Raw genomic sequence first — 57,671 nt, forward strand, 5'->3', positions numbered from 1 at the left:
GTGTGTCGTCATCTCTGTTTGCGACAGCAGACCAATATCCGGCAAACCCAACCGCGAGGCCGTCGCTCCGAAACCGGTCATGTAAATGGCCGGAAATTGCGCCATTTCGACCAGTCGTGCCGTCAATGCATCGGCTGCGCCGGGCGTTTGAAGCAACCGACCGGACTCAATGCCAGCTCTCAGTTTTTCAGCTGTATTTTTCATCATGCTCTCCCTGTTCAGCGACCGCCAGAAACATCCACAACGACACCGGTAATATAGGACGCCTCTCCGGAGAGGAGCCAAACAGCTGCATCAGCAACTTCAACCGCAGTGCCAAGCCGCTTCAGCGGGATCATATTGGCCATTGCTTCGATATTGGCCGGATCAGCAAAAACATCCTGCTGAATTTCCGTGTTGATGACGCCGGGAGCCAGCGCATTAACACGCGCTTTCGGTGCAAGTTCCTTGGCAAGTGCGACCGTGAAAGATGCGATTGCGCCTTTGGTCGTTGCGTAGACGATGTTGCCGACCATGCCGCCGGTGCGGGCCGCAATCGAAGACAAATTGACAACGGAGCGGTCATCACGACTGGAAGGAGCGCGGATGAACGCGCTGGAAACATAAAAAGCGCTCTTCAGATTGACGCTCAGAACACGATCAAGTTCCGGCTCGTTCATATCTTCAACAGTCATGCGCTGTCCGATGATACCGGCATTGTTCAAAAGATGATCAATGCCGCCAAACGACTGCACAAGAGCTTCCATGGCCGCTTCAACCGACGACTGTTCGGCAACATTGACCGTTGCGGTCAACACGCGATCGCCATGAACGGCCTGACATTCAGCGAGTCGCTCGGCATTGATGTCCCACACCGCAACTTTCGCACCAAGCCCCACCAGCTTGTCGGTAACGGCACGTCCGATTCCCGAAGCGCCTCCAGTGACAAGAACGGTCCGGTCAACGAAATAACCCGAGCTGGCGATTGCCGATTGAGATTGCTGCACTTTAATCCTCCCGCCACAAATGGCGTCCTGTTTCAGTCGGCGGCAAGAATGACCAGAACAGCCAGATTGTCAACTAGGGTTCTAGTTAATGTATGCCACTTGTGCGTACTTCCTTTCCGGTCTATAGGTGCCCGACGAAAGGTGTCGCGGAGGGCGGCATCAAGCTTAGGGAGGAATGTCATGGCGGATGCTATCCGTGCTGACGGCGCTCATTTGAATACAAGTCTACGCGACCGAACGATCCGCAAACTCAACATGCGCATCGTCCTGTTCTGCTTCATCTGCTTCATCGTGAACTATCTGGATCGCGTGAATATCGGCTTCGCCGCGCTGCACATGAATGATGACATCGGCCTGACCCCTTACATGTTCGGTCTTGGTGCGGGAATTTTCTTCATCGGCTATCTGGCTTTTGAAATCCCGAGCAACATGATCCTGCACAAAGTCGGCCCGCGGATCTGGATCGCCCGTATCATGGTCACCTGGGGCATCGTCTCCTGTGCGATGGCCTTCGTGCAGGGACCTACGTCCTTTTACATCCTTCGCTTTCTGCTCGGCGTTGCCGAAGCGGGTTTTGCGCCGGGCGTCCTCCTCTATCTGACCTACTGGTTTCCTGCCAAAGAACGTGGCCGCGCGACGGCCCTCTTCATGGCCGCAACCGTGTTGTCGATTGTCATCGGAGCTCCGATTTCCGGCTGGTTGATCGATGCAGGCGAAGGTCTGTTTGGCTTGCATGGCTGGCAGGCAATGTTCATTCTTGAAGGACTTCCTGCCATCGTTCTCGGTGTTATCACCTTCTTCTATCTCGTCGATTCACCGCAAAAGGACAGCAAATGGCTGGCGGCGGACGAGCGTGCCTGGCTCCTTGAACAGCTTGCCGAAGACGGAAAGAACACCCAGCCCGACACGCGTCACAGCCTGCGCGAAATCTTCAGCGATTTCCGGGTATGGCTTCTCACGCTGGTTTACATGTTCAATGGCATCGCAGTTTATGGCGTGATCATGTGGCTGCCGCAGATCGTGAAGACCTTCGGTCTGACGACCCTGCAGTCCGGCTTTGTCTCGGCCATACCGTTCATTTTCGCAGCATTCGGGCTCGTCTTCATTTCGCGCAGTTCCGACCGCACGGGTGAACGCAAGATTCACACGGCTATCTCCGGCCTGTTCGGCGGCCTCTTCCTGGCAGCAAGCGCACTTGCGCCCAACCCTTATCTGGGCCTGCTGCTTCTCTGCATCTGCGCTTTTTTCCTCTGGTCATACCTTGGCGTATTCTGGACCTTGCCAACGCAGTTCCTTACCGGAGCGGCAGCCGCTGGCGGTCTGGCTGCAATCAACGGCTTTGCGCAGATCGGCGGCTTTACTGGCCCCTATATTGTGGGCTGGGTCAAAACGACGACCGATAGTTTTTCGATCTCGCTTCTGGTACTTGCAATATTTCCGATCATTAGCTTCTTCCTCTGCATGAGCTTGAAAGCGAAACGCGACTAGACCACATTACCGGCAGCGATCTTGAACGCGCTGCCGGAAATTCTTTGAGGAGACCGTGTACTGGCATGACAAAGCCGAAAACGCCCCCCCGCAAGAGTCTTGTCCCGACGATCGCTGATAAAATTCGTGCGGCCATTGTCGACGCCGAGCTTGATTTCGGGGAAAACCTCTCCGAAGACACGCTGGCCTCAGCATTTGAAGTCAGCCGAACGCCTGTTCGCGAAGCGCTCAATCTGTTGCAGATGGAAGGGCTGGTGATCATCGTCCCGAAATCCGGCACCTATGTCTTCACGCCAACGCTCGAAGACATTGCTGAACTTTGCGACTATCGCGTTGGACTGGAAAAGCAGGCGATTGCGCTGACCCCGCAAAAATCACTGCCTCTAGCAGTCAGTGAACTGCAGAAACAATTGAAAGCCATGACCGAGGCCGTTGAAAGCGGCGACATGCAGGCTTATGGGCGCGCTGATACGGCATTTCACCTCGCCTTCTTCCATCATTGCGGCAACCGCTATCTAAAAAATGCCTATGACCTTATTCTCGGTCGTGTCGCATCTCTAAGAACACATCTGGCCATTCGCGCAGAAGGTGAACCGGATCGGTCCTATAAAGATCATACGCATATGATCAGCCTTTTGGCCGAGAACAAGCGCGACCAGCTCTCAACGATACTGACAGCGCATATTCTTCGCACCAAGGATAATTATCTCGACGCATTTCAGAAGCTGTCGGCAAACGTCAATGGCGGAAGGGCCGCGCGGCTTCGCCGTCGTCTGGCTCTGACGGAATAATCAACAGCACATCGTCTTTTGACGGACTTTTAAAGAATGGCGCTGCGGCGCCATTTTTGTTTTCAGCTTCACAAGCCCTCATCGATTTCGATGCGCAGCGTGAGGCACTTGGGACCCCCCGAACACAATCGCTCACTGCCATTTAAAATCTGATACATCAGATATTGACATATCACAAAATAGACGGCTATTTCTTTCAACAGGGAGTTTTAGGGAGATTTGAACTTTGGATTCGCAGGCGTTAGCTCTCAAGCCGATTAAGCTGAGAAATCTCAGAGATCATGTGCATGACAGTTTGCGGGAAGCGATTATTTCCGGTCGCCTGAAATCCGGTGAAAAACTGAATGAGCGTCAGCTCGCAGCCGATCTTGGCATCAGCACCAGCCCGCTCAAGGAAGCGCTGAGGCAGCTTGAGGGTGAAGGTCTGGTCAGGACGGAATCACGTCGTGGCACATTTGTGTGCTTCAACGAACGTCAGGCAGAAGAAATGATGCTCGCACGCGCCGCCTTAGAAAGCATCATCGCGCGTCAGGCTGCAAAACACGGGAGCGAGGAAGCCTTTGAATTCCTTCGCGCCACCATTGAGGAAATGCGTGCGGCGGTGGAAACCGGCGACGTCAATGAATTGATTGAACTGAACGAAAAATTTCACGACGGGATACATGAAGCATCCGGCTGTGAATATCTGCGCCGGTTACAAAACGCCCAACGCATGTATGACCACGCTGCGCGCGTGACCGTGCTGTCGCAAGACGTTGTTCGCCGCCAGTCTTTCGGCGAGCACGAGGCCATCATGCTGGCGATAACCAAAAGAAATGGGGATTTGGCCGAACGGTTGATGCGTGAGCACATCGTAAAGGCAGGGGAGACGCATATCGAACTGGTCTTCTGATCAGCCTATTGGGAGGAAACAATGGATTTAGCAGGCTACCGCCGGGTGCTTCGTGGCATTTCGGGCGTGCATGCAACCGCTTATGACGCACAGGGCGAAATCGACCCTGTGCTGACGGCAAAAATCGTCTCGCGCATTGCAGATGCGGGCGTGCATAATATCGTCAGCGGCGGCAATACTGGAGAGTTCTACAGCCTGACCGAAGACGAAGTCATTCGTTTGCAGTCACTGGCAATTGAGGCTGCCGCTGGAAAAGCCGCAGTTACAGCCGCCGCAGGACGTTCGGTGCGTGAAGCCATAAAAGTGGCAAAAGCGGCAAGCGCGGCCGGTGCGGACGGTGTGATGATTCATCACCCGCTGGACCCCTTTGCGGCGCCTCATGCTCAGGTGGATTACTTTATCGCAATTGCTGAAGCGATCGATCTGCCCATCGTCGCCTATATCCGCTCTGATCTGATCCCGCTTGATGAAATGGTCAGGCTTGCCACCCATCCAAAAGTTGCCGGGGTAAAGTTCGCATCCCAGAACACGATGCTGTTCTTTGAATGCTGCCGGGCAACAAAAGGGATGGATGCGACCTGGATTTGTGGCCTCGCGGAAAGCTGGGCCCTCCCCTTCTATGCGCTCGGCGGACGCGGTTTCACATCCGGGCTGGTCAATGTTGCGCCCAAGCGTTCGCTCGCGGTGTGGAGTGCACTGGAAGCCGGCGATTACAACCGCGCGCGTTCGCTTGTTGAGAGCATCGCCGAATTCGAAACCATGCGCACAAAATACCGCAATGGCGCCAATGTGACGGTCGTAAAGGAAGCCTTGCAAATCCAGGGGCTAGCCATTGGCAAAGTCCGGCTTCCGGGGCTGCCGCAACTTGAAAAGCATGACCGCGAAGCGCTTCAGCAGATCGTCGCGGGTTGGGAGACAGATGGCTTAGTCTGACAAATGAAATCAGGGCGTCCTGACAGGGAGAAGACGGGCGCACCGCAGAACCAAAAATGGAGGAGAACATGAATAAGGGAATTTCGCGCCGTACATTCATGGCGGGGGCCGGGCTTGCAACGGGCATGGGTATCATGCTGCCAAAAGGTGCCTGGGCGCAGTCGGCAAAGCTGCCGTCATCACCCGTAGCATTGAACGTTATCGATGCTGCAGGCAATCTCGCCCTGACCCAACCGATATTTGATAATTTTGCATCCGAACAAAAGGCGCTCGTTTCACGCTTTACATTCAATAAAGCGCCAGCCCCTGAACTGCCCGGTAAGATCAAGGCTCAGCAGCGCGCCAACCGCATCGACATCGATCTGGTCATTGTCGGCCCTGATGCGCTATCTGCAGGTCTTGCAGACGATATCTGGACGGATATCATCGCCTTGCCGGAAAACGGTCTGCCCAAACTGCAGGACCTTTATCTTGAGCCAGCATGGCGCATGCAGGAAATGTCCAAGGGCAAAGGCGTTGTGGTGTCCTATTACCCGTCCGGTCCCCTTCTTGAATTCCACCCGGACAAGGTCAAGACCGCGCCGAAGAACGCGGAGGAACTTCTGGCCTGGACGAAGGAGAACCCCAATAAGTTCATCTATGCCCGTCCTGCCAATTCCGGTCCGGGCCGCACATTCCTGATGGGCCTGCCCTATCTTCTCGGCGACAGCAATCCAAAAGACCCTATCAATGGCTGGGAGAAGACCTGGGCCTATCTGAAGGAATTGCACAAGAACATCGAATATTATCCGGCAGGTACCGGCGCACTGATGAAGGAACTGGGCGAAGGCACCCGCGATATGACCGTGACCACCACGGGCTGGGACATTAATCCGCGTGCGCTCGGCGTCGTGCCGAAGGAAATGGGCGTCAGCAAGCTTGAAGGTTTCCATTGGGTTTGCGATGCGCATTATTTTGCAATTCCAAAGGGCGTTTCGGAAGAAAAGATCGCCGTGCTGATGGAGTTCATCAAATTCGCCTTGAAGCCGGATCAGCAGGCTTATTCTTACGATGCCGGTTATTTCTACCCCGGTCCGGCGGTCAAGGACGTTACGATCGAGATGGCGCCGAAGGAAAGTCAGAACATCATCGCTGAATTCGGACGTCCCGAATATGCCGAATGGATCGCCAATAATCCGATTGAGCTCCCGCTCGAACCGGAGGCGCTTGTCGCTGCTTTCCGGCGTTGGGATGAAGAGGTCGCGGCCAGTTAAGGCTTTTAAGCGGGTATTTCCGGGCGAGCCACACCGGCTCGTCCAGAAACGCCCATGATCGTCAAACCAATCATGGTGTTTGCGTCAATGTCCTTTCAAGAACTCCGGCTAGACCGGATGAGCCGATCATTCGGAACTTTCAATGCGCTGAGGGAGATTAACCTCACCATTCGGAAAGGCGAATTCATCGCACTTCTCGGCCCTTCCGGCTGCGGAAAGTCGACAGCTCTCAATTGCATTGCCGGTCTTCTCGGCACGACGGGCGGTGGCATCTATATCGATAACCGTCGTGTCGACCAGCTAAAGCCCGAGGATCGCGGCTTTGGTATGGTTTTCCAGAACTATGCGCTGTTTCCGCATATGAACGTTCTGCAGAATGTTGGCTTCGGCCTTAAAATGCGCGGGCTGGCCAAGAGTGAAATTGAAAAGCGCTCACGCGCTGCACTGGCTTTGGTGCGCTTGCAGGGACAGGAAGAAAAACTCCCCGGACAACTCTCAGGCGGTCAACAACAGCGCGTGGCTATCGCCCGCGCGATTGTGATCGAGCCACCACTGGTTCTGATGGATGAGCCGCTTTCCAACCTCGACGCCAAGCTACGTCTTGAGATGCGCGCTGAAATCCGCCGCATCCATAATCAGCTTGGTTCCACTACAATCTACGTTACGCACGATCAGGACGAAGCCTTGTCGTTGGCAGATCGCATTGTGGTGTTGCGCGACGGCGAGATCCGTCAGGTTGGCAAGCCTAACGAGCTTTATGAAGCGCCGCTTTACAGAGATGTTGCTGCATTCATGGGGTTTCGAAACGCGTTGCCCGGCAAGATCACCCGTATCGAAAACGGACAGGCGACGATTGCCGTTGCTGACAGTGAACTGACCGGGCGTGCGGCTGACACATTGAAGGTGGGCGATGAAGCCGTGTTGATGGCTCGCGGCGACGATGTCGTTTCAGGCTCCGATCATCGAAATGTCTTACAGGCCACGGTTGAGACCATCGAATATCGCGGTCGTGAATATGTGGGCACAGCGCGCACGCAGACGGGTCTGGAACTTATCTTTCACGGCCCCAGAGGCGTTGAACCCGGTAGTCAGATCGCACTCGGTATCGATGCCGCCAATGCGCTTGTCTTTCCGGCGGAGGGCTGAGACATGGCCGACATAGCTCAAGAGAGATATGCCGAGGCTCCAATAACGCCCAGTTTGCGGCAAAGGCTGGCCAATCGCGGCTTTGACGGCGTGACACTGCTCATCCTGCCCGCGCTGCTGTTTGTGATCGGCGTCTTCATTTACCCGTTTCTCTATGGTCTGGTACTGTCGTTCAATCCGCTGGACGGAGGCGGAGCACTTGCCAATTACGCCAAATTCTTCTCTGATCCGTTTCTTTATAAAACCATCGGCGCCACTCTGTGGCTTGCCGTGCCGGTTACGATCATCAGCGTGATGTTTGCTGTACCTATTGCTTTGCGCGTTCGATTGATGCGACGTCAGAGGCTGCTGACGACCATACTGGTCCTGCCCATTACGCTCGGCACAGTTCTGATTGCAGAAGGTCTTCTCAACTATCTCGGTCCACAAGGCTGGTTCAGCCGCACGCTGATATTCATCGGCCTGATCGACAGCCCGTTGAAGCTGACCAACAATTACTGGGGTGTCTTTGCCTCGCTTGTCATAACCGTCTTTCCGTTCACGTTTCTGCTGACACTTTCTTACATCACCGGCATTGACCCTGCATTGGAACGGGCGGCGGCCACACACGGAGCCAATAGCTGGCAGCGTTTTCGATATGTCATGTTGCCCTTGCTGGTACCCGGACTGGTCGTCGCGGCCTGCCTCACCTTCGTTCAGGCTTTCGCCGTCTTCCCTTCCGCCGTGCTTTTGGGTGCACCATCCGGCCCCACACGCGTCATATCCATTGCTGCTGCACAAGCGGCATTCGAGCAGTATGACGACTCCATGGCATCTTCGATCGCCATGATCATGGCAGCCGTACAATTGCTCGTCGTCGGTGCGCTTCTTGGCGTTCGCTCACTTTTCTATCGTGGCTCGACAGCCGGCGGGAAAGGATAAATCATGGTTCGGGATACATCCCTTCTCTCCAAACTCTGGATCACGGTTGTCTGGCTTCTGACCGGCTTTTTCGTCCTCAATGTTCTGGCGGTCATCACGGCTGTCGTCGTATCGAGCTTCGGCACGCGCTGGCTGGGTACCTGGCTTCCGGACGCTTTCACCACGCGATGGTACGCGGCGGCCTGGGCCGAATTCCAGCTGGATCAGGTTTTGCTCGTCACGTTCCAGGTGGTCTTTGCGGTTGTCATCCTGTCCGGCTTTCTCGGCGTAACCGCTGCCTACGCCATGGCTCGACGCGATTTTCCCGGTAAGAAATTGGTGTTGCTGGTCTTCCTTTTGCCCCTGCTCGTCCCACCGATAACCTTCGGCATACCGCTTGCAACCGTGCTCTACAAATTCGGCGTTGGCGGAACATTCTGGGGTGTGGTTCTTGCCAATCTCGTACCAACCGTCCCTTTTGTCATTCTCGTGATGATCCCGTTCATTGAGCAGATCGACCCCAAGGTCGAAGCAGCAGCGCGTGTCTTCGGCGCTGGCACATTCAAACTTTTCATTCATGTACTCCTGCCGATGCTACTGCCGGGTGTTTTGGCGGCCATGCTTCTGGTTCTGGTGCGAACTGTGGCAATGTTTGAACTGACCTTCCTGACAGCAGGCCCAACATCGCAGACACTTGTGGTGGCACTTTACTATTCAGTGTTCGCAGCCGGTGTTCGTTCCGTCCAATCCATCGACGCCATGGCCGTGATCTACATGGTGACCTCGTTGGTCTGGCTTCTTCTGGCTCTGCGCTTCGTCAACCCCACGCAAATTGTTGCGCGCAACCGTCAACCATCCGCGCATTAGCGTGCAAGACTGAACAGGAGCCTATGATGAAGATCACGGCTGTCGAAACGGTGCAGTTGCCGCACCTGAACAACATCTTGTGGGTTCAAATCCACACCGATGAAGGAATCGTGGGGCTGGGTGAGACATTTCGCGGTGCAAATGCAGTGGCCGCCTATATTCATAGTGATATCGCGCCACAACTGATCGGGCAGAACCCGCTTGAAATCGACCGGATATCCAAACTCCTGCTGGAACCTTATGTCGGTTTTCGGTCTTCCGGTGTGGAAATTCGCGCTGCATCCGCCATCGATATCGCGCTTTGGGATATCTTTGGCAAGGTCACCGGACAACCGATCCATCAGTTGCTGGGCGGGCTGTCGCGGCAATCCATCCGCACTTACAATACCTGTGCAGGCTACACCTATAACAAGAGCGGTGCACGACGCTACATAGGTGATACGGACGAAGGCAAAGAAGGGCCTTATGAAGACCAACTTGCCTTTCACCGCGACGCGGGAGCGCTTGCCGAAAGCCTTCTCTCCGAAGGTATAACGGCCATGAAAATCTGGCCGTTCGATCCATTTGCTGTAGCGTCGGGAGGTAACTTTATTCATGCGCAGGATCTCGACAAGGCCCTCGTACCATTTCGACAGATACGCGATGCTGTCGGCGACCAGATGGAGATCATGGTCGAGTTCCACTCCATGTGGGACCTGACATCAGCACTGACGATTGCACGAGAGTTAAAGGCGTTCCGTCCATTCTGGTCGGAAGACCCGATCAAGATGATGAACCCGCAAGCGCTTGCCGTCTATGCGCAAAAGTCCGGTATTGCGGTTTGCGCCAGCGAAACAATGGCAACCCGCGCGCAATTCCTCGATGTCCTGCGCGCCGATGCTTCCGATTACATCATGCTCGATATTTCTTGGTGCGGCGGACTTTCCGAAGCAAAAAAGATCGCCACCATGGCCGAGGCTTTCCAGCGACCTATTGCACCGCATGATTGCACGGGACCGGTCGTGTTCGCAGCCTCCATTCACCTGTCACTCAATGCGCCGAACGCCATTTATCAGGAGTCGGTCCGGGCCTATTACACCTCATGGTATCGCGATCTGGTTACAGTGATGCCGCGTATTGAAAACGGTCTGATTTATCCTTTTGAAGGTGCCGGGCTTGGCCTCTCACTCTCTGGCTTTGTCCTCGAACATCCTGACGTTATCCGCAGAAAGACGAACGCATTATGATTGGACCGTTTCACTGCATTGCCGATCTGCGCAGCGAATTGATGGAAAGCCCGGTCTGGGACGAGCGTCGGGCAACGCTTTTTGCGTGCGATATCAATGGGCGCAAGGTTTACGAAATAGACCTCGAGAACGGCCCGGTTCGCGACTGGATCTTTGAAGCCGAGGTGCCGTGCGTTGGGCTTGCCGAAAGCGGCAAGCTGATCGTCGCGCTAGCACGTGAAATCATTCTGTTCGATCCAGATAGCGGTGACAGGCAGCCTCTGTGGAGCGGCTATGATGAGCCAGAAACATCGCGGCTCAACGACGGCAAGATCGGTCCCGACGGCGCGCTGTGGATTGGCAGCATGGATTGTCGTCTCGAACGCGAGCCTATCGCAAAGCTCTACCGTATCACGGCGGACGGGCATGCAGAGATCATGGCGCAAGGTTTTGAGGTATCGAATGGCCTCGCCTGGACACCCGATGGAACCACAATGTTCCATACAGATTCCCGTGGTCCATGGATCGACCGCTATGAGTTCAATCCCGCTACGGGCCATATAGGCGACCGCAAACGCATCCGCGATCTCGACGAAGACACCGGCAGACCGGACGGCGGCGCGTGCGATGCCGAAGGCGCTTACTGGAGTGCAGGCGTATCGGCTGGTGTCCTGAATCGCTTCGACGCTGATGGAACCTTACTCGCCAGCTTTACGGTTCCAGTCCCGGCACCGACAATGCCATGTTTCTGTGGTCCTGATCTGAAACAGATCGCGCTGACCTCGCACCGCCTTGGATCGGCCGATAAATTGGCTTCCGCCCCGCAATCCGGCGGCGTGCATCTGGCAACCAGTACCGTTGCCGGGGCAAAAGTGGCGCGCATGAAGGGAATTTGATGGAATGAAACACCTCCTTTTGACCGGCGCTTCCGGCAATCTTGGCCGCATGTTGACGCAGAAACTCTCACAAGCCGGATACCGCCTCCGCTTGTCCGATATTGAGCCCTTTCCCGATCCGCTGCCTGAAGATGCAGAATTCATCCAGGCGGATTTGAGCAATGCCGAAGCGGTTGCCGATCTCGTTTGCGGCACCGATGCGATATTGCATTTCGGCGGCATTAGTATTGAAAAGCCCTATGATCTTATCGCCAGAGCCAATCTTCTCGGCGTCACCCATATTTTCGAGGCCGCGCGCGCCGAAAAACAGCGGGTGATTTTCGCCAGCTCCAACCACACGATTGGCTTTTATGAGCGCGACGTGGTTTTGAACAGCGACGATCCATTCAAGCCGGATGGTTATTACGGGCTGTCCAAAGCTTATGGTGAATTGCTCGGACGGATGATGTTCGAGAAGCATGGCGTCGAAAGCGTTCATGTGCGGATCGGCTCATGCCTCCCCGAGCCGACTGAAGCGCGCCACCTTGCCACCTGGCTTTCGCAAAATGATCTGGTGCGCTTGTCGATCGGTGCGGTCGAGGCGGAGGAAACCGGCTTTGCAGTGGTTTGGGGGATTTCCGCCAATGCCGGTCGATGGTGGGAAAAAGACGATGCCAGTCGCATAGGCTACGTACCGCAGGATGACGCCTCGCGTTTCGGCAGTCTCGCCGAAAACGGCGATCCGATCACGCGTCGCTATCAAGGGGGCGCTTTTACCGCACAAGACTATACGCGTGGCGATTAGCCTCCATGGGCCAGTCCATAGAGGCACAGACACAACTAAAGTAGGCTCGCTGATGATAGGCCGGGCCAGACAATTTTCGGGGAGAACTTGAAATGCCCAGGAAGCAATATGCCGATCTGCGTTCTGCGCGCTGGATGTTACCGGATGATCAGCGCTCTTCGGGCCATCGTTCCAGAACCATGCAGATGGGCTATGATCCGGTAGACTGGGAGGGCAAGCCAATCATCGCGATCATCAATACGTGGTCAGATGCTCAGCCTTGCCACGCCCATTTCAAAGACAGGGTCGAATGGGTCAAGCGTGGCATCTTGCAGGCCGGCGGCTTTCCCCTGGAACTGCCTGCATTGTCTTTGTCCGAAAGCTACGTGAAACCCACAACAATGCTCTATCGCAACATGCTCGCAATGGAGACCGAAGAACTGTTGCGCTCGCATCCGGTCGATGGTGCAATTTTGATGGGCGGATGCGACAAGACCACGCCTGCACTCATCATGGGTGCCACAAGCGCTGGCCTACCCTTCATTTTCTTGCCTGCAGGTCCGATGCTTCGCGGCAACTATGCCGGTAAAACGCTTGGGTCAGGCACCGACATGTTCAAATTCTGGGACGAGCGCCGCGCTGGCACCATTGGCAAGGAAGAATGGCAAGGCATAGAAGGTGGCATCGCTCGAAGCTACGGACACTGCATGACGATGGGCACGGCCTCAACGATGACCGTGATCGCAGAAGCAATGGGGCTCTCGCTTCCCGGCGCATCTTCCATTCCAGCCGCTGATGCCAACCATCAACGCATGTCGACCCAATGCGGACGTCGCATTGTCGACATGGTATGGGATGATCTGAAGCCCGATCAGATTATAACTGCTGCTGCTGTCAAAAATGCCGTCGTTGTTGCCATGGCGACTGGATGTTCGACCAATGCAATCATTCACCTGATTGCCATGGCGCGCCGCGCTGGCATTCCGTTGGAGCTTGACGATCTTGACCGTATCGGGCGCACCACGCCGGTGATCGCCAATATTCGGCCATCGGGATCTACATATCTGATGGAAGATTTTTATTACGCTGGCGGCATTCGCGCATTGATGAAACATCTTGCAGACAAGCTCGACCCCACGGCTATCACCGTGACAGGTGAAGCACTCGTGGAAGGGCTGGAGAAGGTACAGGTTTGGAACGATGATGTGATCCGCCCGCTATCCAATCCCGTTTATCACGAGGGTTCACTGGCTGTCTTGAAGGGCAACCTGTGCCCCGATGGTGCCGTCATCAAGCCCGCCGCCTGCGATCCGAAATTCCATCGCCATAAAGGCCCGGCATTGGTTGCAGACAGCTACCCCGAGCTGAAGAAGATCATTGATGACCCCGACTATCCGCTGACACCGGATACGGTACTTGTATTGCGGAACGCTGGACCGCAGGGTGGACCGGGCATGCCGGAATGGGGCATGATCCCGATGCCAAAGGCACTTTTGAAGCTCGGCCTGCGAGATATGGTGCGCATTTCCGATGCCCGCATGTCGGGAACGAGTTTTGGCGCCTGTGTTCTGCATGTGGCCCCGGAATCCTTTATCGGAGGACCACTTGCCCTGCTGAAAACGGGCGACATCGTGGAACTGGATATCCCCGCCCGCAGCCTCAACATGCTTGTTCCGGACGAAGAACTGGCTGAGCGCCGTGCAGCTTGGAAAACACCTGAGCCCAAATATGAACGCGGCTATGGCTTTGTCTTTTCCAAACATGTCGAACAGGCAGACAAGGGTTGCGACTTCGACTTTCTGAAAACTGACTTTGGCCGTCCGGTCGACGAACCGGTGATCTATTAAGAGGCAGACGATGAGCGATTATGTTCTCTCGGACGAAACCCGCGCGAAGCTGAAGAAGGTCTCCACGGCCTCGGTGGCGACAGCGCTTTACAAACGTGGCCTGCGCAATCAGTTCATTCAGGGCTCGTATCAGGTGGCACGCAAGCCCGAAAACATGGTCGGACAGGCCTTCACCTTGCGTTATATCCCTGCGCGTGAAGACCGAAACCCGATTACAGTTTTCCGCAACCCTGATCACAAACAGCGTGTTGCGATCGAAACCTGCCCGCCCGGCTGGGTGCTGGTGATGGATGCGCGCAAAGATGCACGCGCGGCAACCGCTGGGTCGATACTGGTAACGCGGCTTGCGCTGCGTGGCGCGGCAGGGATTGTCTCGGACGGCGGCTTTCGCGACGTAACGGGAATCGGTGAACTACCCATGCCCGCTTATTGCGCGAAAGCATCGGCACCAACAAACCTGACCTTGCACGAAGCCATCGACATCAATGTACCTATTTCCTGCGGTGACGCAGCAGTTTTCCCCGGTGACGTCCTAGTTGGCGATGCCGATGGCGTCATGGTTATTCCCGCGCATCTCTGTGAAGAAATAGCAGAGGAATGTATCGGCATGGAAACCTACGAAGATTTCGTGCTGGAACAGGTCAACAACGGTGAAGCTATAATCGGGCTCTACCCCTGCACCAAGGAGGAATTCGAAAAGAAATTCCAGACATGGCGGCGCGACCATAATCGATAGGCAGATCAGCGCTCTTGAACGACATGTCAGATCCGACTGACAACAATCTGCCGTTCAAACCGCATGTTTTACCCTTGCCAGCATTTTCGCTTCGTCCGGGCGCAGGGTCAGGACCCGCACGCCATTGCTGGTGACGGCAACCGTGTGCTCGAACTGTGCCGACAGCTTCCCGTCGCGGGTGACGACGGTCCAACCATCCTTTTCAGTTTTCACCTTGGCGGTCCCCTGATTGAGCATTGGCTCGATGGTGAAAACCATGCCTTCGCGCAAACGCGCACCGGTACCCGGTTTGCCGAAATGCAGAACCTGCGGCTCCTCGTGCATTTGCGTGCCGATACCGTGACCGCAATATTCACGTACAACGCTGTAGTCATGCCGCTTGGCATGGCGCTCTATGGCATAGCCAATGTCGCCCAGCGTCGCGCCGGGGCGTACCGCCGCAATGCCTTTCCATAAGGCCTCATAGGTCAAGCGTACCAGACGGGATGCAAACGGGGCGACTTCGCCAATCATGTAGGTCTTACTGGAATCCGCAATATAGCCACCCTTTTCAAGGGTAATGTCGAAGTTAATGATCTCTCCATTGGCAATGATGTCATCATTGGACGGCATGCCGTGGCATACAACATCGTCTTTTGAGGCGTTCAGCACGAAGGGATAGTCATACTGCCCTTTACTGGCAGGCCGCGCCTGCAATTCGCCGGTAATGAACGCCTCGACCAGATCATTGACCTGCATCGTTGTCATTCCCGCAAGCGGCGTGCGATCCAGAAGCGTAAACACAGAAGCCAGCAATGCTCCGGATATTGCCATCTGCTCAACTTCGGCAGGCGTCTTGGTCATGATGGCCGCACCACCATCACCGGGATTTCGACCTGTGCCGAGCGCAACTGCATCTGCACAATTTCGTTGAATGACATATCAGGATTGGCCTGCGCCAGCATCCCGATTTTCATCCAGTATTCTGCCTGTGCATTGATAGAACGGCACATGACGTCGCTCGCCTTACGCAATTCTTCATGCAGGTCGTCACCGATCTTCACGATACCCATTGATGCCTCCATGCTCCATTGGAATATATGAAACATATACGTTTCATATATTATAAGCAATCTGCGGAAAACTCTTGTGCATCATCTATGATCGCTTATCTGCACGGCTGTGCACATTTCTATTCAAAACAGAACAATTGAACCATTTAACAAAAATTCGGAATGAATTTTACAAATGCGTTGACAGCTCTGCGCAAAAAGCAAAGATTATGCACACGTTTGCAAAAACGTCGGCGTGGAGGCGCCGGACATTGGGAGGGAAACAATGCGTTCGACATTTTTGGTTGCGGCGCTCGCCGCTGGTATATCGTCAATAACTTTCGCGGCACATGCCGCTGGCAATCTCAATTTGATCTGTTCCGCTGACGTCGTGATCTGCGAGCAGATGAAAAACATGTTCGAAAAAGATAACGGTATCAAAGTGAACATGGTTCGGCTTTCTTCCGGCGAAACCTATGCCAAGATCAGAGCCGAGGCACGCAACCCAAAAACCGATATCTGGTGGGCTGGTACCGGCGACCCACATTTGCAGGCAGCCTCCGAAGGGCTGACGCTGGAATATAAATCTCCGATACTCGATCAGTTGCAGGACTGGGCCAAGAAGCAGGCGGAAAGTGCCAACTATCGCACAGTTGGCGTTTATGCAGGTGCGCTCGGCTGGGGCTACAACACCGATATTCTGGCGAAAAAGCAGCTGAAAGAACCCAAATGCTGGGCCGATTTGCTTGATGCGTCCTACAAGGGCGAAATTCAGATGGCCAACCCGAACTCCTCCGGCACGGCCTATACTGCGCTTGCAACGCTTGTGCAGATCATGGGTGAGGACAAGGCTTATGATTATCTGAAGAAACTAAACGAGAACGTCTCTCAGTATACCAAATCCGGTTCAGCACCGGTCAAATCTGCTGCGCGCGGGGAGACCGGCATTGGCATTGTTTTCATGCATGACGCAGTGTCAATGACGGCTGAAGGTTTTCCGGTCAAGTCGATCGCTCCTTGTGAGGGCACGGGTTATGAAATCGGTTCCATGTCGATCGTCAAAGGCGCCAAGAACCTCGACAATGCCAAGAAATGGTATGATTGGGCGCTCACGGCAGATGTTCAATCTCATATGAAGGACGCGAAATCCTTCCAGCTTCCGTCGAACAAGTCCGCTGAAGTTCCAAAAGAATCGCCGCGCTTTGAGGATATCAAACTCATCGACTATGACTTCAAGACCTATGGTGATCCCGCCAAGCGCAAAGAGCTTCTGGAACGGTGGGACAAGGAAATCGGCGCACACGCCAATTGATCCGGTTTTGAACTTTCTATCGTCGTTTGGACGCGTTGCCGCTGCTGGCAACGCGCCTGCCCTGAATTGTTTTACGGCGAACTCCTGAAACGTTCATCGCCGCCAATCCGAGACACGAAGGGAAGCGGGCACCCCCATGGTTCAGCAAAATCGCAGACTGGATATTGTTCTGGCGCTCGCGCTGGTCGCCTTCGCTCTATTACCATGGTATCGCATAGAGGATGGCTTTCTGAGCTTCGGCTGGCTAGCAGGTCTTTTCAGCGAAGGTGCAACCGCACCTGGCATTTTGCAGATCGTTGCCTTTTCTCGCCTTTGGCTCGCCGTGCCCGCCGCCTTGATGCTGGTTTGTGCATTTGCGCGCATAGCCTTGCCTGTTGGTGGCCGCAGCCCCCTTCTGATCTGGGCAAGCCTTCTTGGTCTTCTATTTCTCGTTCTTCAGGGGCTGGCAATCGGCTTTTCCGGCTGGAACTGGACCATCAGCGAAAACCTTTTTGGTCCGCTCGCTGATGGACAACCGGCCTTCGGTGCCGGTGCTCTTCTGATCTGCCTTTGCTTCCTACTGATTTTCTCGTTTGGCCTCGCCGAGCGCGGCGTGATGAAAGGCGATGCATTTGTCGTCTCTTCCATCACCTTGCTTGTCGCGCTTGTTGGTGTGTTTGTATTCTATCCGGTGCTCAGTATGTTTGCCGGTTCAGTTCAGGATTTTGACGGTTCGTTCAATCCGGCTGGATTCATCGGCAACATACAAGATTCCTCGATCTGGAGCTTCGCCTGCGTGATTGGCGAAGGACGCTGCGGTGTAGCATGGCGCACATTATGGCTTGCCCTCATGACGGCATCCGGTTCCACGATTCTGGGGCTCGCTTTCGCACTGGTCGCGACCCGGACCGGCTTTCCCTTCAAGAAAGGGCTTCGGCTTCTAACCATTCTACCGATCATCACGCCGCCATTCGTTGTCGGTCTCGCACTGACCTTGCTGTTTGGGCGCGCAGGTGTCGTCACAGAACAGATATCCAACATATTCGGCGTAGAGCCGGGCCGTTGGCTTTATGGTCTCACAGGCATCTGGATTGCGCAGGTTCTGTCCTTCACGCCAATTTCCTTTCTGGTTCTCATTGGCGTTGTTGAAGGCGTATCACCATCCATGGAGGAGGCATCGCAAACCTTGCGCGCCGACCGTTGGCGCACATTCCGCAGGGTTTCGCTGCCACTGATGGCGCCGGGCCTTGCCAACGCCTTCCTCATCGCCTTCATCGAAAGCATGGCCGACTTCGGTAATCCCATGGTTCTGGGCGGCAGCAATGGGGTGTTGTCGACCGAAATCTTCTTTGCGGTAGTCGGCGCGCAAAACGACCCCTCGCGCGCAGCCGTACTGGCCATGGTGCTTTTATGCTTCACGCTCAGCGCCTTTCTTATTCAGCGCCTTTGGCTCGCGGGCAAGAATTTTGCGACCGTTACCGGCAAAGGCGACTCCGGCATGCATGCCGGACTACCCCGCGGGTTGAAAATCGGTGTCTACGCACTCGTCATTCCATGGATGATGTTTACCATCGTCGTCTATCTGATGATCCTCGTTGGTGGCTTTGTGCGACAGTGGGGTCTCGATAATACACTGACACTAGAGCATTATACCCGCGCCTTTTCCGTTGCATGGACGGAGAATGGTATCGCATGGACCGGCGTCGCTTGGAACTCATTCTGGACCACGATGGAGATTTCTCTGCTATCGGCCCCGCTGACAGCCGCCGTTGGTCTGCTCACGGCCTATCTGATTGTTCGACAAAAGTTCGTCGGGCGCAATGTCTTCGAGTTCGCGTTGATGCTGAGCTTTGCCATTCCAGGCACTGTGATTGGCGTCAGTTACATTATGGCGTTTAATCTGCCACCACTCGAAATGACGGGCACTGCGGCAATCCTCATCGCCTGCTTTGTCTTCCGCAATATGCCGGTTGGTGTTCGCGGTGGCGTCGCAGCGATGAGCCAACTCGACAAGAGCCTCGACGAAGCTTCGCTGACTTTGCGCGCAAACAGTTTCAGAACCATTCGCAAAGTCATTCTGCCGCTATTGCGCCCTGCCATCACCGCCGCGCTGGTCTATTCATTCGTGCGCGCTATCACGTCAATCAGCGCGGTCATCTTTCTGGTCTCGGCTCAATACAATATGGCAACATCTTACATCGTTGGCCTCGTCGAAAACGGCGAATTCGGGGTCGCCATCGCTTACTCTTCAATGCTGATTGTGGTGATGATCGTCATCATCACTGGCTTCCAAATGCTTGTCGGCGAACGCAAACTCAGACGAGAAAACCGTGTTGCTGCAGTCACGCCCATCAAAACCGTCAATCAGGAGAAAGTAGCATGACTACGATCCGTCCCGGCTCCGTGACTTTCGAAAACGTCTCCAAAACATTTGGAAGCTTCACCGCCCTGCCCGACCTGTCTCTGACTGTCGAGCCCGGAACGCTCGTCACCCTTTTGGGTCCATCGGGTTGCGGCAAGACGACTACGCTGCGTCTGCTCGCTGGGCTGGAACACCCAACGTCGGGACGCATTCTGATTGGCGGAAAAGACGTTACAAATCTACCGGCCAATGAGCGTGATGTTTCCATGGTATTCCAGTCTTATGCTTTGTTTCCGCATATGACTTCGCTCGATAACGTTGCCTATGGGCTTGAATCTTCCGGCCTAAAGAAAGCAGAAGCACGAGAACGCGCGGAAGAAGGTCTAAAGCTCGTCGGTTTGGCGGGTATGGGGCACCGCCTGCCCGCTGAGCTCTCAGGCGGGCAACAGCAACGCGTGGCGGTGGCGCGTGCTTTGGTGCTGGAACCGCAGGTTCTGCTTTTGGATGAGCCGCTTTCCAATCTGGATGCGCGGCTTCGCCGGCGGGTCCGAACGGAAATTCGTGAACTACAACAACGCCTTGGTTTTACGGCGGTTTATGTCACCCATGATCAGGACGAAGCGCTGGCTGTCTCGGACACCATCATCGTGATGAAGGAAGGCAATATTGCCCAAAAGGGCAGCCCGCGTGACCTCTACGAGTCCCCTGCCTCGGCCTTCATCGCGGACTTTATGGGCGAGGCCAACGTCGTGCCCTGCGAAGTGATCGCGACCGAAAACAATGAGGCTGTGATACGGATTGGGGCGCTGACGCACCGTGTCGCTGCGCGCAATGCCAGAATGGGCTCGGCACAACTGGCGATCCGCCCGAATGCCGTCAGTCTGCAACCGATGGCTGGTGGTGATTTTCCCGGTCGCATCGCACACGCTGCCTATCTTGGAGATCACATTGAATATGAGATCGAAACCGAGCATGGCAAACTCTTCATAGTTGATCCTGAAGCAGATCAGGCACTGCCGCCACTCACCGACGTCTCGATACACTTCAAGACGCGTGGGCTCGCGCTTATCAATCAATAATAGGCCAGAGCAGCGCCTTGGTGCCTACCACTACTCCCAATGAAAGCAGAAAATGACGAACCTTATCAATCAGGACCTGGAAGTGCGACTGGCTCTTGCCAAAGAAATTGCATTAGCTGCCGGTGCTAAGGCGCTCGATTATTTCAACAATCGTGAAGCACTGACTATTGAAATCAAGCGCGACCCGCAGGACGTCGTCTCCATCGCTGACCGTGATGTTGAGCAGCTTATTCGCACCCTTGTTTCGCAAAAATTTTCAGACGACGGCTTTCTCGGCGAGGAATACGGACTGGATGAAGGATCGTCCGGCTATACTTGGGTCGTGGACCCTATCGATGGGACCAGTCCATTCGTTAATGGCATGCCGAACTGGTGCGTTTCGATTGCTGTTTTGAAGGATGGCGAACCTGTCATTGGTGTCATCAAGGCTCCATGTTTCGGTGAGCTTTATGCCGCTGCAAGAGGTCTCGGCGCGACACTCAATGGCAAGACATTGAAGCTCGATTCAACGAAGACCATTCAAAACGCTGTCACCGGCATCGGTGCCAACAACTATGTCACGCCACAGACTGTAGCCAAGATCGTCGAAAATCTTCTGGAGGCCGGCGGCACTTTCGTTCGCAACGGTTCTGGCGCTTTGATGATTGCCTATGTCGCAGCAGGCAGGCTTGTGGGTTACTATGAACCATACATGCATGCCTGGGACTGCATGGCGGGCTTTTGCCTCGTTCGCGAAGCGGGCGGATATACCCACCCTTTCCCTGTCGATGGAGAAAACATTGTCAAAGGCAGCCACGTATTTGCCGCAGCCCCCGGAGCCATCGATGATCTGAAAAGAGTTGCTAGCCTCTAAGCATATTTCTCTAGTGCGCGCGTATATCGACTTCGAAAGTGGAGCCCGATATGCACATTGTTCTGGCGTCACCGATACTATTTTACGGTTTGGGGGAAGAGGAAGGTGACGCCTGCCTTGATCCCCCATTTGGGGCCTTCCTCTGGTGCCTCCAGCCAGTATTTCGCGCCAAGCGAGAGGCTCATCGTTTGATCGCCGACCTTTACGATCTGCGAGAACGAGCCCGAAACTGGAACAGTCCATTGATCGGCTGTCCAGTCATAATCGGCATCAAGATTGGCCGATATGGTCCTGCCTTTGCCGATATGCCACGCGATGAACGGTTGAAGTTCTGTCTGGTTCACGTCCGGTCTGCTACCGGCTCCGAGCACCGACCAGATATGGTTTGCTGACATGCCGGTCGTAATCGAATTTGTCTGATAGAGCAGCAAACCCGACGGCCCGAGAGAAAGTTTTCCAGTGCCAAGCAGGTCGTCTGTTGCAGTCGGAATAGAAAACTGCGGACCAAACGCCCAGATCAGGGGGCCGTGAGCTGCCGGGGTGAAGGAGAAAGTCTGCGTGATATCCCCCAGCCCAAAAGTGCCGCCCGCCTCGCCAAACGGGTTGGTGTAAACCAACGGAATATCCGTATGGGAAATGACATTCCATCGGTCATTGAACTGCATCGGAATGACAGGCTCGACATCGAGAGAAAAGCCCCGCACCTTCCCGGTTCCGCGCCCGAAATCGAGGTCTGAATGAACGGGCACACTGATCATAAACGAGGCAGGATTGGAGACTTTACGCGCAAGCTCGTCAACATCATCATTTGCAGATTGAGCGAGCGATGATACCGCCGTCGTCAGAAGCGAGATCATCGCGCCTACGATAAGTGGCCCGGTTCGTGCACGGTGCCTCGATCGCAAAAAACATATCATTCAGGCGAATTCCCATATGTGCAGCCTCTACATTGAGGTCTGGCTGGAGCCTCATATGCGATACGCACAGAGCGCTATTTTGCCGTAGCTTGGGAGAACGCTACGCCGGTGATGCGGTCACCATCGAGACGGTAGACAAGCGATTGCTCTACCGTCGCGCCTGAAACTTTTCGCTCATTTGCATAGCGTGCAAATTGCTTGGCCTTCACCTTCCCCAAACGTTCCTCCAGAGCATGTTTGTCATCTTTCAGAGCCGGAATGGGTAGTTTGAGACTGGTCAGATCAATACGCGGCTGATCACATTTTACAGCCTTATCCGTCACGAGTTCCGCCGAGATCAGATTAAGAACGGCGCCCTGACCCTTTCTCTTGTTCAAACCGTCCGATATGAACCAGATCCGCCGGGGCAAATTATCCCCCTTTATCTCATAGCAAAGCCAAGCGGTCTTAACCGATGACACGGTATGGCTATGAACGGTACCGCCCGCCACCGACTGAATTTCCTCCAGGGAGGTTTTCCCGAGCGATACCTCCTTGTCAGCCAGCCTGATCAGATTATCGAAAGGAACGCTGAATTGAACAACCGTGGCAGTAGCCGTCTCACCACTCAGAACCATGGCTGGAAAGCCACTGAGCTTGTCATTATCTGCCTGCGCCGGGGAATGCACAGAGACTGTAAATATCGTTCCAACCACGACCGAAAATCCGGCCATTTTACCTGATCCGATATTCATGCCCTTCTCCCTCATCAAGCGATATTGGAAACTGTCATGTACATGCTGTCCTGGACGAGGGCTCACATCTGCCCATAGATCCTAGTCTGCCGAAGCCACCGGTTTGCTCATCGAAAGAGGCATCGACAGTGTCAGAATAACTGCATCGCCTTCTGCCCGGTTTTCCGCCGCGAACTCATGGAAATATTTAACGCGGGCGGACAGTGGCGTTTCGCCCAGCTCAAAGTTCCAGCCCACTGTCGCACCAATGGCAGCCACACGACCCTTGAACGGGGCCGCAGCCCCATCTCCACTATCGCCGGAAAGCTGCTGATAGTAATAGCCAACCAAACCCGCATCGAATTTGGCATTGATGTGTTTTACGGCTGCCCATTCAAAATGGAACTCGTTACCTGTTCTGTAGTCGGTAGCGGGGTTCTCCGCATTGAATGTCATACCGACCACACCAGAGAGATCCCAGCCGATTGCAGGGTCCAGCCAGGTTCCGGCGGCATATATGTCTGCGCCCCAATGGTGAAACGCGATATTGGAGATCTCGCCATCCTGATAATCACCAATTGGCACATTGACCATTGTGCCGACCTGGTAATGGAAATTGCCAGTCTGCCAACCAAGAAATCCACTGACGATGGGGTCACCAATGGTAAACACCGTATCCCGAACGCCCCTCGAAACCTCGCCGACGCGCGGACCATTCAAAACGACATCGGCTTCGGTCTTCTTCCACCCAAAGGGCAGCGATGCGCCTAAACCGAGTGAACCTCCGGCAATGGTCTCTGGCAAGACCCACATTACGGTCGGAACCTCTATAGCCGCTGTTCCCGTCACACCAACGGCCAGCTTGCCACCTGTCGGAAGGCTTTTATTTCCGCCAAGATCCCCGCGATAATAGTAAAAATCGTTCTGAAAATAGACGCCGGGAGGGGGAGTTATACCCGCTGCGGGTCCCTTCGATCCCAACAGGTAAAAACCCGCTCCTCCTTCCGCACTCATTGCAACAGATGGGACAAGCAACGATCCTGCAAGTGACCCCAGTGCCAGCATATGCAGCGAAAATCGACCCATGACATCCCCTCGACTGCGAGCAAACTGCTCAGTATTCTTTCGAATCCATGAATACTTATTCTCTTGATACTCGTTTCTTTTCATATTTTGCGCAATGTCTAATGAGTACGTTACGGTAAATCCTCACCGATAAAGGACTTCGCACTTCGACTTTATAAACGACAGCTCGATACGACGATCATCCAGTCGACTGAACGTAATATATAATCAATTCTGTACGGTCGGTTTGGGCAGCTCTGCCCGCGTCTGTCCAATCTGGATTTGATCCATGATGACATTCGCGACCATAGGTGGAACGCTCATTCCTTCCAGCTCGTTACCGACTGCTTGATGCAGGCCGGGATTGGATTGCGTCACATCTTTCAACTCCGCAGTGGCTTCGGTTGGTCTCAGTTGAACGAGCGCCGCCAAGCGAAATCCTAACGCCAAGTCATTCTGCGGAGGTAATTGATTGGCAAATGACAATACATCATGCCAGTCACCCCGCCGAGCAGCGTCGAGTGCGAGGACCGTGCGCGCTTTCAAAGCCATGTTGCGCTTCTGCTGTTCACTTTCGTTAATCAAGGCAATGGCTTGATCCCAGTTTTGGTTAGCAAACAGGACCAGAGCCAAGGTCGCCTTGATCTCCAGATTATTGGGATTGAGAGCCACAGCGCGCTTACCAGCCTCCAGCGCATCTTCAATCCTGCCTTTACGAAAATTGGCGTCCATCAAGGCAAACTCGGCTCGATCAGACCACGGCGCGATAGAGACAGCATCCTGTGCAAGTTCCAGACTGCGATCGAGCGCATCTTTCGTGATGATTGGCCCGCCGGAGTTAACAAGAACACGGGAAAGAGCAGCCATTGCATCTGTCTGCCGCGGATCATATTTCAACGTCCGCTCAAGACAATTCCGGCTGTCTGATTGTACCTGACCTTTCGCCAACTCTATTTCTGCTTTAAGAACACAGACATTCCCAAAGAATTGGCTCTTAACATCCGTCGCGACCCGGCTATTGATTACGCCGTTCGCGGCCGCCAGCTTTTGAGAAAGAGCGGATGACAGAGCCGCTCGCACCTGCTCTACGGCTTGCCCCGATCCAGACACCTCTTCGACGCCTGAACTCACAATAACGTTCTTGACCTCGTCCGTTACCTGCCACCAGACGCTCCTGGTCTGGTCTGCAACCCGATACCGCATGCGTACCGTATAGGCGGGGAGCCGCATCTGGGGATCAATGGATCCGCTATCGTTGGAACGAAGTGCCAGTGTGTGAAAATTGCCAAGTGCGATCAGCAATGAATCGCGAACATTTTCAGCCTCTAGATTAAAGGCGGGGTTCTCAGGGCTAAAGTCAATTGCAACTGTCGGTTTGACAGTGTCCGTAGAGCGATTAGTGCGAAAATAGACGAGTGCTAAAGAGATCAGCAATGCGAAACTGGCAACTGCCAGATCCATGTACTTGAGACGGCGCCTTAGGGTTAAGGGCGGCGATGATGGAGGCGGAATTGGCTCCTGCCCGACAAGAGTATCAGAAGTCGGCGTCTCAGCGGTTGTACGACGACTGAACGCCAGCGCGTACTTACCTTTTGGAAGTTCTATCTCAATCGGGTTTTCTCTACCAAATGCCTCATAATATTGCACCAGAGCAGCGCGGAGACGGCTGACTTCTATACGGACAATTGGATCGGTAGAAGGATCAAAACTGTCTGGCCGACCGAGAACATCTATCGCAATTGAATACCCTTTTACGCCGTCATCGCAACCTGCAAAGTGAAGGCCCGCGATGTAATTGAGTATGGCTTTGCCCCGATCAGTCGCACGAAAACGCTTATCCGCAGTCAGATCAGCCAGCGCAGATTTAATTTCCTCATCTGAGATTTCTCGGTCGTCAAACGCATTACTATTCCGTGCCATACCACCCCTCGCGGACCCGACATGAGAATAAATTAGCTGTTTGAGATTAAAATAAACCCCACGCGACTATTGTCAATATTTTCGGATAATTAAAGAACAATGTTTCATTTCGGGACGCCGCTTAGCGATGTGATAAGCAATATTGCAGGACATCCTCCTCGATTTCCTTACATATTGTCTCATACTCCAAGGAAAGCGGGGTGGTTTCAACTTCATCCCGCCTCAGCCTTTCCAACATATTGCTAGCTTCATCATAAGCCTCGAAAAGGCCGATCAGCGGTTCCACGGAGAATTGTTTCAACTCCGAGCGGACAGATGGAAGCTTTAACATAAGTTTACTAAGTCCGCTTCTCGACGCAGAGCTGGCGTTGCGGCGGACTGGTCCATCCTGGTTCACTGTCCACGGATCTCCCCTCAACGGATCTTCGTATTTGAAGAATGACATTAATTCGGGCGAGCGGCAGTACGTTACGGTAAATGCAACGGGGCCATATGGTGATCTGAACGTTCACGAGCCGCACGTATAAATCAGAGTCAATGGCGCAACGCGTATATCATCGCCCATTTACTGTAACGTACTTACCGTCGCTTCCGAATTGTTCGAGCCTCCCAAAGTTGCCATCGATATGAGCATCGACGACATCCCAATTTGCCTCGCGAACAGGAGCACGGAATGTTGAATACATCCATTTTGAGGAGGCCGCTATGAGGAACCCCGTCATCCGCAGGCTACTTTCAGCAACCGCCGCATTTGTCATAACAGTGACCTCTGCGACGGTTGCCACACCCACTTACGCGCAGCAAAATGCGCCCGCTGAACCCGCGGCGAAGCCGAACATCCTCGTCATTTTCGGTGACGACATCGGCCAGACGAATATCAGTGCCTATTCGTTCGGTGTCATGGGCTATCGCACTCCGAATATCGACCGGATTGCGCATGAAGGGCTGATGTTCACCGACTATTATGCCGAGAACAGTTGTACCGCAGGTCGTTCGTCCTTCATCACCGGTCAGACACCAAAACGCACTGGCTTGTCGAAAGTTGGCGTACCGGGTGCAACGGTCGGCCTGCAGCCTCGCGACGTCACCATCGCTCAGGCGCTAAAGCCTCTTGGCTATGCAACCGGCCAGTTCGGTAAGAACCACTTAGGCGACCGCGACGAGTACCTGCCGACCAATCATGGCTTTGACGAGTTTTATGGCAACCTCTACCATCTCAACGCCGAAGAGGAACCTGAAAACCCGAACTGGCCGAAGGATGATGAAGCCTTCACCAAAATGAGCACGCCGCGCGGCGTCCTCAAGGCAAGCGCTGACGGAAAAATCGAGGATACCGGTGCTCTGACAAAGAAGCGCATGGAAACCATCGATGATGAAACAACCGATGCTGCAATCGACTTCATCAAGCGCCAGGTTGACCAGAAGAAGCCCTTCTTCACCTGGATGAACACGACGCGCATGCATCTTTTCACCCATGTCCGTCCTTCAATGGTCGGCCAAAGCGGCATGACCGGCAATGAATATGCCGACGGCATGATCGAGCATGACGGCGACGTCGGAAAGCTCTTGAAGACGCTGGATGACCTCGGCGTCGCGGATAATACAATCGTCGTCTACACGACCGATAATGGACCGAACCGCTTCACCTGGCCGGACGCGGCGAACTCGCCGTTCCGTAATGAAAAGGACTCCAATTTCGAAGGCGCCTTCCGCGTGCCCGCTATAGTCCGCTGGCCGGGCCATATCAAGCCCGGACAAGTAGCCAATGACATGTTCTCCGGCATGGACTGGTTCCCGACTTTACTGGCAGCTGCTGGCGATGCGGATATCAAGGACCGCCTTTTGAAGGGCACGAGCATTGGCGGAAAGCAGTTCAAGGTGCACCTGGACGGCTATAATCAGCTGCCATACCTCACTGGTCAGGAAACCAAGAGCGCACGCAACGACTTCCCTTACTTCAACGATGATGGCGTTCTGGTCGCCTATCGTCTTGGCGATTGGAAAGCGGTCTTTGTAGAGATGCAGCACCCCGGTGGCTTCGCCGTGTGGCAGCAGCCCTTCACGCCGTTGCGTGTCCCCAAGCTCTACAACCTGCGTATGGACCCATATGAACGCGCCGATATCGTCTCCGATCAGTACTTTGATTGGTTGGTGAGGAACGACTTCAAGCTGGCTCAGATGACCATGCATGCAGCGGAGTTCCTGCAGACCTTCATCGAATATCCACCAAGTCAGGAACCGGCAAGCTTCTCGATTGATCAGATATCTCGCGATGTCGAGGCCAAGATCAAAGAGAACGCGGCAAAGGCCAAAGCGAACTGACATTCGAAATAACGGCACGCGTTTTGGCGCGTGCCGTTTCTTCGTCGACAGGAGCAAAGCATGACTGCACGCGATGATATTCTGAAACTCGGCGACCGTGTGGGCCAATCTGTCATCGGACAAGAGCAAATGGTTGAGCGCTTATTGCTGGGTGTCATTTCAAATGGCCATATACTTGTCGAGGGGCTTCCGGGACTAGCCAAAACCCGTGCAATCAAAAGCCTTGCAAAAAATCTCGAATCCGAACTTTCTCGTATCCAGTTCACGCCCGATCTGCTGCCGGCCGATGTCACCGGCTCTGAAATTTACATTTCGGACGGCTCAAAGAGCGCCTTCCAGTTTCAGCAGGGACCGATCTTCGCCAATCTCATTCTTGCCGACGAAATCAACCGCGCGCCCGCCAAGGTTCAATCGGCTTTGCTGGAAGCGATGGAAGAACGACAGGTAACCGTCGGTGGAAAGAGCTATCAGTTGCCGGACCTGTTCATGGTCATGGCAACGCAAAATCCGATCGAGCAGGAAGGGACCTACCCTCTGCCCGAAGCGCAACTGGATCGCTTTCTACTTCACATTCGGGTCGATTATCCCGATGAACAATCCGAAGCCGCAATCATGCGCCTTAACAGAAGCGAAGAGCAGGAAGCCCACGACAAGGCTCCCGCAAAAGAAAAAACTACTCGTCTATCGGCACAGAGCATCTTTGATGCGCGCACGGAAATCGGCACAATCACTGTTTCCGAGCCGGTCGAAAAATACATGGTCGCACTCGTCTTCGCGACACGTTATCCAGATCGCTATAATGCTGACCTCGCCAAGCTTTTACAGGTGGGCGTAAGCCCGCGCGGTGTGATCGCCCTTGACCGCATGTCGCGCTCCTATGCATGGTTGAAAGGCCGCGATTTTGTCACGCCGGATGACGTCAAGGCGATTGTGCACGATGTTTTCCGGCACAGGCTGCTGTTGTCCCATGAAGCACATGCATCAAACACAACGCCCGATCAAATCATAGACCGCATCACAGAACTGGTAGCCGTGTCATGAGTGCAGGTGCGAGCGTGGAAAACGGCGTCTACGTAGACACATCCGCACTCGTTGCACTTGAGGCGCAAGCGCGTGATCTGAGCTTCGTGCAGAAATCGCCCAGCCACCGCCAGCTCGCCGGACGGATGCGCTCGGCTGTGCGTGGCCGCGGTCTCTCTTTCGAAGAACTGCGGGAATATCTGCCCGGGGATGATATCCGTTCCATCGACTGGCGTGTCACCGCGCGCACGATGAAGCCGGTTGTGCGGGTTTATAGCGAAGAGAAGGAACGCCCTGCTCTCCTGATCGTCGATCAGCGCATCAACATGTTTTTCGGCAGCAGACGCGCTATGAAATCTGTCACTGCAGCCGAGTGTGCGATGCTGTGCGCCTGGCGCATTTTGGGGTCCGGTGATCGTGTCGGGGGTATCGTGTTCGGCGACACAAATACCGCACAGATCAAGCCGCAGCGCAGCCGCAATGCGGTGATCGGATTGGCAAGCCAGATCGCGGAGAAAAACGCCGCGCTGAATGCCAGTTTTGCGCATGATCCCGCGCCATCGATGCTGAATGACATTTTGCATCACGTCAGCGCCATCGCCTATCACGACTATCTTGTGATCGTTGTCAGCGATTTCGATGGCCATGACGATACGACCCGTGATTACTTGTTGCAGATATCAAGCCGCAACGACGTGATCTGCCTTCTGGTCTACGACCCCTTTCTGCTCGATCTCCCAAAGACCGGTGAAATTGTGGTCAGTGGTGGCACCACACAGGCTGAACTGACCTTCGGCAAGGGCACGATGCGCAACTCTATCGATAGTTTCGCGCGCAATCGCGGGCGCGAGTTTCGTTCCTGGCAACGAGAACTTGGGCTCCCCATGCTGCCAATTTCGGCGGCAGAAGAAACCGCGCCGCAATTGCGCAATCTCCTTGAAAAGTCCATGTGGCGCCAAAGGAGACGGTAGTGGATCAAGCAACAGAAACCGCCCTACGGTCGCTCCACGATATTGCCATTCCGCCGCCTGTCTCATGGATGCCGCAAACCTGGGGATGGGGGTTGCTGGCAGCCTTGCTTCTGTTGGGAATTGCCATCCTCATTGTCCGATGGGCAATCCGCTATCGTCGCAATGCCTATAGACGTGAGGCGCTCCGCGTTCTGGAGACAATTTCCAACAATGCACCGATGACGCAATCGTCTGGAATTAAAATCGCCGAGCTGATGAAGCGCACAGCGCTATCCGCTTGGCCGCGCATCGATGTCGCAACCCTATCCGGTCGCCAATGGGTTCGTTTCCTTGAGCAGCACAGTCCAGAACCGCTCGGAACCAACCTGAAGGCGCTCCTGACGGGTCAGGAATATGAACCGGGACCGATAAAAGACTTGCCTGTGATCGTCGGCCAGGCGCGCTTGTGGATCGAGAGGCATCATGTATGAACTCGATCATCCGTGGCTCTTGCTTCTGTTGCCAGTACCTTTGCTGTTCTGGTGGCTCCTGCCAAGCTATCGGGTGTCGACCGCTTCAATCAGGCTGCCCTTCTTCAAAGATGTCGCGCGAGCAGCAGGCGTTGAGCCAACGGTAGGATCGATCATTCCACGGCGAAGCTGGTGGCAGATCGCCCTCGATCTGGTCGCCTGGGGCTTCATGGTTCTGGCGTTGGCTCGACCGCAACTGATCGAACCGCCGATTTTCAAAACAATACCACAGCGTGATATTCTGCTGGCTCTCGATCTTTCGCAATCGATGGATACGCGCGATTTTGCAACACCAAGCGGGGCCTTGGACACGCGTATCAATGCTGTGAAAACAGTCGTCGCCGATTTCGTTGCACGACGTGCAAGCGACAGGCTGGGCTTGATCGCTTTCGGCGATGCCCCCTACCCTCTAGCGCCTTTCACGATGGACCACGATTTAATCCGGACAATGATTGGCTCACTCGTGCCGGGCGAAGCCGGTCCCAGAACGGCAATGGGCGACTCCATCGGCCTCGCCATTCGCATGTTCGAAAAAACGAACGTGCCTGAAAAGGTTCTCATCCTGCTGTCCGATGGCAATGACACGGCCAGCAAGATGCCACCTCTGAAAGCCGCCGAGATTGCCAAAGACGACCACATCGTCATTCACACCGTTGCGATTGGCGACCCATCCGCGACGGGCGAGGATAAGGTCGACACGCAGACATTGCAGGCCATCGCCACGCAAACAGACGGGCGCTACTCCTTCGGTCAGGATCAGGCCAGTCTCGCCGCCATCTACGATATGTTGGACCGTATAACACCACAGCAACAGAAGGAATTGGCATGGCGACCACGACGGGAGCTTTTCCAGTATCCGGCTGCACTGTCGCTGATGATATTGATCTTTTCTCTTTGTCTTAGTGTTGCACAGACACGAATGTCGCGGAGAGCAGCTGCATGATCTCCGACTTTCACTTTCTTCGCCCCGTTTGGCTGATTTTACTGGTAGCGCCGCTCATTCTGGTCTGGCTTGCCGCGCGATCGTCGAATGTCAGGCAGAAGTGGAAAAATATGATCGCTCCACATCTGCTTGAACGGCTGGTTATCGAAGGGGATAGCAAACGGCGTTTTCAACCCGCGACACTTCTGGCGCTCATCATGGCCATCATGATCCTCGCAATCGCCGGTCCTAGCTGGGATAAGGAAACACCGCCATTCGTGCATGACACGGCGTCGCTGGTGATCGCGGTCGATCTTTCCCAGACAATGGATGCCATCGACATCAGCCCGAGCCGCATCGAACGAGCAAAGCTGAAAATCCACGATATTCTGGCAAGCCGCACTGGGGCCAGAACGGCAGTGATCGCTTATGCCGGGACCGCACATCTGGTTTTGCCGCTCACCGACGATGCCGATCTGATTAAATCCTATACCGATGCGCTTTCGACGGGCATCATGCCGCGTCCCGGCAAGGATACGACCGCCGCCCTTAGCCGTGCCACTGACCTTCTGAAAGAAGACGGTTCTTCCGGAACGATACTGTTCATGACCGATGGAGTGGAAGCTCCCGCCATTAAATCACTGAGCGATGAACGGGACAATGGCATTGTCGTATTGGTCATTGGCACAACAGATGGTGGACCAATCAAGACCGGAGATGGTGGCTTTCTTTCATCGGACAATGGTGCGCGCCTCGTTACAAAACTCGATTCTGACAGCCTGGAACAACTGCGTTCCTCCAACAATGTCGCGGTAACTACTGTCACTGACGACGACGCCGATGTTCGATGGATCACCGCACAGATACAAGGAAACTTTGCGCAGCAGCAATCGGACAAGGATAGCCGATGGCGCGACAGCGGATGGTGGATTCTCATTCCGGCGGCGTTGCTGTTCGCCCTCACTTTCAGGCGCGGCTGGGTTGTCCGGCTGGGGAGTGTGATCATTGCGATTCATCTGATCGGAAACGATCCGGCAAGCGCTGGCACGTTCGAAGACATGTGGCTAACGCAGGATCAACAGGGGCGAATTGCTTTTCAAAACAACGACTTTTCCAAAGCTGCGAAATTGTTTCGCAACCCCATGTGGCGTGGTGTAGCCGCGTATCGAGCGGGGAGCTATCAGGATGCGATCAATGCCTTCGCCACCATCGACAGTCCGGATAGCTGGTACAACCAAGGCAATGCGTTCGTGCATCTGAAGAAGTTTGCGGAGGCTGTTTCAGCCTATGAAAAGGCGCTTCAGGCAAATCCTGCATCGGAAGATATTCAAGCCAACCTCGCGACAGCAAGACGCCTTCTGCAAGCGCAGCAGAAAGAAGAACAGGATCAGGCGGAAGATCCGGGTTTGAAGCCCGACAGCGTCCAGTTTGATGATAAAGGCAAACAGGGCAAAGATGCCGAAATTGCCGTGTCAGAACAAACGTCCCAGATGTGGATCAAGAACATTGCCGTAAGCCCTGCAGCCATGTTGGCGCGCCGCTTTTCGATTGAAGCGGAAGGTGGTGCCAAATGAACATCCTGTTTCGCCTCGTCATTTTCACCTTGCTTCTCACGACCAAGTTATTCGTCAACAATGCCGCAGCGCAGGAACCCATCATACGCGCCAAAATCGAAGAAACCGGCACGATCGTGCCTGGGCAGCAAGTCCATCTCGTACTCAATGTGCTTGCTCCGGGTTTCTTTACCTCGCCACCCCAATTTCCATTATTCGCGCTTCCCCACGCTCTGGTGACTCTGCCTGACGAAAGGTCCCAGAACGTTACGGACACCATAAACGGCGTTCAGTTCAGCGGCATTCAAAAGCGCTATTCCATCATACCGCAAGTGAGCGGCAACTACGCTATTCCGACAATCCAGATTTCGTTCGACTATCTTGAAGATGGAAACCCCAAGCAAGCCACCGTGACGAGTCCACCCCTGTCTTTTACAGTCGGCGCTGCTCAGCAGGCGGGACAACCGGAATTTGCCGCCAGTTCCCTGGACCTGACGCAAAATTTCGACCGGGCACCGGACAAGTTGCAGACGGGGGATGCTCTGGTCAGAACACTGACCGTTACCGCGACCGATACGGTGGCGATCACCATTCCGCCCATCAATGTTGGAACGTCGCTAGGGCTAGACCAGTATGTGAAGCCAGCGACCATAACGGACAATGTCCCCGTTGGACGAATGACCGCAAGCCGTCGCGTCGAAACCATTGTCTATACCGCATCGAAGCCCGGTATTTTTTCGCTGCCCGCGATTTCGTATCGCTGGTTTGACGTAAAGTCGCAACAGCCTCAAAACGCAACTCTGGCCGCGACAACTGTAACGGTCGCTCCGGGATTGGCGAAGCCATCGCCCCCCGTTGGGCCAATTGGCCACAAGTTTGCAAGTCGGCAACTCGTTTGGATAGTGGCGATAACCGTGGTTCTCATCGCAGCAGCTCTTGCGGTCGTCATGCGGTATCGGGCGCGACTTTGGAAGCTTCTGCACGACTGGGATGAGCGACGCCAGAACTCAGCTGGCAGGCAAAAACGACAGACAGTTCGCATTATCAAAACCGGCGATTACGCACAGATCAATGCTGCTTTGGAAGTTTGGTCTCGTCGCAACGGCTACCCTTCCCTGAAGGATTGGGCTGAAACAGCGAAGGACAAGTCCCTCATCACGCAGGTCGAAATCCTGCAGCGACAGCTATATGGAAACGTCAGAGGAGAAGAGGTTGATCGCCGCGTTCTCGTTCGCGGGGTTGAGAACCGCATTTCGCATAAAAGCGCTACAAAGCCGCCTGCGCTTGTTGGGCTGAATCCCTGACTTGTCTGTCTGATTTACCGTAACGTACTTCCAGCCGAACAAACACAAAGGCAACCTTTTTATAATTTCGCGGAGGATGACGATGGGTATGAACGCTTCGAGCAAACGTTATTCCGAGCAGGCTTCAGACGAAATGGCCTGGATACCGGGGGGCGCATTTCAGATGGGGTCGGACAACCATTATCCTGAAGAAGCGCCGCGACATCCGGTAAAGGTGGACGGGTTCTGGATCAGCACAACACCTGTCACTAACAGGCAGTTTGCCCGTTTTGTTGAAGAGACGGGCTATGTCACGATGGCAGAAAAAGCACCCGACCCGCGAGATTATCCCGGCGCTCTTCCCGAAATGCTGCGCGCAGGTTCACTTGTTTTCACGCCGCCGAAAAGGGTCGAAGGCCGCGATATAGGCCAATGGTGGAAATTCAAATTCGGAGCAAACTGGCGCAAGCCATTGGGCGGGCTTAGTGATTTACGCGGCAAGCTCGATCATCCGGTCGTTCACGTGGCGCATTGCGATGCACTTGCCTACGCTCAGTGGGCAGGTCTCGATTTACCGACTGAAGCCGAATTCGAGTTTGCCGCCAAAGGCGGGCTAGAGGATCTGGAATATGCCTGGGGCGACGAGCTGATGCCGGGCGGCATCGCCATGGCCAACACGTGGCAGGGCGTGTTCCCCGTAAAAAGCACGAAACCGGCTGGGCGCGAGCGAACATCACCAGTGCGGTCCTTCCCCGCCAACGGTTACGGCGTTTACGACATGATCGGCAATGTCTGGGAATGGACCAATGATTACTGGTCGACCAAACATGCGGAACCGGCGGCCAGTCCCTGCTGCATACCGCGCAATCCGCGTGGCGGCGAGGCATCGGCCAGTTTAGACCCGCAACAGCCCGATATCCGCATCGCCAGACGTGTGCTTAAAGGCGGTTCCCATCTCTGCTCGCCCGATTACTGCCGCCGCTATCGTCCGGCTGCACGCCATGCGGAACCTGAGGACACATCCACAAGTCATGTTGGATTTCGGTGTGTGAAACGGCCAGCGAACTAAGGGGGAGTTCATGCACTTGCTTGCACGGATTGTGCTGATCGTTACTTTCCAGATTTCAACATCTGCATGGACTGCAGACCTTGCCTCCTGGAATGACGGCAAGTCCAGACAGCAGATTGTCGATTTTGTCGAGAAGGTAACCAAGGAAGGCAGCAAGGATTACGTCGCGCCTGCCGACCGGATCGCAGTGTTCGACAATGACGGTACGCTCTGGACAGAGCACCCCTATTATTTTCAACTGGCCTTCATGCTGGACCGCGTCAAGGCACTGGCTCCCGATCATCCGGAATGGAACACAACAGAGCCGTTCAAGTCAATCCTGGCGGGGGAGTTGGCTGGCATCGCGAAAAGCGGTGAAAAGGGTGTTGTCGAGCTTGGCATGGTGACCCATGCCGGCATGACAACGGACGAATTCAACAAAATCGTCACGGATTGGTATGCAACGGCCAAGCACCCTAAAACGGGCAAGCCATTTGCGGAAATGACATTCCTGCCCATGCGCGAACTGCTCGATTATCTGCGCGCTCATGACTTCAAGACATTCATTGTGTCGGGCGGCGGTGTTGAGTTCATGCGTCCCATGACCGAGAAGGCCTATGGCATCCCCTCGGAACAGGTGATCGGGAGCAGCATCAAAACGCAATATGCCCTTGAAAATGACCAGCCCGTCCTGAAACGTTTGCCAGAGATCGACTTCATCGACGACGGCCCCGGCAAACCGGTGGGTATTAACCGGGTCATCGGCAAAAGGCCGATTTTCATCGCGGGCAACTCGGATGGTGACTATGAAATGCTGCGATGGGGCACTGCCTCTCCTAACAGCTTGGGCATCATCATCCATCACACCGATGCAGACCGGGAATATGCCTATGACCGGCAATCTTCATTCGGGAAATTGGACAAGGCTCTGACCGAAGCTCCGCAAAGAAATTGGGTAGTCGTCGACATGAAGAACGATTGGAAGAAGGTCTATGCCTTCGAATAGTCCGCTCATCCCACACGTCATCATTCGTGGACCATAAACACTCAAGGAGGACTCCAATGCCGATCCACAGGCGCATTCTCCGATGTACAGCGAGCGGACTATTCCTGCTCGGTATGATTACGATTTCTGCCGCGCAAGACGGCAAGGCCGCTTCTGACAGGACTGAACCCACTTCAATTCAAGCGTTAGAGAACATGGGTAAACATCTGCAGTCTTTGCAGAAATTTTCCCTTGAATCTCAAACCAGTGTGGACGCCGTTCTGGATACCGACCAAAAACTGGAGATTGGTGGCGAAATTTCCTATGAGGTCGAGAGGCCAAACAAACTCCGCATTGATTTGAAAACAGATGTTGTACAGGGTGAGTTCATTTATAACGGAACGACCTTTACCTATGTCTCGCCAAACAGCAACACTTATGCTCAGGTTCCGGCCCCTGCGACCATCAAGGAAACGCTGGAAGAAGCCGCCCAGAAATATCATCTGACCTTCCCATTGGCGGATTTGTTCGCCTGGGGCACACCAGATGCACCTATCAAAGAAATTGTCGAAGGGTTCCACGCTGGCAGCGCGACAGTAAATGGCAAGCCGACAGATCATTGGGCTTACCGCACCGGGGATCAGGATTTTGAAGTCTGGATTGCATCGGACGGTCCACCCTTACCCCTCAAAGTCTCACTTGTGGATCGCGACGATCAAACGCGTCCGCGCATGACAGCCGTTCTTAACTGGAACGAAACACCTGACATTCAGGCGAGCGCATTCGAGTTCACGCCTGCGCCCAACGCACAAAAGCTCCGCTTCCTGGAAGAGGGGAATCCGCAATGAAACTCTTTCGTATCACGATAGGACTTTTGTTCGCCACGGCCATGATTGCCCCTCAGATTGCCGAGGCTCGTGGAGCCTTCGGCGGGCGCATGCCGCGTATGAATTTGGGCGGCGGCGGAATGCATGGCTTCGGCGGTGGCGGTGGTTTTCATGGTCCCCGGATGGGCGGCTTTAACGGCCCAGCGCATTTCGAACCTCGCTTTAATCCATTGATGCCGCACCCTCGCGGCGGCAATGTTCCGCATGCCAGAACGGCACCGGGCCTGCATCCAGCGCATCATCCGGCGCCCGGCCCGCATCCCGGTCCCAACCCGAAACCACACCCGGCTCCGCATCCAGCGCCGACGCCCCACCCCGGACCGGGACCTGCTCCACATCCGGGTCCCGGGCCAGTTCCGCCCGGACCGGGCCCTCATCCTTTACCGCCCCCTCCTCCGCCGCCTCCCGGGCCATATTGGCCGGGCTATTGGAATGGGGGCTGGGATCCGGCAGCAGCAGCCATTATTGGCACCGCCGCAGCCGTGGCCATTGGTACGGTCATCGCCAATGTTCCGCCAGACTGCACCAATGTTGTCGTCAACGGCATAAACTACAAGGAGTGCAACGGAAACTGGTTCGAGCCGAAATATAACGGACATAGCGTCGTCTATGTCGCGGTGGCTCCGCCGAAGTAATGCGACAGGCGCTTACCCGCTTCGGTGTGACAGACGAAGCGGGTAAGCTACCAACATCGGAAAGGCAGTTCGTCAGAGATGTGGAAAGGCAATCTGACTGCAGACAACTCTGCATGGATTGCGCATCCATTTATGCTAGATTACAGAAAGTATAAGTCCGATGCAGATTTGTGACGGCTTGGCGTAAGGAGTTTCAGGCCGATGGTACAGATCAATCGTTGGGTATACAGAGGGGTAGCCCTAGCCTGCCTGTTTGTAACCTCCAATACGATGGCAGCTGATCAATCGACCACCTCCGCTCCGCAGGAACAGCGCGGCTGGATTATCACGCTCGGTGCCGGAACTGAATATGGCCCGTCCTACGAAGGCGCCCACGACAAATCTTTCAGCTTTGTACCCTCCTTCGACATACGACGTTTTGGCGAGGCAGCGGACCTCAGCGCTCCTGACGACAATATCGATTATTCGCTGTTTGAACTGGGTGGCGTTGAGATCGGTCCTGTCGCGAGCATTCGTGGCAATCGCAAACCCTCCGACGATCCAAGCTTACAAGGACTGCACGAAATCCGCTGGAGCGTCGATGCAGGTGCCTTCGCACAATATTGGGCTATTCAGGACAAGCTGCGCTTCCGTGTCGAAGCCCGACAGGGTTTTCGGCGTGACGATGGCTTTGTCGCGGATCTGGGTGCCGACTGGTTTCAGCGTGCAGGCAAGGACCTGATTTTCTCTGTCGGCCCTCGCCTCTCTTTCGCCAACGCAACCTATATGCAGAACAGTTTCGGCGTCAGCGCCGGTGAAGTGGCGAATGGGGCTGTTTTGCCAGCCTATGATGCACGCGGCGGCGTAAAATCGGTTGGTGTCGTGGCGAGCGTTACTTACCAGCTAACCGATACAATGAGCATTCAAGCCTATGACAAGTTTGAACGATTGGTTGGCGATGCCGTCGACAGTCCGATTGTCACGCAAGGCGGATCGCCGAACCAGAATTCCATCGGCATCATCTTGAGCCGATCATTTGAGTTCAGATTCTGATAGTTCTTCTTCAACCTGTTCGGCCGTGGATACCAGCCAGACACCCGACAGGATGAAAATGCTCCCGGCGATCTGCAAGAGATTGGTCGGTTCCTGAAACCAAAGCCAGCTTGCGGCCAATACTGCCACATAGCTGATAGCGGATATCGGAAAAGCCTTGCTGAGATCGAAATCGGCAAGCACTTTCATCCAGAAGAAAAAGCACGCAATCTCCACCGCTACGGTTGCCAGCATCCATTGCGAAGTCGCCGCTGCGATTACCCAGCCAAAGCCTGTCGCGGTGATCTGATCCAGATGTCCGGCTGCGAACTTCACGAAGATCTGCGCCAATGTGTTGAAGACTGGAATAGCAATCCAAAGAGAAATGTGACTTTTCACGACTTCGTCTCCGGTGTTTCATCGATGGCAAACATGGGTGAAACGAGTTTCAACAGGGCCTGTATTATCGGATTGCGGTGCCTGAAGAACATCGTGTTGCGCGTCAGGCGGCTGCCAAGCCTGACCTTGTTTTCATAGTAAGCTTGTCCGCTTTGATAACGTCGCATTCCGTGCTTGATGCAATATTCGAGATTATTGAACCAGCTCAGATAATAGAGATTGTACTTGCGGCCAGCCTCCGCATCCATGCAGAAGAACTTGTCCACCAGCACCTTCTCGTCGCAGACGAAGACATTAGCCGCGAGAATTTGATCGTCCACCTTATAGACGGTGCAAAATGCGCGGCCCCGCATCTGCCTCAATATTCCAGTGAAATAGGCGCTGGTGAGCGCTTCAAACTGCCACTCGCTGCGATCGCGCGTGTCGTTATAAAGTTCCATGAAGCGCGGCAAAAAATCAGCAATGTCCGCGTGATACTCGACAGTCACTGCATCGCGACTGCGCAATTTGCGGCGCATATCCTTGCGTGTTCCCGGTGACAAACGCGCCATATAGTCGTCAATCGATGCAAAATCGATGTCCAGCCAAGCGGTTGCCAGTCCGGGTATGACGGCATAGCCGCCACTTGCAAACACAGTTTGCAAGACAGCGGGAAGCGTCTCAGGCACATCTTTGATGCCACGAAGGGCGCAACCTTCCGCATCGGCCATTCGGCTGAAGCCATCAAGCAGTTGCTTGAGCAAAACCGGCTGCATCTCAGGCGTTACAGACGAATGAAATCCCGGCACGCCATTTTCGGTGCAGGGCGAGCCAAGACAGGCAAGGCGCAGAGTGAGAAAACTCGACCAATAGCGCCGGACACCACGCACCATCCGGCGCACACGCCCCTCCTCTAATGTCGTATCAAGTTGATACTCCGTCAGAAAAGCTGGCATTGCAGCAACAACGCGCTCGTTTTGTACAATCGTGACATAGCGCCAGTGGAAACCCTCGATCCCTGCCTGCTCAACCGCGAGCAGATAATCGTAGTTCTCGATTTCATTGGGAAAACAGTCGTTCCAGGCCTCGCGACCGATATGCACAATGGAGGCGACGACCCGCGTTTCGGCGAGCGCCGTCTTGCCAATCAAAACCGGGGTGCATGCTGGCAATCCGTCAAACAAGCTCGCAAGCATTCTGCCCCTCGAAATAGCTGGCGGTGAAATCCGCGACCGACCGATGCTGCCGATCGACATGGATCATGTGATAGCTGTCCTCAATCCAGTGCAGGCTATTGGGCGCGCCCAGATGTCGGGCGATATATTCCGCCTGTCGCGGATTGCTCAGATCGTCTTCGCGCGCATGGAGGATAAGTGTCGGGGTACGAATAGCGGGAAGCTGCTGTCGAAATGTCCGCCCCAGACGGTACATTTCAATGATCCCGGTCCCGGGGAAATGTTCCAGCACACCTTCTGCCGACATGCCTGTCATGAGGCGGCGCAACCGGTCATCTTTGATACCCATCGCTGGCGTTTCGGAAAAATTGAGACGATTGAGAAAAGGAACGTGGGCCAACCAGCCGATCTGCCGTGACAAGAACGGATAGAAGAAGGGCACCCCCCAGCCATCGTAATGAAAGCACGGCGAATAAAGTGCGACGGCCTTTATGGAACCCGGATTTCTATGCGCTGACAAAAGCGCAAGCTTTCCGCCAACACAAATGCCAGCCGCATAGGTCGTTTCGGAATAAGCTTTCAGCTTCTCCGCCGCCTCATCGACACTATCAAGCCAATCGCGCCAATGGCTCGCACGAAATGACGCTTCGCTTTCTCCATGTCCAGCAAGAAGAGGAGCATAGACCGTAAAGCCACGTCGATTGAGAAGCCGCCCGACCAGACGCATCTCTGCAGGAGCGCCAGTCATACCGTGAACCAGTAACACGGCCTGTCCGTTCGTTCCCGGCATGAAGAATGAAAATGGATCGGAGAGATTCATGAATTTTGCTTTCTCAAAGCCCTGTCAGGCCGACGCAAACGACGCCGATTGTGATCAGAGAAACACCAAAGGCGTGGCGTTGATTGATCTTCTCAGAGAAGAATAATGCCCCAGCGACAACCATTGCTGCATAGCTCAACGCCATCAAAGGAAAGGCGATCGATAGCGGAACCTGTTCCAGCACCAACATCCAGCAGAACAGTTCCACGGCCCAGAACATCACACCCAACCATGTGACCGGCAGCAACAGGGTACGCCACATATCCGGCGCACGGTCCGCCGCAAATTTGAAACAGACCTCGCGTCCCACTTCCGTAAGGATGCAGAGAATCACCAAAGCCAGCATCGACAAGGAAAGCGTTCCGGTCATTGCGCCATCATCCCGCTCAATGTATGCAAAAGCTGATGATTGAGTGCGCTGTTGACTGCAATTGCGCGCTCAATGGCATCAGGCCCGGCTGGCTGATCGAGCATGATCTCGATACGTTTTGCCATCCGACGCGTGAACGATCCGCGATAATTAGCGTGCGAATAATCGCCGATCACATCGGCCCCGATAATGCGGTGACGTCCTCTGATCGCGCGCAATGCCTCCAATAGAAATGGCAACCGCATCTGACCCTGATCCCAGTTGGTGATGACTTCATCACGGGCCAGAACATCCTTGTCGATGGTGATGTAAACAGCCTCAGTGCCAATGCGGGAGGTTAGACGCGATATGAAATCCACCTCTCCACACTTGGCAATTGTCCGCCAGTCGATATAGCCCCGTCGGTGGGAATGGCTTGCTCCGGAACCATAGTTGCGCCAGACGCGACTTGACGCATGGTCATAAGGATAAAGTTCCAGCCGCTGGTCGCGCAGAAGGGACAGATTAGCGCCCTTCCATTCCGGAAAATTCAGGTCGCTGCTGCAAACACCAATGGTGATGATCTTCTTTACCAGAGGATTTGAGGTAGCGCGATTGACCCAGGACCCGCAATGCACACCATTCTTAAAATGAACCCAGTCAGGATGATTATCGAAATGGATAAGGGTAACTGGTTGGGATGACTGCTCCAGCGCCAACTCCAGCAACAGAGAAGTGACGTGGTGAAAATCACCTGATCCCATGAAGCACAAGGGAGCCGTTCCGCCAGCCCTGGTATAGACCACGGACAGCCGCTCTTTCAGCTTGGTCAGTTCATCCGGACGAGCCCAAAGACGAAGCAAGTCGCCTTCAGCCTTCACCATGGTTTCGGATGCGCCGGCATCGCGGCACGTCTTCATGAAGTCGGATTGCAGCTCCAGCGCGTCATCGAGATGAAGTAGATGGAGCTGCATTTTTGTTATCGCTTTGCTGCGCGCACGAAGAGTTGGTCAAGCAGCGTCAGCGCAAGATCGATCTCCTCGCGGGAAATCATCAGGTTAGGAGCCAGCGTGATGACATTCTTGTGGTAGCCGCCAACGTCGAGCACGAGACCATAGTTCTTGCCATTGACAGTAAGATCGCCCTTCATGCCCTCATCGCACATCCAGTCAAGCGTCGCCTTGTCCGGCGTATAGCTGTCTTCCTGACAAACCTCTAACCGGAGCGCGAGGCCAAGACCGTCAACTTCGCCGATTGTCTTGTGCTTTGCCTGCAGCTGCTTCAGACCATCGAGGAAGTAAGCGCCCTTCTCCATGATAGAGGCGCCGTAGTCTTCCTCTTCTTCCAGCATCCGCAGGGTCTCAAGGGCAACAGCGGTACCCATGGGGTTACTTGCAAATGTGGAATGGGTCGAGCCGGGAGGGAAAACGCCCGGATGGATCATGTCTTCACGCGCCCAGATACCCGACAGCGGGTTGAGACCATTGGTGATTGCCTTGCCGAACACCAACACATCCGGGTTGACGCCAAAATGCTCAATCGACCAGAGCTTTCCGGTGCGATAGACTCCCATCTGAATTTCGTCGACGACCAGCAAAATGCCGTGTTCATCGAGAACCTTCTTCAGTTCTTTGAAGAAATTCATCGGCGGAATAACATAACCACCCGTGCCCTGAATCGGCTCCACATAGAAGGCCGCGAATTCGGACTTGCCAGCCTTCGGATCCCAGACGCCGTTGTATTCGCTTTCAAACAAGCGAGCGAATTTCTGCACGCAATAGTGGCCGTATTCTTCCTTGCTCATACCCTTGGGACCGCGGAAATGATAAGGAAATTCAATGAACTGCGCGCGATCAGAGAAATGACCGTAACGACGGCGATAACGATAGCTCGATGTAATCGAAGATGCGCCCAGCGTACGTCCGTGATAGCCGCCTTCAAAGGCAAACATCAGACTCTTGCCGCCGCTGAAGTTGCGCACCAGCTTGAGTGAATCCTCAACCGCCTGCGATCCGCCAACGTTGAAATGTACCCGACCTTTTGTTCCGAACTTGCGTTGCGCGTCCTGCGCAATTAAAGCTGCAAGTTCCACCTTCTCGCGATGGAGATACTGCGAGGCAACCTGTGGCAGCGTATCAAGCTGGCGATGCGCGGCCGCATTCAAACGCGGATTGCGATAGCCGAAATTGACGGCCGAATACCACATCTGCAAATCGAGAAACGGCGTCTCCTGCTCGTTGAACAGGAACGATCCTTCGCAACCGGTGAAAAAGGCCGGATTTTCCGAGTAATGGACAGTGTCACCATGCGAGCAATAAAGCTCTTCAAGGAGACGCAGATCGCTTTCGGTTTCAGCAACAACCGAATAGGGTTGGGACGAATTGGAAGTCACAGTCTTGTTCATGGATGTGCTTTCTGGGAGTTATGATAATTGTCTTTGCAACAGGCGTATTTCGGGCGTCGGCTTGCCGCTTTTGGGCGGATTAGCCGTTACAAAGGTTGGGACTTACAGCTCTTGGAACTCAGCGAGACAGGTGATTACTCAAGCAGCAGCGAAGCTCTGTGGAAGCGCCTCTTCCCGCAACGCGGGTAACAAGGCACGCAGACTTCGTGTGATATCGTGGAAGCCATCATAGGCTATGAACGGGATATTCCGGCTTCGGCAATGATCTGCCAGAGATTTCTTGGCGAAGATGAGTTCTGGTCGGTCGGACACGCAGAAGTCCGACCGACCATCGCCAACGTAGACGCGAGGGACGGCAACATCGAGAACCCTGCATTTGCAGACGCCTGATGCAGCCCGACATCCACTGTCGGCGTAAGGAGAAAGGAGTGCGTAGCGATCGCGCCCGGCATGTTCGGTTACAAGAAAACGGTTGGCGACCACCGGCAACGAGCCGAGATCAAATCGCGAAAGAATGCGACGGATAAAATAGTCCACACCATCGCTGACAATGGTAACGGCTAGGTTTTCCGACTGGCAGAAGGCGACGAATGCAATGAAGCCGGGATCGATCTCGATTTCATCAAGCACCCTGTCAAGTTCATCAGGACGCGCATTAATCAAGGCAATCTGCTGACGCATGCAGGCACCGGAATCGATCTCACCCGCGGCCCATTGCGCCTCGATTTCCTCCCATGATGGATCGGCAAGACGAGACAGAACATAATCTGTTGCATCATGCGTCGAGATCGTTCCATCAAAGTCACAGTAAATATGCATTTCATCAGCCCTTGGTAATTGGCTGAGCTTTTAGCAACCCTAACTGAGGCGATGATGATGGGAAACTGAGGCGAAACTGAAATCTGGACAGTTTTTTGAAAGAATCTGCATTTTTTGCAAATAGAGTCAGCGCCAAGATGGGACCGCAACCGCTCTACCAATAACAAGGTCGACGCGCAAACCCCGGCCGTTATCAGGCACGTCCAGTGACACTTTTACCGAAAGACGGGTCGCAATATCCGCGACGATGGCAAGACCCAATCCAGTCCCTTCTTCCTGCGGCGAGCCAACACGGTAAAACCGTTGGAACACCGCTTCGCGTTGTTCCAACGGTATACCCGGACCGGTATCGCAAATCGTCAACAGCCATTCCGTTTCGTTCGTGTCTTGAAGTGAAACGTAAATGTCGCCCCCCTCCGGCGTATATTTGGTCGCGTTTTCGACCAGGTTCTCGATAAGCAGGAGTAACAAAGGCTCGTCGGTGTCGACCCAGGCATCTTCAACGCCATCCAGGGTGATATCCAGACACTTCTGCCGAATGACCGGGCCCAGTTCGGCCAGAACGGACGCGGCCATATCATAGAGATTGAACCGGCTATATTGGACCTGCTGATGGCTGACGCGTCCCGCCTGCAAGAGCTGTTCAATCAAACGCAAAGCCTTTTCGTTGCTTTGCACGAGACTGGCGACGATGGCCTTCCGCTCATCTTCATTATCCGATTGTTGCAACATCTGGAGCAACAGCTTCAAACCAGCATGAGGTGTGCGCAACTGATGTGCAGCGTGATCGGCGAACCGCCGTTCGGCGGTAAGCGAGCGATCAAGCTTGCTCATCAACTGGTTGACAGAGCGCCCAAGAGGCGTGAGATCGCGGGGCAATCCATCTGTCGGGATAAATGAGAGATCATCCGATGAACGGCTGCGTATCTGATTGATCAGCCCGTGAATCGTCCGCAAACCACGCCGGATGCCGAACCACATCAGCAATCCGATCAAGGGAATGAGGATCAGAAGCGGGATGACCAGATTGAGCAGAATGTTGGAGACCAGAGTATTGCGCAGTTCAGTTTTCTCACCGACCTCAACAACAAACTGGTCACCCGGTATCTGGAGCGCATAAACGCGCCAAAGCTCACCGTCATAGACGACATCGGACAGACCGCTTCCCGACAAGGGCTGTACCGGACGAAAAGCGGTCGTGGAATAGACAGCTATCCCTCCGTTTTTCCAGACGCGAAACATATGCGCATCGGCATAATCGTCGACGTCTTCATTCAGCGCCAGCTGGTCCCCCATGGCGAAGTCCAGATCCTTGAACTGGCGAGCCTCATTGAAATTGTGTTTCTGCAGCGGCTTTTGAAGTAAATTCCATAACACATTGGCATCGTTGATCAGTTGCGCATCATAGATATGATTGATTTCGCGCAGCGCACTTTGGAAAGCGAACACGCCGATAATAACCAACGCGATGAGAATTGTCGGAGCGACGCGGATAAACAGGCTCCACGTCAAGGTGGGCTGTTTCATCGTTCAACCATATATCCGACACCGCGCATCGAGGTGATGAAATCCGCCCCCAGTTTCTTGCGCAGATTGTAGATAATCACCTCGGTGGTGTTGCTTTCAATGGCGCTTTCCGTGCTGTAGAGCGCATATTCGATATCGCGCTTGGTCACATATTTGCCTGCGCGTTCCATCAAAAGCTTCAGCAGTTGAAACTCTTTCGCGGTAACGGCAATTTGGCCATCGCTTCCGCGCACAACCATTGCTGCCGGGTCAACTTCAATCGGGCCGCTTTTCAGAATGCTATCTGCACGTCCGTCTCGCCGCCGCAACACAGCGCGCAAACGGGCGAGCAATTCTTCCAGATCGAATGGTTTGGTGAGATAATCATCGGCGCCACTGTCTAGCCCCTCAACCCGTTGTTGCGGCAGATCGCGCGCCGTCAACAGGAGGATAGGTATACTGTTACCCGATTGTCTGGCTCTGCGCAGAACGTCTATGCCACTTAGTTTCGGCAGATTAACATCAAGCACCACGATGCTGTATTCGAGCGTTGCCAACGCCTCGACTGCAGCCTCGCCGTCCTGCACCCAATCAACGCCATAAGCATGTTTCTCAAGGACCTGAGAGAGAGAACGCCCTAATATAATATCATCTTCAACAAGTAAGACGCGCAATCTTCTAACCTTCAGCCATGAAGAATTTGAATTCTTAGCCCGGCCATTCCGGCAATTTTACGACAGTCGTTAGCGCTGCATTATGAATCAGAGCGCAGTCCTTTGCTTATCCCCGCTCAATAACGCGAATGTGTTGCCCTTCGCCAATATCGATGAGTTGCGTGGGCGGCGGTATCTGATGAACATCATGCTTGCCGAAATTCTGCGGATAGAAAGCGTAGCCCTCCGGCGCTTCCGGGGCGGCTTTGTCGTCGAGAAGACGTCCCCCTGCAAGCTCCGTCATGGGATCTGGAATGGCCGAGATCAACCGCCTTGTGTAAGGATGGGTCGGATTTGAGAAAATTCGATCCCAGGGTCCGCTTTCGACAATCTGTCCGAAATACATGACGGCCACACGGTCGCTCATATGTTCCACGACGCTCAGATCATGGCTGATCATGATATAGGACAGGCCGAGCCTTTCCTTCAACTCCAGCAAAAGATTGATGATTTGTGCGCGAATGGAGACGTCGAGCGCCGAGACAGGCTCATCGAGAACAATCACCTTGGGATTGAGCAAAAGTGCCCGCGCAATCCCGATGCGTTGGCGCTGACCGCCTGAAAACTCATGCGGGAAACGTTTTGCATGCTCGGGTTTCAAACCGACAAGGCGCAAGATTTCCTCGATCCGCCCATCCACCTCGCTGCGTGATGTCACGCCATGAAGCCGCAACGGGGCGGCAAGTGAGGTATAAACCGTCTGGCGCGGATTGAGCGAGGCAAACGGATCCTGAAACACCATCTGCGCCATTTGTGCGCGTTCAAGCCGCGATGGTTCGTGTCTGCCGGTGATCGGGCGTCCTTCAAAGTAAATCTCGCCGCTTGTCGGCTTCTGCAACCCCACAATCGAAAGCGCGAGGGTGGATTTACCACAGCCGGATTCACCCACAATTGACAGGCACTCGCCCTTGTTCAGCGTCAGGCTGAGATTATTGACAGCACGCAGCAACTGTCTGGAACGGCTGAAGACGCCACCAGAGACGGGAAAATAGACGCAGATATCGTCAATGGTGACGAGCGGTTGCGTTGTTCGGGTTGAATGCATGTCATTCATGATGGAAACACCTCACCACACCCGCATCTTGAAGCGGCGTCCATCCCGGCTTTTCCGCGCGACATATTTCGGTTGCGCGCGTGCAGCGCGGTTCAAACCGGCACCCTTTTGGAAAAGCGGAAATGGAGGGCACTACGCCTTCAATTTCCTGCAACTGCCGTTGTCCTTCCTTCTGACGCGAACCAAGCTTGGGCAGCGATGCAAGAAGACCATGGGCATAGGGGTGCGACGGATGCTGGAACAGACCAGCTGTTATGCGCTCTTCAACCAGATGTCCCGCATACATGACGCCGACGCGGCGGCACATCTTGGCAATGACACCGAGATCATGACTGATCATCAACACGGACGTTCCGCGTTCAGCACAAAGCTCCTGCATCAGACGCAGGATTTCGGCCTGCACGGTAACATCGAGCGCTGTGGTCGGTTCGTCTGCAATCAGAAGATCAGGATCGCAAGCCAGAGCGATCGCAATCATCACGCGCTGACGCATGCCACCCGACATCTGGTGGGGATAGTTCTTCACCCGTTGATCGGGCGCCGGAACCTGCACATTTGCAAGCGCTTCAACCGCCTTGCGCTCGGCTTCATGCCAGGTCGCGCCTTGATGCAGCACAAACATTTCCGCTATCTGCCGTCCAACAGGCGACAGAGGATTGAGCGCAGTCATTGGCTCCTGAAAAATCATCGCGATGCGACTGCCGCGCAGTTTGCGCATTTCGCGCGACGACAGACTGTGCAAATCCTGTCCGTTGAAGCGGATAGCGCCACCGGTAACTGACAGAGGTTTGCGCAGCAAACCGATCATCGACAACGCTGTTACGCTCTTGCCGCAACCGGATTCACCCACGAGACCGAAGGTCTCTCCCGCGCCAATGGTGAAGGATACATCTTCAACCACATTGTGCCTGGTGGAGCCGGACACGATATCGATGCGAAGGTTTTCCACCTCCAGAAGTGCTTTTTCGCTCATACCTTGCGTGTCCTCATATGCGGGTCGAGCCAGTCGCGCAGGCCATCGCCGAAGAGATTGAGACCAAGCACGGTGAGGAAGATCGCCACGCCGGGGAAAATCGCGGCCCATGGCGCATTGACGATGAGTTCGCGCGCGTCGGTCAGCATGTTACCCCAGCTTGGATCAGGCGGGCTGATACCAAGCCCGAGATAGGAAAGCGCAGCCTCGGCGAGAATGGCGTCACCCATGCCAAGTGTGCCAATGACGAGGATCGGACCGATCATATTGGGCACAATCTGCGTGATCATGATGCGAATATCACTGTAGCCCAACATTTTTGCCGCTTGCACATAACCTTGCTTCTTGAGCGAAAGCGTCGAGCTGCGGGCGATGCGACATGTCCACGACCAGTTTGTCAGACCAAGCGCCAGTAAGAGGCTGGGGAGGCCGGGGCCGAGAACCGCCATGATGGCCAGCGCAAAAATCAGTGACGGGATTGCCAGCATCAGATTGGTCAACCCGTTGACGAAATCGTCCCACCAACCGCCGAAATAGCCCGCCGATATACCGAAGCCGAGACCGATCACCGTGTTGATGCATTGCGAGACAATGCCGACCGTCAACGATATCTGCGCGCCATAGAGAATACGCGAGTAAACGTCGCGGCCTTGTGCATCAGTCCCGAACCAGAACTGGGCGTCGGGCGGCAATTCGGCATTCATAAGATCGGCATCAAGAACCGGATGATAATGAGCCAGCAACGGCGCAAAGACTGCCGCTACCAGAATGATGATGCATACGAGCCCGCCGAATACGAGATTAAAACGCAGCTTCATTGGCTTACTCGTGGCTGATGCGCGGGTCGATGACCGCGTAAAGAATGTCAACGATCGTGTTGATGACGAGGAACCATAAAACGATCACGAGAATTGCGCCTTGCACAACGGGAATGTCGCGCAGTGAAACGCTGTCGATCAGCAAAGAGCCAAGGCCGGGCCACGAGAAGAGCTTTTCCACGACGACGGCCTGCCCCATCATCGATCCGAATTGCAGGCCGATTGTCGTTATGATCAGCACAAGCGCGTTGCGCATGACATGCCATTTTACGAGCCTGAAGCTGTTCATACCCTTCGAGCGTGCCGTGCGGATGAAATCAGCGCCCATCACTTCCAGCACTGCGGCGCGCGTTGTTCGCGCCAGCAAAGCCAAGGGTGCTACACCCAAAGTCAGCGCGGGTAGAATGATGTTGCGTATACCGCCGTCGCCATAACCGAAACTGGGCAGCCAGCCGAGTGTCAGCGCAAAAAGATACATAGCCAACAGACCAAGCCAGAATTGCGGCATTGAAAGCCCGGAAACTGCACCGATCATCGTCGTGCTGTCAAGAATGCTTCCGGGCTTGAGGGCCGCGAGAAACCCCAGCGGCACGCCGATCAAAATTGCAAATCCCATTGCTGCAAAGGCAAGTTTCAAGGTCGGCCACATGCGTTCCTGAATAAGCGTAGCGACCGGCTGTCTTGAGCGATAAGACGTGCCGAGATCGAACTTGGCGAGTTGAACGAGATAGTTGCCGAAACGCACGTGAACGGGTTTGTCGAGGCCGAATTCCTGCGTGATTTTTTCGACCAGTTTCGGGTCGCTCATGCCTTTGCCGCTGGCAACAAGACCTGTAGCGATGCTGCCCGGAACAACGCTGAAGATGACGAAGACCAGCAACGACACCGCCAGAACAGTCGGGATCATCTGCAAGACGCGACGGACAATGAAATAGAGCACGCAGTCCTCCTTTCGGATCAGCGACGAAGCGCTGGAGCAAAGGGGATATGTGGTCCGCTCGCGAACGAGCGGACCGATCCATGTGAACCAGGATTAACGACCGGACGGAACCGTGTCGTCGACCCACAGCTTTTCATAGGACTGAACAGCAATTTCAGCCGCATTCGGTTGCAAGCCATGCAACCACGGCTGATGCGCCATGACAGCCTTGTTGTAGTTGAAGAACCAGACTGGCGCCTCTTCCTGCAACAGATTATTGGCCTTCTTCAGAAGTTCATTCTTCTCTTCGTCGGTCTTGGCAGCCTTTGCAGCATCGACAATCTTGTCGAATTCCGGATTGGAGAACTTCTGATAGTTACAGGCCGATTGCGGCGTGGTCGAATAGAAGCACTGCATCGCGGTCAGTGCATCCGGGCCGCTTTCCAGTGACCACATATAGGCCTGGAAATTACCAGCCGGGACGACATCAGCAAGAACTGACGCCTCGACAGGCTTTGCCTTCACCTTGATGCCGACTTTTGCCAGCATCGGAATGATCGCCTGAACAATGGTCAAACCCCAGCTTTCATTCTGCGTTGCAGTCAGCTCGAACTCAAAACCATCCGGATAACCGGCCTCTGCGAGCAGGGCCTTGGCTTTTTCAGGGTCGTAAGGATAGGGCTTCGCATCCTTGTCGAATGCTGGCGACGAATTCGGGAGCCAACCAACTGCACGGTAAGCCTTGTCCTTGACGAGACGCTTGATGATGAGATCACTATCGATGGCGTAGTTGATCGCCTGGCGAACGCGCTTGTCCTGAAACGGCTTGAAATCGGGATTGAAGCCGACCGCGCGCGTATAGGCCTCGGCAACTTCTAGCATGTTTTTCGCAAGTTCCGGATCTGCGCGATAGGTGCTGTATTGTGCTGGTCCAAGCACCGCTACGTCGATTTCCTTGTTGCGGAAGGCAACATCACGTGCAGCGGCATCGCCCATGATCATAATATTGATCTTGTCGGCATAAGGCTTGCCCTTGTCGTAATACTTATCCCACTTCTCAACCGTCAGACGGGAGCCGGGGACATATTCGGCAAACTTGTAAGGTCCAAGCCCAATCGGGTGACGCTGAAATTCCTCACTATCGCCCTGCCCGGCCGGATAAATCGCCGTGTTGTTGTACATAAACTGATAACCGGGATCGATTGGCTGCTTGAGTGTGATTTCCAGCGTATGATCGTCGATCTTCTTCAGGCCGGAGATTTCCTTGGCCTTGCCCTGCGCGTATTCGTCCGCGCCTTTGATTTCAGCAATGTAACGCGCTGGAGGCATGGCCTTCTTCGGGTCCATCATCCGGGTATAGCTCCAGATGATATCGTCTGCCGTCAGCGGCTTGCCGTCATGGAAGAATGCATCCTGACGCAGCTTGTAGGTATAGACGAGCTTGTCGTCCGAAACGCTCACATCCGTTGCCAGGCCCAATACGGGTTTGTTCTGATTTGCATCCCAATCATAAAGCGAACGATGGATAGCCTTGGCGTAAAATTCATCCTGTGTTGCAGGCGAGGACTGAATATCCAGCGTCGAGAAACTGTCACCATAAGGCGCGACAAAGTTGATGACACCGCCGGAGCGCGGCGCGTCATCGGCAAAAGCCGCAGTTCCCGCCATCAATGCGACGGACATTGCTGCAAGCAATGCAAATTTCTTCATGATCTTCCCCTTTTGATTTTTGTAGATCCGATGAATGAACGTATTCAGGCAACGAAGCTTTGGCTTCGCTGCCTGTTCTCCCTACGAACGTTCGAACACCACTTCACCTTCGCGAATGGTGAGCATGCAATGCGTATCGTTGAGAATTTCCTCCGGCTTCGCCGTGAGCATATTGCGCGAGAAAACCGCAATATCAGCCGCCTGTCCCGCAACCAGCTTGCCTTTGACGTTTTCAAGCTTCTGCGAAAAAGCACCATATTCAGTGTAGACCTGAAGAGCCTCTTCAATGGTCACGCGTTCGCGCGCATCCATGACCGTGCCCTTACCCGTTTCGCGCGTCAGCATCGAATAGATATTGGGATACGGATTTGGATGGCAGACCGGCGCATCGCTTCCGGTCGCAGGCTTGAAGCCAAGGTCTTTCCACGTCTTGAGCGGGTAGCTTGAAAGCGCCCTCTTCTCACCCAGAACGGAAATATAGGCATCACCAAAATCATAGATGAAGACTTGCTGTGGGCACGGATAAATACCGGCTTTCTTCATGCGCTCATGCTGTTCCGGTGTGGAGAATCCGCAATGCTCAATGCGGTGACGGCGGTTCGAATCCGGATAGGCTGCAAGCGCCTTCTCATAAGCGGTAATGAGCTGTCCAATGGCCGCATCGCCGATGGCGTGGCAGGCCAGCTGATATCCCTTCTTATGGGTATCCAGCACCAGTGCTTCCAGCTCTGCATTCGGCAATATCTGCACACCAATATTGTTGTCGTCGCCGAGATAGGGCTTGCTCATCCAGGCGGTGCGACCGCCAGCAGAACCATCGAGGAATATCTTGACCGCGCCAACCGTCAGCATGTCATCGCCAACACCTGAGACCAGTCCGGCTTCGTAGCATTTTTCAACGATTGAAGGGCCAGGATCGCCCAGCAGAACCAGCCACGTGCGCACTGGCAGCCGCTTCTGCAACTTGGCAATATTGTAGGCGCGAATTTCATCAAAGCCCGCGACCTGACCGACCGCCGCATCCATAACGCTTGTAATGCCAAAGGAAAGCAGCAGATTGCCCGCCGCCTCAATGGCTTCGATCATTTCTTCCGTGGTCGCTGTCGGGATCGCCTTGCGAACTGCGCCTTGTGCATTTTCGGCAACCATACCGGTCAGAACGCCGTTCTGCTGCTCAATCAGACCGCCATCCGGCACGGGCGATTTTTCATCAATACCGGCGAGTTCAAAGGCCTTCGAATTGAAGATCGATACGTGACCGCAGGCACGCACCAGCATGACAGGATGGTCTGGCGCGACCGCATCGAGTTCCGATTTATGGGGATGGCGACCAACATCAAGCTTGGTTTGATCATAACCACGTGCCTTGATCCAGGTGCCCGGAGGGACCGTCGCCGCCTTTTCGCGGATTGCATCAAGCAGGCTTTCAAGCGTTGGAGCTGCATGGGCCGTCGCGTCAAGCCATTTAAGCGTAAGCCCGACCGATATCAGGTGAAGGTGAGAATCGTTCAGTCCCGGTGTGGCGAAACGACCTTTCAGATCGATCAGCTCTGTTTTGTCGCCCTTAAGGCCCCAGACCTGATCTTTGGTACCAGTGGCAAGCACCTTGCCTTGCCAGATTGCCAGGGCTTCGACCGTGCCCTCTTCGTATCCACACCAGATCGTGCCGTTATAAATTATGGTATCAGCACGCATTTCGGGCATTACAGACATTCAGCGATCCCCTCCCTAAGTTACCGCTTTCATAGAACTATTGAGCAGAGTTCCACTGATGTATCAACCGTTCAAGCCGTGGATTTGACAAATTTTTTGGGAGCAACTTGAGCAGATTGACGAACTTGGCGACGGTTTGCCGAAACGGCTTGCAAACGCAATTGTCCAGCCAGCTTTATTGTAAGCTGGCTAATAGAAGCATACAATTTGAACGGGAATAACGAGCCGCGCTTCAACAGCAATAGCGGCCACGGATTATAAGAAGCACTAAAAAACTGAAGGCGGAGCCGCATGGCCCCGCCTTCCTTTTTCATCGATCAGATGATGCCAAGCGCATCCATGGCTTCTGCCACCCGGACGAAACCGGCAACATTGGCGCCAAGAACATAATCGCCCGGCGTGCCATATTCTTCGGCCGTTTCAGCGCAAAGATCGTGGATATTGCGCATGATTTCAGCGAGACGCGCCTCAGTCTGTTCGAAAGTCCAGCTATCACGCGATGCGTTCTGCTGCATTTCGAGAGCCGAGGTCGCCACACCACCAGCATTGGCAGCCTTGCCGGGAGCGAAAAGCACCTTCGCATCCTGGAAGATCTTTACGGCTTCTGGTGTGGATGGCATATTTGCACCCTCGCCAACGGCGATAACGCCATTCTTTACAAGCGTCTTGGCATCCTTGCCCGTCAGTTCGTTCTGCGTCGCCGAAGGCATGGCGACGTCGCAAGGCACATCCCAGATCGAACCACCCTCGATGTAATGAACCGACTGGCCCTTCTGGCGTGCATATTCGGAAATACGTTCGCGACGCACTTCCTTGATTTCCTTGACGAGATCAAGATCGATACCATTCTCGTCAACGATATAGCCATTGGAATCGGAGCAGGCGACCACTTTGCCGCCGAACTCGATTACCTTTTCCATTGTGTAGATGGCAACATTGCCCGAACCGGAAACCACAACGCGCTTGCCATCGAAATCCTGCTTGCGGGCCTGAAGCATGCGCTGCACGAAATAGGTCGCACCATAACCGGTTGCTTCCTTACGTGCTCTCGAGCCGCCGTAGAACAGCGCCTTGCCCGTCAACACGCCTGCTTCGTAGCGATTGGTCAGCCGCTTGTACTGGCCGAACATATAGCCGATTTCACGTCCACCAACGCCAATATCACCAGCCGGAACGTCCACATATTCGCCAATATGGCGATGAAGTTCGGTCATGAAGGACTGGCAGAAGCGCATGATTTCAGCGTCGGAACGGCCACGCGGATTAAAATCCGAACCGCCCTTGCCGCCGCCAATCGGCATGCCGGTCAGTGCATTTTTAAAAGTCTGCTCGAAACCGAGAAACTTGATGATCCCGACATTGACGGACGGATGAAAGCGAATGCCGCCCTTGTAGGGTCCAAGCGCGGAATTGAACTGCACGCGGAAGCCGCGATTGATCTGGACGCGGCCCTGATCATCGACCCACGGCACGCGGAAAATGATCTGACGTTCTGGCTCACAGATACGTTCAATCAGGGCATTGTCGGCATAATATGGTCGTTTCGCGATGACGCGCCCAACGCTTTCCAGCACCTCTCGAACAGCCTGATGAAATTCGATTTCACCTGCGTTACGGTGGAGGACATCTTCGAGAATGGGCTCGAGCTTTTCATGGACGTTGACCAAAATTTCATCTCCAGAGTCGGTATGTAATCTCATAATGATCACTCTCTAGAATAAAATTTGACCAATTTGAATAAGTATTAAGCATTAGTTTTGCAAAAAGCGCGCAGACGCCCATTTTTAAAGCACGACCATCCCGAACTAGCGCCGCCACGCAACGTATAGCGAACTGCTGATCAAGATCACGACGCCTAAAAATGTAACATTGTCTGGCACTTGGGCAAAGAATAGCCAGCTGAAGAATGTGGAGGTAATTATTTCAGTATAAGCAAAAGGCGCAACCAATGACGCCTCGCCATAATGATAGGCTCTAATGATCAGATACTGGCCAGCAAGACCGACAAGCGTCATGCCGACCGCCATCGTCCATTGAAACAGATCAAGCCCCTGCCAGAAGATGAACATCAAAGGTGCTACCACGATGAGCGCCGAGAAATGTGTCTGGAAGGTCAACGCAATCGGCGGAACACGTCGCACGCCGCTTGAGCCCTTTTTTATCGCAATGACATATCCGGCCATCGCCGCACCCGATGCCAGTGCCAGCAGGCTACCCATTTCCAGTGCGTGGTGCGTTGGCCGAATGATGACCAAAGTGGCGGCAAAACCAATAAGAAGCGCGCCCCATCGGGCGAGGCGCACCCTTTCCTTTAGAAACAGGCCTGAAAACAAGGTCACAAACAATGGCTGTACAAAGCTGATCGCCACCGCATCCGCGATTGACAGAAATTTCAGCGAACTGAAGAAGCAGACGCCTGCCAGAATGCTGAAGAAGCCCAATGCGAAAGCATTGCGCCAGCCCTGCTGTGGTGGAAGCACGGGCTGACGGCTCACAATCATAAGAGGCATCAGAAACAATGTGCCGAGCAGCATGCGCAAGAAGACGACCTGCATGGCTGGTATCTGGCTGGCAACCAGATATTTCGCTTGCACATCAATCATCGGAACAAGCGTCATCGCCAGCACCATCATAAGAATGCCGGATCCGTTCGTACTGCTCCGATGCGTGATTACCGCATCCGACGACATGATGTTACCTACCCCTCGCGGAGATTTTCGATAGGCCGTTGATATCAAGCCCTCGAAAACATTCTGCCCCGCCACTTGCTCTCATTTTGCCCGGCAAAAAAGATTGCCGCTCATCACTCGAACCAGCGTGCTGCCCTGTCCTGAAAGCGATACCACGTTCCCACCATGGGCAGGAACCAGGGATTGCCGTTGTAGAAATAGAGACGCGGGAAATGACTTACGATCGTACCGCGGTCAGAATTTGGGACGCCCAGCATATATTCAGCCATTCGGTGACCAAGATAGGTCTGATTGGAAATACCACCGCCATTACAACAGGACAGATAATAGATACCGTCTTCCATTCGTCCGCCATGCGAACAGAAGTCATAGGCGAAGCAGACATTGCCAAGCCAGCCATGACTCAATTTTACGCCGCGTGTTTCGGGAAAAGTATGTTCCATGAACGCGCGTAATCCGGCAGCACCTTGTTCTTCCGTGGAATTGCGAAACCGCGCTCGACCTCCGAAAAGGATACGCTTGCCGTCTGGAGAGCGACGGAAGTAATAGA

General features: G+C 54.4%; 56 protein-coding genes (2 of these 56 cut by a window edge). 29 read left to right on the forward strand and 27 right to left on the reverse strand.

The annotated features are described in order from the left end of the window. Positions 1-207: the start of an oxaloacetate decarboxylase gene (locus tag FHW03_RS18635; protein ID WP_377515179.1), read on the reverse strand. It extends 675 nt beyond the left edge of the window; 207 of the gene's 882 nt are visible here — the first part of the coding sequence; the start codon lies at positions 205-207; the stop codon falls past the left edge of the window. Between the two features lie 11 nt (positions 208-218). Next, positions 219-986, reverse strand: coding sequence for an SDR family NAD(P)-dependent oxidoreductase (locus FHW03_RS18640; protein WP_182521971.1), 768 nt, complete (start codon positions 984-986; stop codon positions 219-221). Positions 987-1,166: 180 nt separating this feature from the next. Here FHW03_RS18640 and FHW03_RS18645 point away from each other — a divergent pair, with 180 nt between their 5' ends. The 13 genes from FHW03_RS18645 (at position 1,167) to FHW03_RS18705 (ending at position 14,703) form a co-directional block, all read left to right on the forward strand. Next, a complete protein-coding gene (locus FHW03_RS18645; protein WP_182521972.1) occupies positions 1,167-2,474 on the forward strand; it encodes an MFS transporter in 1,308 nt (435 codons plus the stop codon). Between the two features lie 65 nt (positions 2,475-2,539). Beyond that, positions 2,540-3,265 carry a GntR family transcriptional regulator gene (locus FHW03_RS18650; protein WP_182521973.1) on the forward strand — a complete coding sequence of 242 codons (726 nt, stop codon included), beginning with the start codon at positions 2,540-2,542 and terminating at the stop codon, positions 3,263-3,265. 283 nt (positions 3,266-3,548) lie between these two features. Continuing rightward, complete coding sequence (locus FHW03_RS18655; RefSeq protein ID WP_182521974.1) at positions 3,549-4,157, forward strand: GntR family transcriptional regulator; 609 nt, start codon at positions 3,549-3,551, stop codon at positions 4,155-4,157. A gap of 21 nt (positions 4,158-4,178) precedes the next feature. Continuing rightward, on the forward strand, positions 4,179-5,090 hold the full coding sequence (locus FHW03_RS18660) for a dihydrodipicolinate synthase family protein (protein ID WP_182521975.1): 912 nt from the start codon (positions 4,179-4,181) through the stop codon (positions 5,088-5,090). 98 nt (positions 5,091-5,188) lie between these two features. Then, the gene (locus tag FHW03_RS18665; RefSeq protein ID WP_377515214.1) at positions 5,189-6,343 is read left to right on the forward strand and encodes an extracellular solute-binding protein; all 1,155 of its coding nucleotides are present in this window, start codon (positions 5,189-5,191) and stop codon (positions 6,341-6,343) included. Between the two features lie 72 nt (positions 6,344-6,415). Further along, positions 6,416-7,489 (forward strand): ABC transporter ATP-binding protein, encoded by a 1,074-nt coding sequence (locus FHW03_RS18670; protein ID WP_182522058.1) that lies wholly within the window; start codon positions 6,416-6,418, stop codon positions 7,487-7,489. 3 nt (positions 7,490-7,492) lie between these two features. Continuing rightward, positions 7,493-8,410 (forward strand): carbohydrate ABC transporter permease, encoded by a 918-nt coding sequence (locus FHW03_RS18675; protein ID WP_182521977.1) that lies wholly within the window; start codon positions 7,493-7,495, stop codon positions 8,408-8,410. Between the two features lie 3 nt (positions 8,411-8,413). Continuing rightward, the gene (locus FHW03_RS18680) at positions 8,414-9,256 is read left to right on the forward strand and encodes an ABC transporter permease subunit (protein ID WP_182521978.1); all 843 of its coding nucleotides are present in this window, start codon (positions 8,414-8,416) and stop codon (positions 9,254-9,256) included. A 26-nt stretch (positions 9,257-9,282) separates the two neighbouring features. Next, complete coding sequence (locus FHW03_RS18685; protein WP_182522059.1) at positions 9,283-10,482, forward strand: mandelate racemase/muconate lactonizing enzyme family protein; 1,200 nt, start codon at positions 9,283-9,285, stop codon at positions 10,480-10,482. Further along, on the forward strand, positions 10,479-11,357 hold the full coding sequence (locus FHW03_RS18690) for an SMP-30/gluconolactonase/LRE family protein (protein ID WP_182521979.1): 879 nt from the start codon (positions 10,479-10,481) through the stop codon (positions 11,355-11,357). The genes FHW03_RS18685 and FHW03_RS18690 overlap by 4 nt, the downstream gene beginning before the upstream one ends. 4 nt (positions 11,358-11,361) lie before the next feature. After that, complete coding sequence (locus tag FHW03_RS18695) at positions 11,362-12,141, forward strand: NAD(P)-dependent oxidoreductase (protein WP_182521980.1); 780 nt, start codon at positions 11,362-11,364, stop codon at positions 12,139-12,141. A 92-nt stretch (positions 12,142-12,233) separates the two neighbouring features. Further along, positions 12,234-13,967 carry an L-arabinonate dehydratase gene (gene araD / locus FHW03_RS18700; RefSeq protein ID WP_182521981.1) on the forward strand — a complete coding sequence of 578 codons (1,734 nt, stop codon included), beginning with the start codon at positions 12,234-12,236 and terminating at the stop codon, positions 13,965-13,967. Between the two features lie 10 nt (positions 13,968-13,977). Beyond that, entirely contained in the window at positions 13,978-14,703 is a 726-nt protein-coding gene (locus FHW03_RS18705) for a ribonuclease activity regulator RraA (RefSeq protein ID WP_182521982.1), read from the forward strand. 54 nt (positions 14,704-14,757) lie between these two features. On the opposite strand, the gene map is transcribed toward FHW03_RS18705, so the two are convergent. Together map and FHW03_RS18715 are read right to left on the reverse strand one after the other, a co-directional pair. Continuing rightward, positions 14,758-15,546, reverse strand: a complete 789-nt coding sequence (map, locus tag FHW03_RS18710; protein ID WP_182521983.1) for a type I methionyl aminopeptidase — start codon at positions 15,544-15,546, stop codon at positions 14,758-14,760. Then, on the reverse strand, positions 15,543-15,755 hold the full coding sequence (locus FHW03_RS18715) for a ParD-like family protein (RefSeq protein ID WP_182521984.1): 213 nt from the start codon (positions 15,753-15,755) through the stop codon (positions 15,543-15,545). Before FHW03_RS18715 ends, map begins: the two co-directional genes overlap by 4 nt. Before the next feature lie 265 nt (positions 15,756-16,020). Between FHW03_RS18715 and FHW03_RS18720 the strand changes: the two genes are divergently transcribed. The 4 genes from FHW03_RS18720 (at position 16,021) to FHW03_RS18735 (ending at position 21,319) form a co-directional block, all read left to right on the forward strand. Then, positions 16,021-17,046, forward strand: a complete 1,026-nt coding sequence (locus FHW03_RS18720; RefSeq protein WP_182521985.1) for an ABC transporter substrate-binding protein — start codon at positions 16,021-16,023, stop codon at positions 17,044-17,046. Positions 17,047-17,182: 136 nt separating this feature from the next. Continuing rightward, a complete protein-coding gene (locus FHW03_RS18725; protein ID WP_182521986.1) occupies positions 17,183-19,408 on the forward strand; it encodes an iron ABC transporter permease in 2,226 nt (741 codons plus the stop codon). Beyond that, positions 19,405-20,466 carry an ABC transporter ATP-binding protein gene (locus tag FHW03_RS18730; RefSeq protein ID WP_182521987.1) on the forward strand — a complete coding sequence of 354 codons (1,062 nt, stop codon included), beginning with the start codon at positions 19,405-19,407 and terminating at the stop codon, positions 20,464-20,466. Before FHW03_RS18725 ends, FHW03_RS18730 begins: the two co-directional genes overlap by 4 nt. A gap of 52 nt (positions 20,467-20,518) precedes the next feature. Further along, entirely contained in the window at positions 20,519-21,319 is an 801-nt protein-coding gene (locus FHW03_RS18735) for an inositol monophosphatase family protein (protein WP_182521988.1), read from the forward strand. 77 nt (positions 21,320-21,396) lie between these two features. Here the strand turns inward: FHW03_RS18735 and FHW03_RS18740 are convergent, their stop codons facing one another. The 4 genes from FHW03_RS18740 to FHW03_RS18755 all read right to left on the reverse strand — a co-directional run bounded on the left by FHW03_RS18740 (position 21,397) and on the right by FHW03_RS18755 (position 25,934). Next, the gene (locus FHW03_RS18740) at positions 21,397-22,176 is read right to left on the reverse strand and encodes a transporter (RefSeq protein WP_182521989.1); all 780 of its coding nucleotides are present in this window, start codon (positions 22,174-22,176) and stop codon (positions 21,397-21,399) included. Positions 22,177-22,310: 134 nt separating this feature from the next. Next, positions 22,311-22,970: a hypothetical protein gene (locus tag FHW03_RS18745; RefSeq protein WP_182521990.1), complete on the reverse strand. Its 660-nt coding sequence runs from the start codon at positions 22,968-22,970 to the stop codon at positions 22,311-22,313. 81 nt (positions 22,971-23,051) lie between these two features. Beyond that, complete coding sequence (locus FHW03_RS18750; RefSeq protein WP_182522060.1) at positions 23,052-24,014, reverse strand: transporter; 963 nt, start codon at positions 24,012-24,014, stop codon at positions 23,052-23,054. A 228-nt stretch (positions 24,015-24,242) separates the two neighbouring features. Then, the gene (locus FHW03_RS18755) at positions 24,243-25,934 is read right to left on the reverse strand and encodes a tetratricopeptide repeat protein (RefSeq protein WP_182521991.1); all 1,692 of its coding nucleotides are present in this window, start codon (positions 25,932-25,934) and stop codon (positions 24,243-24,245) included. A 705-nt stretch (positions 25,935-26,639) separates the two neighbouring features. Here FHW03_RS18755 and FHW03_RS18760 point away from each other — a divergent pair. The 12 genes from FHW03_RS18760 (at position 26,640) to FHW03_RS18815 (ending at position 39,101) form a co-directional block, all read left to right on the forward strand. Next, positions 26,640-28,256, forward strand: a complete 1,617-nt coding sequence (locus FHW03_RS18760; protein ID WP_182521992.1) for an arylsulfatase — start codon at positions 26,640-26,642, stop codon at positions 28,254-28,256. Positions 28,257-28,316: 60 nt separating this feature from the next. Next, positions 28,317-29,297 (forward strand): MoxR family ATPase, encoded by a 981-nt coding sequence (locus FHW03_RS18765; RefSeq protein WP_182521993.1) that lies wholly within the window; start codon positions 28,317-28,319, stop codon positions 29,295-29,297. Continuing rightward, complete coding sequence (locus FHW03_RS18770) at positions 29,294-30,247, forward strand: DUF58 domain-containing protein (RefSeq protein WP_182521994.1); 954 nt, start codon at positions 29,294-29,296, stop codon at positions 30,245-30,247. Before FHW03_RS18765 ends, FHW03_RS18770 begins: the two co-directional genes overlap by 4 nt. After that, positions 30,247-30,717, forward strand: coding sequence for a DUF4381 domain-containing protein (locus tag FHW03_RS18775; RefSeq protein WP_377515187.1), 471 nt, complete (start codon positions 30,247-30,249; stop codon positions 30,715-30,717). Before FHW03_RS18770 ends, FHW03_RS18775 begins: the two co-directional genes overlap by 1 nt. Then, positions 30,710-31,699 carry a VWA domain-containing protein gene (locus tag FHW03_RS18780; protein WP_182521995.1) on the forward strand — a complete coding sequence of 330 codons (990 nt, stop codon included), beginning with the start codon at positions 30,710-30,712 and terminating at the stop codon, positions 31,697-31,699. The genes FHW03_RS18775 and FHW03_RS18780 overlap by 8 nt, the downstream gene beginning before the upstream one ends. After that, complete coding sequence (locus tag FHW03_RS18785; RefSeq protein ID WP_182521996.1) at positions 31,696-33,252, forward strand: VWA domain-containing protein; 1,557 nt, start codon at positions 31,696-31,698, stop codon at positions 33,250-33,252. Before FHW03_RS18780 ends, FHW03_RS18785 begins: the two co-directional genes overlap by 4 nt. Continuing rightward, positions 33,249-34,535, forward strand: coding sequence for a BatD family protein (locus FHW03_RS18790; protein WP_182521997.1), 1,287 nt, complete (start codon positions 33,249-33,251; stop codon positions 34,533-34,535). The genes FHW03_RS18785 and FHW03_RS18790 overlap by 4 nt, the downstream gene beginning before the upstream one ends. Before the next feature lie 82 nt (positions 34,536-34,617). After that, the gene (locus FHW03_RS18795) at positions 34,618-35,583 is read left to right on the forward strand and encodes a formylglycine-generating enzyme family protein (protein ID WP_182521998.1); all 966 of its coding nucleotides are present in this window, start codon (positions 34,618-34,620) and stop codon (positions 35,581-35,583) included. Between the two features lie 10 nt (positions 35,584-35,593). Further along, a complete protein-coding gene (locus FHW03_RS18800; RefSeq protein WP_182521999.1) occupies positions 35,594-36,568 on the forward strand; it encodes an HAD family hydrolase in 975 nt (324 codons plus the stop codon). A 56-nt stretch (positions 36,569-36,624) separates the two neighbouring features. After that, complete coding sequence (locus FHW03_RS18805; protein WP_377515190.1) at positions 36,625-37,395, forward strand: DUF2092 domain-containing protein; 771 nt, start codon at positions 36,625-36,627, stop codon at positions 37,393-37,395. Then, a complete protein-coding gene (locus FHW03_RS18810) occupies positions 37,392-38,069 on the forward strand; it encodes a hypothetical protein (RefSeq protein WP_182522064.1) in 678 nt (225 codons plus the stop codon). The genes FHW03_RS18805 and FHW03_RS18810 overlap by 4 nt, the downstream gene beginning before the upstream one ends. Before the next feature lie 201 nt (positions 38,070-38,270). Further along, entirely contained in the window at positions 38,271-39,101 is an 831-nt protein-coding gene (locus FHW03_RS18815) for a MipA/OmpV family protein (protein WP_182522000.1), read from the forward strand. Here FHW03_RS18815 and FHW03_RS18820 read toward each other — a convergent pair. From FHW03_RS18820 to FHW03_RS18910, 19 genes are all read right to left on the reverse strand, one after another. Then, positions 39,081-39,479, reverse strand: a complete 399-nt coding sequence (locus FHW03_RS18820) for an EamA family transporter (protein WP_182522001.1) — start codon at positions 39,477-39,479, stop codon at positions 39,081-39,083. The two genes, FHW03_RS18815 and FHW03_RS18820, sit on opposite strands and share 21 nt — an antisense overlap. Further along, positions 39,476-40,654, reverse strand: a complete 1,179-nt coding sequence (locus FHW03_RS18825) for a GNAT family N-acetyltransferase (RefSeq protein WP_182522002.1) — start codon at positions 40,652-40,654, stop codon at positions 39,476-39,478. Before FHW03_RS18825 ends, FHW03_RS18820 begins: the two co-directional genes overlap by 4 nt. After that, positions 40,635-41,453 (reverse strand): alpha/beta fold hydrolase, encoded by an 819-nt coding sequence (locus tag FHW03_RS18830; protein WP_182522003.1) that lies wholly within the window; start codon positions 41,451-41,453, stop codon positions 40,635-40,637. Before FHW03_RS18830 ends, FHW03_RS18825 begins: the two co-directional genes overlap by 20 nt. Positions 41,454-41,466: 13 nt before the next feature. After that, a complete protein-coding gene (locus FHW03_RS18835) occupies positions 41,467-41,823 on the reverse strand; it encodes an EamA family transporter (protein ID WP_182522004.1) in 357 nt (118 codons plus the stop codon). Continuing rightward, entirely contained in the window at positions 41,820-42,776 is a 957-nt protein-coding gene (locus FHW03_RS18840) for an arginase family protein (protein ID WP_182522005.1), read from the reverse strand. Before FHW03_RS18840 ends, FHW03_RS18835 begins: the two co-directional genes overlap by 4 nt. Positions 42,777-42,781: 5 nt before the next feature. After that, positions 42,782-44,206, reverse strand: coding sequence for an aminotransferase class III-fold pyridoxal phosphate-dependent enzyme (locus tag FHW03_RS18845; RefSeq protein WP_182522006.1), 1,425 nt, complete (start codon positions 44,204-44,206; stop codon positions 42,782-42,784). Between the two features lie 138 nt (positions 44,207-44,344). Next, positions 44,345-45,025 carry an MtnX-like HAD-IB family phosphatase gene (locus FHW03_RS18850; RefSeq protein WP_182522007.1) on the reverse strand — a complete coding sequence of 227 codons (681 nt, stop codon included), beginning with the start codon at positions 45,023-45,025 and terminating at the stop codon, positions 44,345-44,347. A 126-nt stretch (positions 45,026-45,151) separates the two neighbouring features. Next, on the reverse strand, positions 45,152-46,552 hold the full coding sequence (locus tag FHW03_RS18855; RefSeq protein WP_182522008.1) for an ATP-binding protein: 1,401 nt from the start codon (positions 46,550-46,552) through the stop codon (positions 45,152-45,154). Then, positions 46,549-47,205: a response regulator transcription factor gene (locus FHW03_RS18860; RefSeq protein ID WP_182522009.1), complete on the reverse strand. Its 657-nt coding sequence runs from the start codon at positions 47,203-47,205 to the stop codon at positions 46,549-46,551. The genes FHW03_RS18855 and FHW03_RS18860 overlap by 4 nt, the downstream gene beginning before the upstream one ends. A gap of 106 nt (positions 47,206-47,311) precedes the next feature. Beyond that, the gene (locus FHW03_RS18865; RefSeq protein ID WP_182522010.1) at positions 47,312-48,298 is read right to left on the reverse strand and encodes an ATP-binding cassette domain-containing protein; all 987 of its coding nucleotides are present in this window, start codon (positions 48,296-48,298) and stop codon (positions 47,312-47,314) included. After that, the gene (locus FHW03_RS18870) at positions 48,291-49,271 is read right to left on the reverse strand and encodes an ABC transporter ATP-binding protein (RefSeq protein ID WP_182522011.1); all 981 of its coding nucleotides are present in this window, start codon (positions 49,269-49,271) and stop codon (positions 48,291-48,293) included. The genes FHW03_RS18865 and FHW03_RS18870 overlap by 8 nt, the downstream gene beginning before the upstream one ends. Next, positions 49,268-50,089 (reverse strand): ABC transporter permease, encoded by an 822-nt coding sequence (locus FHW03_RS18875; protein WP_182522012.1) that lies wholly within the window; start codon positions 50,087-50,089, stop codon positions 49,268-49,270. The genes FHW03_RS18870 and FHW03_RS18875 overlap by 4 nt, the downstream gene beginning before the upstream one ends. 4 nt (positions 50,090-50,093) lie before the next feature. Then, entirely contained in the window at positions 50,094-51,029 is a 936-nt protein-coding gene (locus FHW03_RS18880) for an ABC transporter permease (RefSeq protein ID WP_182522013.1), read from the reverse strand. Positions 51,030-51,122: 93 nt separating this feature from the next. Then, the gene (locus FHW03_RS18885; RefSeq protein WP_182522014.1) at positions 51,123-52,718 is read right to left on the reverse strand and encodes an ABC transporter substrate-binding protein; all 1,596 of its coding nucleotides are present in this window, start codon (positions 52,716-52,718) and stop codon (positions 51,123-51,125) included. A gap of 81 nt (positions 52,719-52,799) precedes the next feature. Continuing rightward, positions 52,800-54,422 carry an amidohydrolase gene (locus tag FHW03_RS18890; RefSeq protein WP_377515217.1) on the reverse strand — a complete coding sequence of 541 codons (1,623 nt, stop codon included), beginning with the start codon at positions 54,420-54,422 and terminating at the stop codon, positions 52,800-52,802. Between the two features lie 80 nt (positions 54,423-54,502). After that, complete coding sequence (locus FHW03_RS18895) at positions 54,503-54,745, reverse strand: hypothetical protein (protein ID WP_182522016.1); 243 nt, start codon at positions 54,743-54,745, stop codon at positions 54,503-54,505. Positions 54,746-54,748: 3 nt separating this feature from the next. Next, on the reverse strand, positions 54,749-56,098 hold the full coding sequence (gdhA, locus tag FHW03_RS18900; RefSeq protein WP_167836069.1) for an NADP-specific glutamate dehydrogenase: 1,350 nt from the start codon (positions 56,096-56,098) through the stop codon (positions 54,749-54,751). A 138-nt stretch (positions 56,099-56,236) separates the two neighbouring features. Further along, positions 56,237-57,121 (reverse strand): DMT family transporter, encoded by an 885-nt coding sequence (locus tag FHW03_RS18905; protein ID WP_182522017.1) that lies wholly within the window; start codon positions 57,119-57,121, stop codon positions 56,237-56,239. 113 nt (positions 57,122-57,234) lie between these two features. Then, positions 57,235-57,671: the 3' end of an FAD-binding oxidoreductase gene (locus tag FHW03_RS18910; protein WP_182522018.1), read on the reverse strand. Its footprint extends 868 nt past the window's final position; the window shows 437 of its 1,305 coding nt (coding positions 869-1,305); its start codon lies beyond the right edge, outside the window; its stop codon occupies positions 57,235-57,237.

The organism is Ochrobactrum sp. RH2CCR150 (assembly GCA_014138095.1).
In the GTDB taxonomy this organism is placed as follows: domain Bacteria; phylum Pseudomonadota; class Alphaproteobacteria; order Rhizobiales; family Rhizobiaceae; genus Brucella; species Brucella gambitense.

Bases quoted from the DNA above. Each gene is read 5' to 3' on its own strand.
- FHW03_RS18645 (WP_182521972.1), top strand. From the start codon at position 1,167: ATGGCGGATGCTATCCGTGCTGACGGCGCTCATTTGAATACAAGTCTA.
- FHW03_RS18650 (WP_182521973.1), top strand. From the start codon at position 2,540: ATGACAAAGCCGAAAACGCCCCCCCGCAAGAGTCTTGTCCCGACGATC.
- FHW03_RS18660 (WP_182521975.1), top strand. From the start codon at position 4,179: ATGGATTTAGCAGGCTACCGCCGGGTGCTTCGTGGCATTTCGGGCGTG.
- FHW03_RS18665 (WP_377515214.1), top strand. From the start codon at position 5,189: ATGGCGGGGGCCGGGCTTGCAACGGGCATGGGTATCATGCTGCCAAAA.
- FHW03_RS18670 (WP_182522058.1), top strand. From the start codon at position 6,416: ATGGTGTTTGCGTCAATGTCCTTTCAAGAACTCCGGCTAGACCGGATG.
- FHW03_RS18675 (WP_182521977.1), top strand. From the start codon at position 7,493: ATGGCCGACATAGCTCAAGAGAGATATGCCGAGGCTCCAATAACGCCC.
- FHW03_RS18680 (WP_182521978.1), top strand. From the start codon at position 8,414: ATGGTTCGGGATACATCCCTTCTCTCCAAACTCTGGATCACGGTTGTC.
- FHW03_RS18685 (WP_182522059.1), top strand. From the start codon at position 9,283: ATGAAGATCACGGCTGTCGAAACGGTGCAGTTGCCGCACCTGAACAAC.
- FHW03_RS18690 (WP_182521979.1), top strand. From the start codon at position 10,479: ATGATTGGACCGTTTCACTGCATTGCCGATCTGCGCAGCGAATTGATG.
- FHW03_RS18695 (WP_182521980.1), top strand. From the start codon at position 11,362: ATGAAACACCTCCTTTTGACCGGCGCTTCCGGCAATCTTGGCCGCATG.
- araD (WP_182521981.1), top strand. From the start codon at position 12,234: ATGCCCAGGAAGCAATATGCCGATCTGCGTTCTGCGCGCTGGATGTTA.
- FHW03_RS18705 (WP_182521982.1), top strand. From the start codon at position 13,978: ATGAGCGATTATGTTCTCTCGGACGAAACCCGCGCGAAGCTGAAGAAG.
- map (WP_182521983.1), bottom strand. From the start codon at position 15,546: ATGACCAAGACGCCTGCCGAAGTTGAGCAGATGGCAATATCCGGAGCA.
- FHW03_RS18715 (WP_182521984.1), bottom strand. From the start codon at position 15,755: ATGGGTATCGTGAAGATCGGTGACGACCTGCATGAAGAATTGCGTAAG.
- FHW03_RS18720 (WP_182521985.1), top strand. From the start codon at position 16,021: ATGCGTTCGACATTTTTGGTTGCGGCGCTCGCCGCTGGTATATCGTCA.
- FHW03_RS18725 (WP_182521986.1), top strand. From the start codon at position 17,183: ATGGTTCAGCAAAATCGCAGACTGGATATTGTTCTGGCGCTCGCGCTG.
- FHW03_RS18730 (WP_182521987.1), top strand. From the start codon at position 19,405: ATGACTACGATCCGTCCCGGCTCCGTGACTTTCGAAAACGTCTCCAAA.
- FHW03_RS18735 (WP_182521988.1), top strand. From the start codon at position 20,519: ATGACGAACCTTATCAATCAGGACCTGGAAGTGCGACTGGCTCTTGCC.
- FHW03_RS18740 (WP_182521989.1), bottom strand. From the start codon at position 22,176: ATGATCTCGCTTCTGACGACGGCGGTATCATCGCTCGCTCAATCTGCA.
- FHW03_RS18745 (WP_182521990.1), bottom strand. From the start codon at position 22,970: ATGAATATCGGATCAGGTAAAATGGCCGGATTTTCGGTCGTGGTTGGA.
- FHW03_RS18750 (WP_182522060.1), bottom strand. From the start codon at position 24,014: ATGCTGGCACTGGGGTCACTTGCAGGATCGTTGCTTGTCCCATCTGTT.
- FHW03_RS18755 (WP_182521991.1), bottom strand. From the start codon at position 25,934: ATGGCACGGAATAGTAATGCGTTTGACGACCGAGAAATCTCAGATGAG.
- FHW03_RS18760 (WP_182521992.1), top strand. From the start codon at position 26,640: ATGAGGAACCCCGTCATCCGCAGGCTACTTTCAGCAACCGCCGCATTT.
- FHW03_RS18765 (WP_182521993.1), top strand. From the start codon at position 28,317: ATGACTGCACGCGATGATATTCTGAAACTCGGCGACCGTGTGGGCCAA.
- FHW03_RS18770 (WP_182521994.1), top strand. From the start codon at position 29,294: ATGAGTGCAGGTGCGAGCGTGGAAAACGGCGTCTACGTAGACACATCC.
- FHW03_RS18780 (WP_182521995.1), top strand. From the start codon at position 30,710: ATGTATGAACTCGATCATCCGTGGCTCTTGCTTCTGTTGCCAGTACCT.
- FHW03_RS18785 (WP_182521996.1), top strand. From the start codon at position 31,696: ATGATCTCCGACTTTCACTTTCTTCGCCCCGTTTGGCTGATTTTACTG.
- FHW03_RS18790 (WP_182521997.1), top strand. From the start codon at position 33,249: ATGAACATCCTGTTTCGCCTCGTCATTTTCACCTTGCTTCTCACGACC.
- FHW03_RS18795 (WP_182521998.1), top strand. From the start codon at position 34,618: ATGGGTATGAACGCTTCGAGCAAACGTTATTCCGAGCAGGCTTCAGAC.
- FHW03_RS18800 (WP_182521999.1), top strand. From the start codon at position 35,594: ATGCACTTGCTTGCACGGATTGTGCTGATCGTTACTTTCCAGATTTCA.
- FHW03_RS18805 (WP_377515190.1), top strand. From the start codon at position 36,625: ATGCCGATCCACAGGCGCATTCTCCGATGTACAGCGAGCGGACTATTC.
- FHW03_RS18810 (WP_182522064.1), top strand. From the start codon at position 37,392: ATGAAACTCTTTCGTATCACGATAGGACTTTTGTTCGCCACGGCCATG.
- FHW03_RS18815 (WP_182522000.1), top strand. From the start codon at position 38,271: ATGGTACAGATCAATCGTTGGGTATACAGAGGGGTAGCCCTAGCCTGC.
- FHW03_RS18825 (WP_182522002.1), bottom strand. From the start codon at position 40,654: ATGCTTGCGAGCTTGTTTGACGGATTGCCAGCATGCACCCCGGTTTTG.
- FHW03_RS18830 (WP_182522003.1), bottom strand. From the start codon at position 41,453: ATGAATCTCTCCGATCCATTTTCATTCTTCATGCCGGGAACGAACGGA.
- FHW03_RS18835 (WP_182522004.1), bottom strand. From the start codon at position 41,823: ATGACCGGAACGCTTTCCTTGTCGATGCTGGCTTTGGTGATTCTCTGC.
- FHW03_RS18840 (WP_182522005.1), bottom strand. From the start codon at position 42,776: ATGCAGCTCCATCTACTTCATCTCGATGACGCGCTGGAGCTGCAATCC.
- FHW03_RS18845 (WP_182522006.1), bottom strand. From the start codon at position 44,206: ATGAACAAGACTGTGACTTCCAATTCGTCCCAACCCTATTCGGTTGTT.
- FHW03_RS18850 (WP_182522007.1), bottom strand. From the start codon at position 45,025: ATGCATATTTACTGTGACTTTGATGGAACGATCTCGACGCATGATGCA.
- FHW03_RS18855 (WP_182522008.1), bottom strand. From the start codon at position 46,552: ATGAAACAGCCCACCTTGACGTGGAGCCTGTTTATCCGCGTCGCTCCG.
- FHW03_RS18865 (WP_182522010.1), bottom strand. From the start codon at position 48,298: ATGAATGACATGCATTCAACCCGAACAACGCAACCGCTCGTCACCATT.
- FHW03_RS18870 (WP_182522011.1), bottom strand. From the start codon at position 49,271: ATGAGCGAAAAAGCACTTCTGGAGGTGGAAAACCTTCGCATCGATATC.
- FHW03_RS18875 (WP_182522012.1), bottom strand. From the start codon at position 50,089: ATGAAGCTGCGTTTTAATCTCGTATTCGGCGGGCTCGTATGCATCATC.
- FHW03_RS18885 (WP_182522014.1), bottom strand. From the start codon at position 52,718: ATGAAGAAATTTGCATTGCTTGCAGCAATGTCCGTCGCATTGATGGCG.
- FHW03_RS18890 (WP_377515217.1), bottom strand. From the start codon at position 54,422: ATGCCCGAAATGCGTGCTGATACCATAATTTATAACGGCACGATCTGG.
- FHW03_RS18895 (WP_182522016.1), bottom strand. From the start codon at position 54,745: ATGAAAAAGGAAGGCGGGGCCATGCGGCTCCGCCTTCAGTTTTTTAGT.
- FHW03_RS18905 (WP_182522017.1), bottom strand. From the start codon at position 57,121: ATGTCGTCGGATGCGGTAATCACGCATCGGAGCAGTACGAACGGATCC.